General features: G+C 57.7%; 48 protein-coding genes (2 of these 48 cut by a window edge). 10 read left to right on the forward strand and 38 right to left on the reverse strand.

Going from position 1 to position 57,671, the window contains the following annotated elements:
- Positions 1-1,346: the 3' portion of a zinc-ribbon domain-containing protein gene (locus GOB93_RS12035; RefSeq protein ID WP_173583747.1), read on the forward strand. The gene continues 196 nt to the left of window position 1, outside the view; the window shows 1,346 of its 1,542 coding nt (coding positions 197-1,542); its start codon lies beyond the left edge, outside the window; its stop codon occupies positions 1,344-1,346.
- Positions 1,347-1,388: 42 nt separating this feature from the next.
- Here the strand turns inward: GOB93_RS12035 and GOB93_RS12040 are convergent, their stop codons facing one another.
- Together GOB93_RS12040 and GOB93_RS12045 are read right to left on the reverse strand one after the other, a co-directional pair.
- On the reverse strand, positions 1,389-1,799 hold the full coding sequence (locus GOB93_RS12040; protein WP_173583748.1) for a hypothetical protein: 411 nt from the start codon (positions 1,797-1,799) through the stop codon (positions 1,389-1,391).
- Between the two features lie 516 nt (positions 1,800-2,315).
- Entirely contained in the window at positions 2,316-3,512 is a 1,197-nt protein-coding gene (locus GOB93_RS12045; protein WP_173583749.1) for a BaiN/RdsA family NAD(P)/FAD-dependent oxidoreductase, read from the reverse strand.
- Between the two features lie 130 nt (positions 3,513-3,642).
- On the opposite strand from GOB93_RS12045, the gene GOB93_RS12050 reads away from it, so the two are divergent.
- Entirely contained in the window at positions 3,643-4,080 is a 438-nt protein-coding gene (locus tag GOB93_RS12050; protein ID WP_173583750.1) for a group III truncated hemoglobin, read from the forward strand.
- 10 nt (positions 4,081-4,090) lie between these two features.
- Here the strand turns inward: GOB93_RS12050 and GOB93_RS12055 are convergent, their stop codons facing one another.
- From GOB93_RS12055 to GOB93_RS12065, 3 genes are all read right to left on the reverse strand, one after another.
- Positions 4,091-5,038: a DMT family transporter gene (locus GOB93_RS12055; protein ID WP_173583751.1), complete on the reverse strand. Its 948-nt coding sequence runs from the start codon at positions 5,036-5,038 to the stop codon at positions 4,091-4,093.
- A gap of 143 nt (positions 5,039-5,181) precedes the next feature.
- Positions 5,182-5,703, reverse strand: coding sequence for a hypothetical protein (locus GOB93_RS12060; protein ID WP_173583752.1), 522 nt, complete (start codon positions 5,701-5,703; stop codon positions 5,182-5,184).
- Positions 5,704-5,707: 4 nt separating this feature from the next.
- The gene (locus tag GOB93_RS12065; RefSeq protein ID WP_173583753.1) at positions 5,708-6,427 is read right to left on the reverse strand and encodes a class I SAM-dependent methyltransferase; all 720 of its coding nucleotides are present in this window, start codon (positions 6,425-6,427) and stop codon (positions 5,708-5,710) included.
- A 65-nt stretch (positions 6,428-6,492) separates the two neighbouring features.
- Between GOB93_RS12065 and gloB the strand changes: the two genes are divergently transcribed.
- Positions 6,493-7,221: a hydroxyacylglutathione hydrolase gene (gloB, locus tag GOB93_RS12070; protein ID WP_173583754.1), complete on the forward strand. Its 729-nt coding sequence runs from the start codon at positions 6,493-6,495 to the stop codon at positions 7,219-7,221.
- Positions 7,222-7,240: 19 nt separating this feature from the next.
- On the opposite strand, the gene GOB93_RS12075 is transcribed toward gloB, so the two are convergent.
- A complete protein-coding gene (locus tag GOB93_RS12075) occupies positions 7,241-8,422 on the reverse strand; it encodes a hypothetical protein (protein ID WP_173583755.1) in 1,182 nt (393 codons plus the stop codon).
- Positions 8,423-8,777: 355 nt separating this feature from the next.
- Positions 8,778-9,488, reverse strand: coding sequence for a lysophospholipid acyltransferase family protein (locus tag GOB93_RS12080; protein WP_173583756.1), 711 nt, complete (start codon positions 9,486-9,488; stop codon positions 8,778-8,780).
- 139 nt (positions 9,489-9,627) lie between these two features.
- Here GOB93_RS12080 and GOB93_RS12085 point away from each other — a divergent pair, with 139 nt between their 5' ends.
- Together GOB93_RS12085 and GOB93_RS12090 are read left to right on the forward strand one after the other, a co-directional pair.
- The gene (locus GOB93_RS12085) at positions 9,628-10,350 is read left to right on the forward strand and encodes a phosphatidylserine decarboxylase (protein WP_277877260.1); all 723 of its coding nucleotides are present in this window, start codon (positions 9,628-9,630) and stop codon (positions 10,348-10,350) included.
- A gap of 98 nt (positions 10,351-10,448) precedes the next feature.
- Positions 10,449-11,306, forward strand: coding sequence for a CDP-alcohol phosphatidyltransferase family protein (locus GOB93_RS12090; RefSeq protein WP_173583758.1), 858 nt, complete (start codon positions 10,449-10,451; stop codon positions 11,304-11,306).
- A gap of 79 nt (positions 11,307-11,385) precedes the next feature.
- Here GOB93_RS12090 and GOB93_RS12095 read toward each other — a convergent pair whose 3' ends face one another.
- From GOB93_RS12095 to parC, 8 genes are all read right to left on the reverse strand, one after another.
- A complete protein-coding gene (locus GOB93_RS12095; RefSeq protein WP_338422365.1) occupies positions 11,386-11,895 on the reverse strand; it encodes an NADH-quinone oxidoreductase subunit B family protein in 510 nt (169 codons plus the stop codon).
- Between the two features lie 57 nt (positions 11,896-11,952).
- The gene (locus GOB93_RS12100) at positions 11,953-13,575 is read right to left on the reverse strand and encodes an NADH-quinone oxidoreductase subunit D-related protein (RefSeq protein ID WP_173583759.1); all 1,623 of its coding nucleotides are present in this window, start codon (positions 13,573-13,575) and stop codon (positions 11,953-11,955) included.
- Positions 13,572-14,807: a hypothetical protein gene (locus GOB93_RS12105; RefSeq protein ID WP_173583760.1), complete on the reverse strand. Its 1,236-nt coding sequence runs from the start codon at positions 14,805-14,807 to the stop codon at positions 13,572-13,574. The genes GOB93_RS12100 and GOB93_RS12105 overlap by 4 nt, the downstream gene beginning before the upstream one ends.
- Positions 14,807-15,388, reverse strand: coding sequence for a hypothetical protein (locus GOB93_RS12110; protein WP_173583761.1), 582 nt, complete (start codon positions 15,386-15,388; stop codon positions 14,807-14,809). Before GOB93_RS12110 ends, GOB93_RS12105 begins: the two co-directional genes overlap by 1 nt.
- Positions 15,385-16,293, reverse strand: coding sequence for a hypothetical protein (locus GOB93_RS12115; protein WP_173583762.1), 909 nt, complete (start codon positions 16,291-16,293; stop codon positions 15,385-15,387). Before GOB93_RS12115 ends, GOB93_RS12110 begins: the two co-directional genes overlap by 4 nt.
- Before the next feature lie 95 nt (positions 16,294-16,388).
- Positions 16,389-18,101, reverse strand: a complete 1,713-nt coding sequence (locus GOB93_RS12120; protein WP_173583763.1) for a hypothetical protein — start codon at positions 18,099-18,101, stop codon at positions 16,389-16,391.
- 172 nt (positions 18,102-18,273) lie between these two features.
- Positions 18,274-19,029, reverse strand: a complete 756-nt coding sequence (traT, locus tag GOB93_RS12125; protein WP_173583764.1) for a complement resistance protein TraT — start codon at positions 19,027-19,029, stop codon at positions 18,274-18,276.
- Between the two features lie 116 nt (positions 19,030-19,145).
- Positions 19,146-21,359 carry a DNA topoisomerase IV subunit A gene (gene parC, locus GOB93_RS12130; RefSeq protein WP_173583765.1) on the reverse strand — a complete coding sequence of 738 codons (2,214 nt, stop codon included), beginning with the start codon at positions 21,357-21,359 and terminating at the stop codon, positions 19,146-19,148.
- A 43-nt stretch (positions 21,360-21,402) separates the two neighbouring features.
- Between parC and GOB93_RS12135 the strand changes: the two genes are divergently transcribed.
- Positions 21,403-21,849 carry a hypothetical protein gene (locus GOB93_RS12135; protein ID WP_173583766.1) on the forward strand — a complete coding sequence of 149 codons (447 nt, stop codon included), beginning with the start codon at positions 21,403-21,405 and terminating at the stop codon, positions 21,847-21,849.
- Between the two features lie 109 nt (positions 21,850-21,958).
- Complete coding sequence (locus GOB93_RS12140; RefSeq protein WP_173583805.1) at positions 21,959-22,738, forward strand: 2-keto-4-pentenoate hydratase; 780 nt, start codon at positions 21,959-21,961, stop codon at positions 22,736-22,738.
- Here the strand turns inward: GOB93_RS12140 and recO are convergent.
- The 6 genes from recO to dnaE all read right to left on the reverse strand — a co-directional run bounded on the left by recO (position 22,709) and on the right by dnaE (position 30,695).
- Positions 22,709-23,506, reverse strand: a complete 798-nt coding sequence (recO, locus tag GOB93_RS12145) for a DNA repair protein RecO (protein WP_173583806.1) — start codon at positions 23,504-23,506, stop codon at positions 22,709-22,711. The genes GOB93_RS12140 and recO overlap by 30 nt on opposite strands.
- A 37-nt stretch (positions 23,507-23,543) precedes the next feature.
- Positions 23,544-24,449 (reverse strand): translation elongation factor Ts, encoded by a 906-nt coding sequence (tsf, locus tag GOB93_RS12150; protein WP_173583767.1) that lies wholly within the window; start codon positions 24,447-24,449, stop codon positions 23,544-23,546.
- A gap of 105 nt (positions 24,450-24,554) precedes the next feature.
- Positions 24,555-25,358: a 30S ribosomal protein S2 gene (gene rpsB / locus GOB93_RS12155; protein ID WP_173583768.1), complete on the reverse strand. Its 804-nt coding sequence runs from the start codon at positions 25,356-25,358 to the stop codon at positions 24,555-24,557.
- Positions 25,359-25,531: 173 nt separating this feature from the next.
- Positions 25,532-26,659, reverse strand: a complete 1,128-nt coding sequence (locus GOB93_RS12160) for an aromatic ring-hydroxylating oxygenase subunit alpha (protein WP_173583769.1) — start codon at positions 26,657-26,659, stop codon at positions 25,532-25,534.
- Between the two features lie 263 nt (positions 26,660-26,922).
- Complete coding sequence (locus GOB93_RS12165; RefSeq protein ID WP_242010740.1) at positions 26,923-27,195, reverse strand: hypothetical protein; 273 nt, start codon at positions 27,193-27,195, stop codon at positions 26,923-26,925.
- Between the two features lie 80 nt (positions 27,196-27,275).
- Positions 27,276-30,695, reverse strand: a complete 3,420-nt coding sequence (gene dnaE, locus GOB93_RS12170; RefSeq protein ID WP_173583771.1) for a DNA polymerase III subunit alpha — start codon at positions 30,693-30,695, stop codon at positions 27,276-27,278.
- Between the two features lie 164 nt (positions 30,696-30,859).
- On the opposite strand from dnaE, the gene GOB93_RS12175 reads away from it, so the two are divergent.
- On the forward strand, positions 30,860-32,083 hold the full coding sequence (locus GOB93_RS12175; protein WP_173583772.1) for a glycosyltransferase family 87 protein: 1,224 nt from the start codon (positions 30,860-30,862) through the stop codon (positions 32,081-32,083).
- A gap of 81 nt (positions 32,084-32,164) precedes the next feature.
- On the opposite strand, the gene glpK is transcribed toward GOB93_RS12175, so the two are convergent.
- From glpK to GOB93_RS12235, 12 genes are all read right to left on the reverse strand, one after another.
- Positions 32,165-33,655 (reverse strand): glycerol kinase GlpK, encoded by a 1,491-nt coding sequence (gene glpK / locus GOB93_RS12180; RefSeq protein WP_173583773.1) that lies wholly within the window; start codon positions 33,653-33,655, stop codon positions 32,165-32,167.
- A gap of 19 nt (positions 33,656-33,674) precedes the next feature.
- On the reverse strand, positions 33,675-34,505 hold the full coding sequence (locus GOB93_RS12185) for an MIP/aquaporin family protein (protein WP_173583774.1): 831 nt from the start codon (positions 34,503-34,505) through the stop codon (positions 33,675-33,677).
- A 55-nt stretch (positions 34,506-34,560) separates the two neighbouring features.
- A complete protein-coding gene (gene glpD / locus GOB93_RS12190; protein ID WP_173583775.1) occupies positions 34,561-36,081 on the reverse strand; it encodes a glycerol-3-phosphate dehydrogenase in 1,521 nt (506 codons plus the stop codon).
- Positions 36,082-36,205: 124 nt separating this feature from the next.
- Positions 36,206-36,988, reverse strand: a complete 783-nt coding sequence (locus tag GOB93_RS12195) for a DeoR/GlpR family DNA-binding transcription regulator (protein WP_408742396.1) — start codon at positions 36,986-36,988, stop codon at positions 36,206-36,208.
- Positions 36,989-37,002: 14 nt separating this feature from the next.
- On the reverse strand, positions 37,003-38,814 hold the full coding sequence (gene recQ / locus GOB93_RS12200) for a DNA helicase RecQ (protein WP_173583777.1): 1,812 nt from the start codon (positions 38,812-38,814) through the stop codon (positions 37,003-37,005).
- 94 nt (positions 38,815-38,908) lie between these two features.
- Positions 38,909-39,283 (reverse strand): OmpA family protein, encoded by a 375-nt coding sequence (locus GOB93_RS12205; RefSeq protein ID WP_173583778.1) that lies wholly within the window; start codon positions 39,281-39,283, stop codon positions 38,909-38,911.
- Between the two features lie 134 nt (positions 39,284-39,417).
- Positions 39,418-41,127: a thiol reductant ABC exporter subunit CydC gene (gene cydC / locus GOB93_RS12210; RefSeq protein WP_173583779.1), complete on the reverse strand. Its 1,710-nt coding sequence runs from the start codon at positions 41,125-41,127 to the stop codon at positions 39,418-39,420.
- Positions 41,128-41,157: 30 nt separating this feature from the next.
- Positions 41,158-42,885: a thiol reductant ABC exporter subunit CydD gene (gene cydD / locus GOB93_RS12215; protein WP_173583780.1), complete on the reverse strand. Its 1,728-nt coding sequence runs from the start codon at positions 42,883-42,885 to the stop codon at positions 41,158-41,160.
- Positions 42,886-42,981: 96 nt separating this feature from the next.
- Positions 42,982-44,688 carry a sensor histidine kinase gene (locus GOB93_RS12220; protein WP_173583781.1) on the reverse strand — a complete coding sequence of 569 codons (1,707 nt, stop codon included), beginning with the start codon at positions 44,686-44,688 and terminating at the stop codon, positions 42,982-42,984.
- 259 nt (positions 44,689-44,947) lie between these two features.
- Positions 44,948-45,118: a hypothetical protein gene (locus GOB93_RS12225; RefSeq protein WP_206752614.1), complete on the reverse strand. Its 171-nt coding sequence runs from the start codon at positions 45,116-45,118 to the stop codon at positions 44,948-44,950.
- Positions 45,119-45,223: 105 nt separating this feature from the next.
- Positions 45,224-45,808, reverse strand: coding sequence for a sigma-70 family RNA polymerase sigma factor (locus GOB93_RS12230; protein WP_173583782.1), 585 nt, complete (start codon positions 45,806-45,808; stop codon positions 45,224-45,226).
- Between the two features lie 166 nt (positions 45,809-45,974).
- Positions 45,975-46,421 (reverse strand): sigma-70 family RNA polymerase sigma factor, encoded by a 447-nt coding sequence (locus GOB93_RS12235; RefSeq protein WP_242010746.1) that lies wholly within the window; start codon positions 46,419-46,421, stop codon positions 45,975-45,977.
- Positions 46,422-46,622: 201 nt separating this feature from the next.
- On the opposite strand from GOB93_RS12235, the gene GOB93_RS12240 reads away from it, so the two are divergent.
- Positions 46,623-47,360, forward strand: a complete 738-nt coding sequence (locus tag GOB93_RS12240; protein WP_173583784.1) for a response regulator — start codon at positions 46,623-46,625, stop codon at positions 47,358-47,360.
- A gap of 95 nt (positions 47,361-47,455) precedes the next feature.
- Positions 47,456-49,285: an ABC-F family ATP-binding cassette domain-containing protein gene (locus tag GOB93_RS12245; protein ID WP_173583785.1), complete on the forward strand. Its 1,830-nt coding sequence runs from the start codon at positions 47,456-47,458 to the stop codon at positions 49,283-49,285.
- A 525-nt stretch (positions 49,286-49,810) separates the two neighbouring features.
- On the opposite strand, the gene htpG is transcribed toward GOB93_RS12245, so the two are convergent.
- The 5 genes from htpG to GOB93_RS12270 form a co-directional block, all read right to left on the reverse strand.
- Positions 49,811-51,727 carry a molecular chaperone HtpG gene (gene htpG / locus GOB93_RS12250; RefSeq protein WP_173583786.1) on the reverse strand — a complete coding sequence of 639 codons (1,917 nt, stop codon included), beginning with the start codon at positions 51,725-51,727 and terminating at the stop codon, positions 49,811-49,813.
- A 281-nt stretch (positions 51,728-52,008) separates the two neighbouring features.
- On the reverse strand, positions 52,009-54,336 hold the full coding sequence (locus GOB93_RS12255; RefSeq protein WP_173583787.1) for a xanthine dehydrogenase family protein molybdopterin-binding subunit: 2,328 nt from the start codon (positions 54,334-54,336) through the stop codon (positions 52,009-52,011).
- A complete protein-coding gene (locus tag GOB93_RS12260) occupies positions 54,329-54,814 on the reverse strand; it encodes a (2Fe-2S)-binding protein (protein ID WP_173583788.1) in 486 nt (161 codons plus the stop codon). The genes GOB93_RS12255 and GOB93_RS12260 overlap by 8 nt, the downstream gene beginning before the upstream one ends.
- A 34-nt stretch (positions 54,815-54,848) precedes the next feature.
- Positions 54,849-56,186 carry a c-type cytochrome gene (locus tag GOB93_RS12265; protein WP_173583789.1) on the reverse strand — a complete coding sequence of 446 codons (1,338 nt, stop codon included), beginning with the start codon at positions 56,184-56,186 and terminating at the stop codon, positions 54,849-54,851.
- A gap of 482 nt (positions 56,187-56,668) precedes the next feature.
- Positions 56,669-57,671, reverse strand: the 3' portion of a protein-coding gene (locus GOB93_RS12270; RefSeq protein WP_173583790.1) for a mannitol dehydrogenase family protein. 464 nt of this gene lie beyond the right edge of the window; only the last 1,003 of its 1,467 coding nucleotides appear in the window; its start codon lies off the right edge, out of view; it ends in the stop codon at positions 56,669-56,671.

Below are 57,671 nucleotides of genomic sequence, written 5' to 3' on the forward strand. Positions count from 1 at the left end.
AAGCCCCACCCGCTACGCCAGCCCTGGTATCTGACACGAAAACTACGGACGGACAGGAAGAACCGGCACATCATCCGGCGGAATCAGAGCCGGTCCCGGAGCCGCAGGACGTCCGGTCGGACATTCCGGAGGAAAGGGAACCGCCACCTTCTCTGCACACAAACGATCAGGCCTCGTCAGGTCATCTGTCTGAAGAGGTTCAGGAACCGGTAGTTTCGCCTCCGGAAACAACAGCAACCAGCGCATCTGCCATCGGACATGATGACGGGGGAGCTGAAGAGACAATACCGGAAGCAGACAAACAGCCGCCGTCAGAAAACCCGGTGGAAGCTTTCGTATCCCGACCTGAGACCGACGAAACGCCGGCACATCATGGAGAGGCGCCTCATACATCGCCGTTTTTCACGGTTCAGACTGAATCTGACGCGGAAGTGGAGACAGAAGAGCATACTCATTTCAGTTTTCTTGATGAGGCGCTCGCACGAAATGCCAGCGAGAACAGGACATCGCAGTCTCCGCAGATGTCAGTCTGGGACGAAGCTGAGCTCGAAGATCAGATTGCTCACTCGTCCTGGCAGCAACAGCACGCGGACGAGCAGGAGCGTCTCGCTGACGAGCCTGCAAATCTGGACAATATGGAGCCGGAAGACCTGCATGCTCTGATGCAGCGTAACCAGCGTCACACCGGACAGGAACCGCACGCTGACCACTCCGGCTTCCCTTCCTCAGCCGGAAATCGTGCCGGAACGGAGGGAGCCGGTTCATCTGACGAGCATCCGGCGCAGGATTCTCTTGATGATGTGGTGGCCCGCCTCAGGGCTGCCCGCATGGGAGAGGCCACCGGAGCTGAAGCCGGACCGAAAACTGCCTCGCCCCAGGCTGAAACGCCTGTCCGTGAAACGCAATCGGACGAACCCGCGGCCCCTTGGGTGCCAGCCTGGGAACGTGCTCAGCAAACGGCTCCGGTGAGCGCGCCGGAGCCGGAACAGGCCGATGAAGAGACAGAAGATCTGCCCGTCTGGGCGACTGTCGGCGGTACAGACGCGGCTGAAGCACACGGCGAGGCTCCGGTTCAGCATGAGCCAGCCCCGGCGGAAACGGCAGATGACGCTGAAATCCGTCATGTCGAATCGACGGTCGATATCGCTTCGCGATTGCGGAACGATGTTCTTCAGCGCGGCTCCATGGCTCCGCAGATTGTCAGACGACCTTCGTTGCTGGAGCAGCCGGCTTTCTGGAAGAAAGCGTGGATTGCAAGTGGCGTATGTGCGATCGCCGGAACAGCCGCCGTCTGGCACTGGTTCGGAGCGTTACGCCAGATCTGGCCGGCTCTTAATCTGCTGTGACTATATATGCGACGCCCGGCTGTCGGGGGTCGCGATACCTGATTACATAGAGCGGGCGGCGACCGCTGAAAGCGTTGCTCCGAGAGCGGCGACCGCCATCAGCATCACGCCGTCAAAAATCAGTCCTGACGGCGTAAGCAGATGCGATCCCACCAGGATCTGGTGGGGAACCGCGTCAGCGACATGCGACATAACATCACGCGCCTGCGCGTCCACACTACCTGCTCCGGATGATACGGCTCCCAGGACATGAGGCAGAGCTGCCCAGCCAATCCCGAGAATAAGCACGAGAGGCGCCAGCAGTTCCGCTATCTGCTGAGCGAGATAAAACAGGAAATACAGGACCGACCAGATTCCGAGCCGGATGATCGATGCCAGACGCGGTCTCGCGGAGCGCCCGTCGCTAAGTTCGGCTGAGTAATGTGACCGAAAGCTGTCGTCACTGGGGCTCATGCGGTGGCGTCTCTCTCTGCTGACCTTATAGCGTGGGCTGCATAACACGACACGACACGTCACGCTGCCCTGCCGCCAGTCGACGTAACCTTCGCGGCGTCGAAACGCAAATCGAACCGCACTTTACGTATCATAAAAGGGACGCGCTTATTGCTGATAGACCTTGCCGTAAGACGCCGCGCCAAGTCCCGGGCAGCTGCATGGTGCGCCGACAGGAGAAGCGAGCGGAAGCTGACACGTGTAAAAACCTGCCTTGCATGTTCCACCCAGAGGAGTGCCTGGCGGGTAAGATCCCGGGGGTACTGGCGTGCCGGCCTGGCCCGTACAGGCGGAAAGCATGACAGCGGTTACACCGGCCAGAATTTTCCGCGCATGCCGACGACAGAAAAAATACGACGTCATCACAAAGGCGACCTCTTATTTCATTAATGGCGGCGCGATCCGAAAGGCCGCGCCAGCCGCGACTGATCCGTTATTATAAAGGTTTAACGTGTTTAAGCCCACCGGGATGCACGTTCAGTTGGCAACAGCATCGCCAGCAGCACGTCCGCTTGCCCAGGCCCAGTGGAAATTATAGCCACCCAGCCAGCCGGTGACGTCGACAGCTTCTCCGATCGCATAAAGTCCGGGGACTGCGATTGCTTCCATCGATCGCGACGACAACGCACGGGTGTCTATTCCTCCAACGGTGACTTCCGCTTTTGCGTAGCCCTCGCTGGCCGACGGAATCATGGTCCAGCTTTTCAGTGCTGCAGCCGCTCCTCGCAGAAGCCTGTCCGACCATTCTCCCGCAGCCTTATCTCCCAGCAGACCCGGTCCCAGAATCTCGGCAAGGCGGCGCGGCATCCATTCGGAGAGAATGGCGGCACCATGTGCGCGGGAGCGCGCGCTTCGGGCCTGTCTGAGACATGCGAATGCGTCTCTGTCGGGCAGAAGATCCACAGAAAGGGTCTTCCCGCTGGTCCAGTAAGAGGAGATTTGCAGGATGGCCGGACCGGAGATTCCCCGATGAGTAAACAGCATGGCCTCTTCGAACGCGATCTTCCCGCAGCTTACACGCACCGGAAGAGACACTCCTGACAGACCGGTCACCCATTCGGGCATGTCATCGCCCGTTCTGAGCGGCACAAGGCCCGGCGCCGGAGAGACGACAGGCAGGCCGAACTGCCGGGCCAGCCGGTGCGCCAGACCGGTTGCGCCAAGTTTAGGGATCGAAAGTCCGCCGCATGCGAGAATCAGAGCCGGCGCTTCAGAGACGCCGTTACCCGTCGTGACGACGAAGCGTCCGTTGTGCTGCACATCCTGAATTGTCTCATTCAGGCGAAGCGCAACATCGCCTGCGGCGCATTCGTCCAGCAACATGGTCAGAATCGCACGCGCCGGGCCGTCGCAAAAAAGCTGTCCGAGCGTCTTCTCATGCCAGGCGATACGATGGCGCGCGATCAGCTCAAGGAAATCAGCCGGCGTGAAACGGGCCAGAGCGGACCGGGCGAAATGCGGATTTGAAGAGATAAATCGCCGTGCCTCGACATGAAGATTCGTAAAATTACATCTTCCGCCGCCTGAAATCAGAATTTTTCGGCCCGGCTCGTCATTATGTTCAAGAACGAGCACGCGTTTACCCCGCTGTCCTGCCGTCAGAGCCGCCATGAGGCCTGCGGCACCCGCGCCAAGGACGATTACGTCAAATGCTTCATTTCGCTTTCCAGTCATAATCGGTCCCTGTGCGGTCGGGTTGTGTCAGCCGGAGGCTTGTTTCACTCAAACAGGCTGATGGGAAGGTCCGCGGCGGCGTTCATGGAATCTGCTATCGTCATCGGAGATAAATTTCGGGAATGATGACGTGATGACCGGGCCGGACAGCGAAAAGACGAAGGATTACACGCGCAGGCTGAAGGCTGCTGTTTCCGCTTTTTATGGAGAAGTCCGCAAGGATGACATGCTGGGTCCGGTCTTCGCGGCCCGTGTCCATGACTGGGACAGCCACATCGAAAAAATTACGAACTTCTGGTTATGCGTTCTTCTTGCCTCAGGTGAGTACAAAGGCAGTCCTGTGGCGACGCACTACGCCTTCCGCGACCATCTCAGTCCTCAGATGTTCGGGCGCTGGGAAGCATTGTGGAAGGAAAGCCTGGTTCAGTTTTTCGACCCGGATGAGGCCCGTCATATTCTTTACAAGACGACCCGTATCTCAGGCAGTCTTCAGACAGTGCTTTTCGATGGCGTGCAACGTTTTCTGTCCGGCAACGGCCTGCTTCATTCCAGACGCGACGAAGTCTGACGGCCTTCATTCACGCGGCTGTCGGATCTTCCCGCCGCCAGAGTCGCCGCATAAGGCGCCCGTCAATCGCTGCCAGACCGAGACCGATCAGACAGGCTCCAGCGGCGGTGTTCCATGCAATCGTCTCTCCAAGAAAAACGGCTCCCATGATGAGTGCGCTTACGGGAACAAGAAACGTGACAAGAGCCGCCCGTGTCGCTCCGTGAACTGTAAGGATGCGAAAATAGATCAGATAGGCGAGCGCCGTACTGAGCAGGGCGATGCCGAAAAGAGCAGCCCATCCGGAGAGAGCAATTGGTGGAAGAGTCCAGAACCGGTCGATCACAATTGCGAACGGGGCGACGACGACGGCCGCGCCTGTCAGTTGTCCTGTCGCCAGGTGCAGCGGCGTAACCCCCGCGAGCTTTCTGGACAACGCATTTCCGATTGCATAGGACGTTGTCGCTCCGAGGCATGCGAGTTCACCCGGAAGTTCTGTCAGTGACAGACCAGATACCAGGTTATGCCCGACCAGCACAGCGACACCGGCGAACGCGCAGCCGATGCCGGTTACGACGGAGCGGGTGAGCCGTTCGTCCTTTGTCGTCAGATGCATGGCGACCGCGGTGAAAACCGGGGTTGTCGCATTGAGAGTCGCAGCGACGCCGCTCGGAACAAACCGTTCGCTCCACGCATACAGGCAGAACGGCAGGGCGCAGTTGAACGCCCCCAGAATCAGGAACCACCGCAACAGATAAGGCGTAAGCGAGAGGCGGCTTCCGTTCATGAATAGTACTGCGTGCAGAGCAAGCGCTGCGAGTCCCACCCGTCCCAGCACGAGAGTCGCCGGAGGCAACACGGGGGCCAGTACCTTATAAAAGAAGAACGAGCCGCCCCACAGCACGGAAAGAAATCCCAGCACGAGCCAGCTCTGCCCGGCCGGAACGGGCTGTTTCCGAATATCACCGTGAGTCGTCATACAGAGGCACACTCATTGTCAGGGGCGGCTTCCCGGCGACTGACCGCACGATATTCAGTCGTCATCCGGAGCACGGGATAATTTGGCAAATGAATCTTAATGAACGGCACAACCGGAGCAAGAGGCGGACCCGATAAGAACATTCAGTCAACGGATGGGATGAGCGCCGCAGTATAGATTTCGCGCACAACACTGACAGGTGTTCCGTCGCCACGACGGAGCACTGCAACGTGCTGCAAAATCCCGTCTGATGCCGCGCTGAATGACAATTTGCGGCTCTCCATCGTCTCACGGGAGATCAGAAGCGACGAGACGACCCTGCCAAATGGCTCAGTTGTGGTATTGAGGAGGCGATTCATGGCCGCTGTCAGCCGTGCCGGCACATACCAGTTCTCTGCCCGGGACAGAACGGGGCCGCCGGACGTGAGGTGAACGCGCCGGTAGCGTACTGTTTCCTCTGTCCCGACAGCCAGCAGTTCCCGGATATCGTCGGGCGCCGCAACCGTTTCATTGCGTTTGACTGTCGCCTCAATCCGTACCGGGGCCGGATACAGTTGCCGTGTTTCGCACCACAGTTCCAGCGCACGGGTCGCGCTGGCGGCGGCAAGAAGGGTCTCGTCAAGGTCTTGCAGTATTCGGAAATTGAGAAGGGGATTGTCCGTCAACGGCTCATCCGGTTTCAACGATACGCCGGCCGACCGGGAGGCGGGATCTGGTTGTAAGAACCGGGAGTCCACCCCAGATATTTTTTACGGCTTCGATGATCACGACGCCACCGAGTGCCGGCAGGACAGAGCGGCCTGCTTTTTCGATCATCTCACCTGTTCTGCGGCCGGAGGGCCGGCGGAAAGGCGGCAGATAAAGTCCGGTTTCGCTATTTTCGACATGAAACATCGCTTCCTCCAGCCGAAGACGAATCTGCCGCTGAGAAAACGGCGTTCCCTGCCCGAACGGCGTTGTATCGCTGAGAGACCACAGCCCCCGCCGGTTAGGCACGACAAGCAGAAGTCTGCCGTCATCGCGCAGCACCCGCCATACGGCCCGCAGCAATTCCTGACAGGCGTGACTGGTTTCCAGCGCATGAATCATCAGAACCCGGTCAAAAGACAGATCATCAAATGGAAACTGTCTGCCGCTGACCACACATTCCCGGCGATAATATTCCTGTCCCGCCTCAAAAGACGTACCCGTATCGAGGCGCGCGGCTATTGTGAGCGCCGCCTGTTCGTCCCAGAAAGAAAGATAAGGTGCGGCAAAGCCGAGGCCTAACAGGCGCTGCCCGCGCATATCCTGCCAGCGACGGATAAGATGATGGCCAAGCAGGCGAACCGTGCGTTCTCCCGCCGGGCTTGCGTAAAATGCCGCCGCCGTACGAACTTCATCCTGCATGATACGTACACTATCAGAAAGCGATACCAGGAAGCGACAGCAGCACAGGTGGAGAAATCAGTCCGATGCCAGTCACAGTTTTGCCCGTTCCGGTCCTGTCTGACAATTATGTCTGGCTGCTGACGGATGAAGACACCGGAACGGTGGGTGTTGTCGATCCCGGTGATGCTCCGCCTGTCCGCACGGCGATCGAGGCGCATGGTGGCCGACTTGATCTGATTCTGCTGACGCATCACCATTCAGATCATACCGGCGGCGCAGAGGCGCTGCGCGAACGTTACGGTGCCCGGATTGTCGGAGCGGCAGCGGATGCGACGCGGCTCCCGCGGCTGGATCAGGCCGTGCGCGCCGGCGACAGAGTCGCATTTGGGCAAAGTTCAGCCCTGGTCCTTGAGACGCCCGGGCACACCATTGGCCATATTGCCTATTATTTCGACGATCCGCCGCTGCTGTTTTGTGGCGACACCCTTTTCAGCCTTGGCTGCGGACGCCTGTTCGAGGGTACAGCTGCGGAAATGTTCGAAAGCTTCAGAAAATTCGGTGCCCTGCCGGACCAGACACGCGTCTGCTGCGGACATGAATATACGGAATCCAACGCCCGCTTCGCCCTGCGCGTCGATCCTGACAATGCCGCGCTCGAAAAACGGGCGGCAGAGGTGTTTGCGCTGCGTGCCAGAGGTCAGCCGACAGTCCCGTCAACGCTGGGCAGTGAACGGGCCTGCAACCCGTTTCTGCGGGCACCGGATGTCGAAACACTCGCCCGTCTCCGGCGCGAAAAGGATCACGCCCGGTAGGCGTGCCACAGCAGGGAACTCAGTGCAGGCTGGAAGAACTGCGGCCCGGAAACAGGGACTGCACAGCATTCAGAGGCAGACTTCCGAGCGTCCAGGAATCATCGCGAATACGAAGCGGGAGTGTCAGTGTGGTATCGCTGTCCGGAAGGGATTCATCGTCAGTTGTCTGACCGTCGTCAGGCGCGTGAACAGGTTTGCCCTGTGCTGCATGACTGGCCGCGCCCGTGAGAATATGAGTAATCTGCGCGATGGCGGGGGAAACGACACCGGACCGGGCGAAACGGGTGGCGGTTCGGTCCAGACCTCGCAAAGTGAGGTCAAAATCGCCGACGTTCTGTCCGCCGCTTCTCACAAGCCGGCCGGCCAGAGCGGCTGACAGCGGGCCGAAACGCCCTTCCCCCATATGAACGACGACTGTTGTTTCGCCGCTGACAATGCCATTACCGACCGGCTGGCCTGATCGCCGGTCACGTGGTTGCCTGCCATCTGATCGCTGGTCAGCTGACACTGCCAGCCTGATATCGCTCAGCTGCTGACCGAGGCCTGCGACAGAAAGCGGTAGAATCACTTCCTGGAGGACAGTATCAGACGATATCTGCGACAGACCTGAGCCGGCTGATCCCCACGTAATGACGGAGCGCAGACCGCGAAGCCGCACCGTAAACGGTGCTGCCAGAATGCCGGAACGGACAGGTGAGACGTCGATTTCCGCAGTTTCGTCTGGGAAAGTAAGATTGACCACAACCCCTGCTCTGCCAGTTCCGGCTGCCCTGACAGACAGGTTTTCTCCACGTCCGTTCAGGCGCATGGCGAACAGAACCGGGGCATCAGGCTCGTCCCCGTCGACGAGAGCAACAGCCTGCGATGTACCAGCTGTGAGTGTCAGCTGACCGATTCTGAACCGGTTCATTCTGATCGTTACATGGTTGCATCCATACAGCACATGGTAATGTCCGGCGGGGCCTGAAAGCCGGACATTTTCAAGCTCGATCCGGGTTGAAAAAAGGGCCGGACGCGATGTGGCTCCGGTCCAGCTCAGCATCCATCCGGAGCTGGCGAGATTATCGCGTTGAGAGAGAAGTGACCGCATCGCCATCCGATTCCCTGTGATGACGAATGCCACGACAGACAGGCCTGAGATGCAGAACAGCGCGAAGATGAGTTTCGGCTTTTTTCCTGCCCGTTTTTTGCCTTCGTACATCGCCTCATCTTTTGCCGCCAGATTGATGGACTTATTGGAGAATTCTGTCTCCGAACTGGGGCAGCCTCAAAACACTTATATGATTTTATCCACAACAGGTGACGATATTCATCCACGACAAAGGCTGAAGTTATCCCCTGCCCGTTGCTGCCCTTCCCGGCTCTGGGTTGTTCCGCATGTGACTCGCGGAAAACGACCGTTTTCCGCCACAAGAGAAATAAAACTGATCCTGTATCGGGAATTGATCTTGACTCGGAAAAATTGCCAGTTCTCTTCAGAAATTAAGGGGAACCGGCAAAGGGAAACTCATGAGGCCGTTTTGTCCCACAGAGTTATCCACAAGGAGAATGATTTACTATCCCTCAATCTTCAGAAGCGGTTCGGCCTTACGCCACGAGGTCTCAATTGCCTGCAGCATTGTGCTGCGGTTTCCGCCCGTGACAGGATCACAGACGACGATCGAGATCACACCGGGACGCTTGAGAAAGCCCTTATTAGGCCAGCACCATCCTGAATCAGTGATGACAGGGTAGACGGGCAGGCCCGTGTGACGTGCCATTGCGACGATCCCCGGTTTGAGCGGCGCAGTTTCACATGGCGCGAGGCGACTGCCCTCCGGAAAAATAATCATCTGCCGCCCTTCATCTGCTGCTCTGCCCGTTTCGCGCAGCAACGTCCGCATGGCTTTACTTCCGGCCGTTCGCTCGATCGCGATCATTCCGGTCAGCTTCAGCATCGGCCCCATGAATGGGACACGCAGAAGTTCATGCTTCATGACGTAGGCCGGTCGCGGGACGAGGGTCATCCAGACAAGGGTGTCAAAGGCTGACTGATGCTGCGATGCGATGATAAAGGGGCGATCCATCGGGAGTTTTTCAAGCCCGACGACCCTCGTTCTGATTCCACAGAGTCCGCGCATCCCGGTCAGAAGCACTGCGCTCCAGAAGCGCGCATATTGCAGCGCATATCCCCGGGCAAATGCCCGTAATGGCAGAGAGACCAGACCCAGAAGAATAGTCGCAACAACAAGATACGCTCTGAACAGGGCGGAGCGGAACACAATCATGAAACGGTTTCCGGAATGTGGTGGCTGAGACAGACTTCCTCTGTCCCGGCCCGATACCTGGAAGCGCCGGATGCAGACCAGAAAACCCGCTATGGCGCAACCCTGTGACCTGTCAGGCTATATATGACACTTGATTATCATGCGCCGACCAGCCAGGAACGGAACCATGTCGCTTCTCAGCTCTCTTAAACTCGTTCTTGCCCGTCCTCACCCCGAGGCCCGTCCGTTTCTGGGAGCGTCCGGCGCCGCGACTGTCGTCGCGCGCTGGCTGGGCTGGCGTCTCAACTGCCCTGTATTGCGGCGGATCGGAACGGCAAGCGGCCTGTTCTTTGGTTTTTGCCTGTATTTCTTCCGTGACCCGAACCGGGTGCCTCCGGCCCGGGAGGGACTGGTTCTTGCGCCGGCTGACGGTCGTGTCGTGTCGATCGAGAAGATTGCTCCTCCCGTCGAACTGGGGATGGGCGATACGCCTGTCTGGCGTGTGGCTACCTTTCTCTCCGTTCTGGATGTGCATGTGAACCGGCTTCCGGTCGCAGGCACGATTACCCGCGTGGCCTACCATCCCGGTAAATTTCTCAATGCGAGCCTCGATAAGGCCTCAACTGAGAATGAACGGAATGCTGTCAGCGTGACGTTGCCGGACGGGCGGATGGTTGCAGTCGTCCAGATTGCCGGCCTGATTGCCCGCCGGATTGTGTGCACAGTCAAACCAGGGGATCGGCTCGAAGCCGGAGAGCGGTTTGGCCTGATCCGCTTCGGATCCCGCACTGACGTTTATCTGCCGCCAGGCGTTTCGCCTCTGGTTGAAGTCGGCCAGACGATGATTGGTGGAGAAACCGTTGTGGCACAGCTTGAACCGTAATCCACGGCAATGGGTGACAGACGGGATTCGCTTTTTAGTGCCGATTTTATCTGGCTGCTCCGAAGACTGTCTTCACCGGCCGGTCCGACACCAGCAATATGTCTGAAATAACACCCCGGCTCCGCAGAAGACGGCGGTTGAAAGCCCGTCGCACTCCGCGTCCGCGCGTCCGTGGCCCGTCCTTTAACCGGCTAATTCCTAATCTGCTGACCATGCTCGGGCTGTGCAGTGGTCTGATGGGTATGCGGTTCTCGCTTGATGGACGGTTTCAGAGTGCTGCCATTGCCCTGCTTATCTCAGCCGTTATCGACGGGCTTGACGGGCGCATTGCACGCCTGCTGCGCGGCTCGACCCGCTTCGGCGCGGAATTCGACAGTCTCTCGGATTTCCTGTGTTTTGGAGTCGCTCCGTCTTTCGTGCTTTATCTCTGGGCCCTGAGAGATGCCGGGCGTTACGCTTTTCTTCCTTGCATTCTCTTCACTGTCTGCATGGCGCTCAGACTGGCCCGCTTTAACGCCAGTCTCGACGGAGAAGAGGAAAAACCGAAATACGCCAGTAATTTTTTCACAGGCGTTCCGGCGCCGGCCGGTGCCGGGCTGGCTTTATTTCCGCTTTTTCTGGGCCTGGAGGCGGAGAAACTTGGTTATCACGCTCTGTATGACGTGACGCGCCTTCCCTGGCTCCCCTGGCTCACGCTCACCAGCACAGCGTTCCTTCTGGTGTCGACGCTCCCGGTGTGGTCGTTCAAGAACTTTAAGGTACCGGCAAAATTCGTGCTTCCGGTCATGCTTGGCTCCGGTGCCTACGTCGTTGCGCTCGTTGCTGATCCATGGGGGGTTCTGGCTGGCATGGGCGTCATTTATGTCGCCCTTCTGCCGCTGAGCCGGATGAGTTTTCTGCGTCTCAGACGGGCTGCGGAGGCATTGCAGGAAGAAGAGGACACTACGGAGGCCTGATCGGACCACCGGCATGCCCTTGGGGAACGGTCATCCGGCCTTTACCGAAGGCTGGTCACATCAGTTTCAGATCAGGCTCTCAGCCTGTCTGAGATCCGGCTTCTGAATTGCCGGGCGACATTATTGTCGTTGAGATCAGGGCCACAATTCCGTCAAGGATATCGCGCGGCGATGGCGGACACCCCGGTATGGCGCAATCGACAGATGCCTGCCCGTCGAGTCCGCCAAGCATGGAATAATTTGCTGAAAATGGCCCGCCATCAATTGCGCACGCCCCTACCGCAAGGAGTCCTTTCGGGAGCGGCATAGTGTCCCATGCAGCCCTGACGACCGGCGCCATCATTCGTGAGCATGCTCCGGTTATGAGCAGCATGTCTGCTGTGCGCGGTGTGTTAACGAAGCCCAGACCTGCTTCCGCCAGACCGAACCCGCCGTTGATAAGCGCCTCGACCTCGAAGCCGCAGGCTTCGCACCCGCCGCTGTCGACATGAAACAGCATCAGTGGTGAGCGGGAAACGACAGGCGGCAAGGCCGGCCCGGAAGGAGCCAGCAGAGACGCGAAAAGTGCGCGCATCAGAACGGTCGACACGGTATCCGATCTCCCTCCGATGAGGGCACCCGGCCGGCACCCTGACATCTGTTCTTATTACAGGTCTGCCGCGGCAATCGAAACGCCGAAAGAGTACCGGACAGGATCAAAATTATCGGGAGACGTGCCAGGAAGAACGAGTTCGGTCGCCATCAGCAGCACTGGAGCCGGGTCAGAGATAAAGCAATGCTCTATCCGACCGTTTTCCAGCGTTACAAAATACCAGACAGGGCCGTGTGGTCCTTCGATGGCAGCATATCCGTCACAGCGTTCTGAGGGCATCGAAACGGACACACACAGGCTTTCCGCTTCGTCTTCCGGGTCAGATGAAATCCGGTCAGCCAGATTTTCCAGTATTCTGATGCTTTCCGTGATCTCTTCGAACAGGATCTCGCTGCGCGTCAGGATATCACCGCCGATGGAGACGGCGGGACGGAACGGGATTTCGCCGTACGCATTCAGATGCAGGCGCAGATCACCGCCATATCCACAGGCCCGGCCTGCGCTCCCCTGGAGACCAAGCATCTTCGACTGTTCTTCGGTGAGTCGTCCCACATTTTGCAGACGACGCTTCATTCCGGGCACGACCTGCCACAGGGCGCGCAATTCTGAGACAGCAAATCTGCATGCGGAAACTACGTCCACGCAGAGCCCGGAAAGTTCGGAGACTATTCCGGCAAGGGATAACATGTCCTGACGGCCCAGAGGAATCAGGCCGCCGGGACATATAAAATCCATGAGCAGTCGCCTGCCTGTTGCCTTGCCGCATAAACACAGGATCTGTTCCCGCAGGCGATAAAGTCCTGTTGCAACAGAAGCTGCTTCCACTGACCTGGCGGTGCGTGCAAGCGTCAGAAGATGGGTCGCGATGCGCTCAGTCTCGGTAAGAACAACCCGGGATCTGCTGGCGGCCGTGGTACATACAATGCCAGTTGCATTCTCGACTGCGGCGCTGAACGCCCACTGATGGGCCACAGCCGAACCGGCTCCGACACGTCCGGCCAGTTCCGTTACACGGGGAATTGTCGCTCCCCGCATACGGGCAATAATGCCGCGATGCGCATAACCCGCACGTGTCTCAACAGTGCGGATCAGGCCATTCGCGATGCCAAGCCGGAAGTGAACCGGCCCGTCAGCGCTTCCTGTCGCTGGTCCCCGCCCGAATATCATTCCATGCGCGGCAACCTGCGGGTCCGGTCGGGCAAACTCAGGCAGATCGGAACCGAAGGGTGCGGGGCCAGGTCTTTTCGCGAGCGGCGCAGTACAGCTCCAGGTTCCGTGATCGACGAGAGGACGCAGATCGGAGCCTTCCATTGCCTCCACTCCCCAGAGATCCCGTATCATCCGCTCAAAAGGAGCAGCTGCGATACGAACACGTGACAGACCGGGAAAACGGGGACCATCGAGACGATAAGAGACCATCAGTGGCCGGGGGCCGGTTTCGGCGATACTGCCGTCATTGACGGCAGCACAGATCTCATCGCCGTCACACCACAGGCCTATAAAAACAGCAGGGTCATTGCCGAGATGCCGGACAAACTCCTGCCATTTCAGTTCGTCAAGGCGGAAACGCCAGTGACATGCTGCCGGCTCACCGCTCCGGATAATCTCCCTGGCAGTTTTCTCCATGGTGTCAGGCAGAGCTGCCATATTACCGAATACAACCGGGAGGGAGTTCAACCCTGCGGCTCCTTAACTACCGGCGTCGAATCGCCACGTAATGCAGTCAGCCTCCTGAAGGCGGAAATCAGATCCTCTGGTGACGAGAGCAGATCTCGTCCGCCCCGGCGAACAGCCGGCAGCAGAATGGCCACAAGAACAAGAGTCAGAACCACTGAAAGAGTGGCTATATCGTGTAATACAAACAGAACGGTCATGAAGGACATCAGGCCCAGCGCCCAGCCGGCGCACCTCCCTGCCAGAACGGACATCCGCCCCGGTTCCGGGCGAATGAACCACGGCACCGTGAGCATCGGAGCGCTGAGCGCCAGACAGGTCACCGCAGGCTGCGCCCTTCCCGCTGCAATTGCTCCCAGAGCCAGACAAACCTGCGAAACATTAAGTCCCTGACGAAGACGAACCGCTGAGCCTGACAGGACAGACTGCATTCGCAGGGATGTAATGAAGAGCGTTACGAAACCGAAGCCAATGAGCGCCACGGAGAGTGTCGCGCCACTTCCGGCAGATGACGGAGCTGAATTCAGAACGCTGGCGAGAAGCAGCGCGCCCGCGGCGAGACGAAACGTTTCCCCTGCGTCGCGCATGTCTGGCAGATCGCTTTTGCCGACTGGGGGAGGAAAGGCTGTTGCGGGGAACAGCCCGGCCAGAACCGCATAACCTGTGCCCGCGAGCATCCCGCTGGCGGAAGTGCCGGGAGCCAGAAGTCCGGACAGAACGAGAAGCGCACCTGAGCCTTTCAGGCGCAGAACACTCCATCCACCTGCCGCCCTTCCCCTTACTGCGTCAACAAGCGCCGTACGCAGAACGGACGCCAGAAGAAGAACGGCAATTTTTGCGAGTGGGTCGGCCAGAAAAATTGCAACTGTGACAAGTCCGGTGGTCCAGAATGGTCTGGCACATTCCGCAGGAGAGAGCGGATCATTCTTGCTGTCTGTCAGCGCAATACATTCGGTCAGCAGGCCCGCATTAAGAATCACGCTTCCCGAAACCGCCAGCAATGTCTCATCCAGCCAGAGATGCACCGCGTCGGGGGCGGTCCCGGCCATACTGAGCACGACAAGAAGATCCAGAACACTGAGAAAAAGCCCGGTGATCGCAAAGGGTATTCGAAGAGTGCTGTGCTCATGCCTTTCATCAACCGGTCCACGAACACCGGTAAGCCTCAGAGCCGTGCCTGCCAGAAACGGCCAGGATAAGGCGAGAAAAAGCAGAATCTCAGCAAGAGACGTCATCAGAAATCACTGTCAGAACGCAGCAACGAGAGACGTTGTGCCAGCCATAAACAGGTAGTCACAAGCAGGAGAATACTGCCGCCCACGATCCACACAGCCCGTGTCTGCGGAGCATTGGCCGCTGCAAGGAGAATTCCGTTACAGGCGGTGAGAAGGCCGGCAAACTGATATTTAATTCCGGTGCGCAGAGCCAGTGCCGCCAGACCCGTAAAGGTGATCATAAGCGATGTTGTTATTGCTGACGGATTTACCGGCATAACAGAAGAGCTCCGCATGGCTTCCTCCGCAGGCAGGCTCGCACAGACCGTAAAACCGAGAAACAGAGCAAGGGACAGCGCCGCGAGTGTTCCGGGAGTCCTCGATTCCTCTGTATAATCATTGAGCTTCCAGGTTGGGATAACCGAAATTGCGAGTGCGACCGCCGCCACGAACAGCATTCGGGCTGCGTTTAAGTCCTGGTTCAGATGATGGAGTGTTACAACAGATACTGCGGTCAGCAGTCCCAGAATGGGAAGAACAGTCAGTCCGCCAGCCACGCTCAGAAGAGCGGCCAGAGGTGCGAGGGCGAGAGCGAGAGTCACGGAGCATCGCTCCCTGTATTGTAAGTCTGTTGCCTGCGTTCAGCCCATTCGGCAGTTGCGGAGAGATGTGAACTGAACAGGACCTGAATGGCAAAAAGCGACAGAAGCAGCGCCGCGACAGCCTTCAGACGGGTTCTGCCAGCAGGACCTGCCACGATCAGAGAACCGGATGCGAGAACGATGCAGAGAACAGTGCAACGGAGCATCCAGAAGAAAAAACCGGTGAAGATCGCACCCAGGTTTCTGGCTGCTGAAGCATGACCGGAAATCAGCGCGAGGGTATCCGGCCAGAGAAAATCCCCCGCCAGAGTCAGCCACACAAGAAAAATACAGTCACATGCCAGCATCAGCATCGCCCGGTCCGGGCCACAGACATCCGGAACAGGTTCGCTGGATTCCGGGGCAGCAGCGGCAAGCAGCGCGCCGGCGGCAAGAACGAATGGCGCATTACCTCCGAAATCGCTGCCATTTCTCATACCACTGAGAACGATATCCAGATTTGTCGTCGCGCTTACACAGAAAAACAGCGTCGCCATAAGAAACAGAGAAGGAATAATAACCGCTGCCGAGACTGATTGCTGAAAACCTCTGGTGGCTGTTTCAGCAAGGCTGTTGAGCGCCGGCAGACGAGAGGTGAACTGAGCGGCCAGCAGGAGAAGCGTAATAACGAAAAAGTCGGACCAGTGCGCCGTTATAAGGTCGGACCCGGCTGTCGGAACGAGCACTGAAGCAGTCAGGACGGTCGCGAGACTGGCCGGAGCGGCAATGCTGGCAATAACCCCGGCCCGACGGGTCAGCAGATCAGTATCAGACCGCGATGGCCATGCGGTCCTGCAGCAGATCACGATGAGATACCAGCGCCGGAGCAACGGTGGTGTGGCAACTCCCGTCAGACGCGCAGACATAAAAGTACGAAACCCCGATATCAGCGGGGCAACAAGCACTACTGCGCCAAACTGAACAACGGAAAGCGTGAGAGCGCAAAAAAAAGAAGAACTGCTCATGGGACGATTGTCACGATCCAGAGCCCAAACGCTGCAACCATCAGTATGGCCGCCAGACCATATGCCTCGACAATATGAAGGCCAGCTGCAGCCCGTTTTACTCTCCATAGTGTCAGAATCAGGATTTTAAAGAAACGACGACGCACATAGTCGCGGGTTGCAGGCGAAATGAATACTAACTGTCGCAGTATAGCGGCCGCCATGTCGTTTCCTGGCCAGAGCAGAGGCTCCCCGAACGGAAGCCATGAGGGCTGTATCTTCATGCCGTCTGCCCATAATGTTTCTTCCGTCGGCGCTATGTCCGGGAATATTGTGCGAGGGGCAAAACGGGAAACGGAGGCCGCCTTTCGGCGCAGAAAACTCAGGACTGCCATAATAACAGCAAACATTATGATCACGACGCCCGGAGTCCAGGATGACAGACCATCCGGACCCGTCAGTGTTATCACGGATGGAATTGCCCTTGTTTCCGCGCCTTCTCCTGAAAGTGCCCCTGAAAAACCGGGGGCGAAACGAGTAATCAGACCCGGGATACAGGACATTATGGCCGAAACGGCCAGACAGACGATAACCGGATATTGTGTCGGGAGTTCTATATCCACAGATCCGGCCATTCGGGGTGAGCGCGGCGCACCGCACATGACCAGCATCAGGAGCCGGAGGAGTGCAAGGCAAAACAGCGCAACAATTCCTCCGAGACCGAACAGCAGAAAAATGAATGGCAATGCGGAAGCATACCGGTCTGGCAGCAATCCAAGCGTGGTTTCAGCCAGCAGCCAGAGCATGCTGAATCCGGCTCCTGGAGGTAAAAGTGCGAACACGCACGCGCCAGCGGCGAACAGCCCGGCGAGCCAGGGCGCAAAAAGAATAAGCCCGCCAAGCCTGGCGATCCGGTCTGATCCACCGCCTGCGGCAATCAGGTCTCCGATGCGGAGAAACGCGGTCGCTGCAGGCCAGATACAGATGAGATCAAGCATCAGTGCACTCGCTGCCGCATGCGCGGACAGTGACGAGTCCTCAGCGCTGGCGAAAGCAAAAAGCCCGATGGCAACAACGGCCATTCCATATGGAACAGCAAAGATATTTATAAATGCTGCACTGATTCGACTTGTGGAAAGTGCGATGGCGCGTACGATACTGATCGTCACGCCGACAGTGATCAGTGTAAAAACCATTTGCGGCGTCAGAATACTGTCTGACTGAAAAACAGTTCGGACGAGGACAAGAAGATTGCAGCCCATCTCGATGGAAGGCGCGAGAGCCAGCGCACCTCGGCCCCGGTTGCCTGTGTAACCGGCAGCCAGAGCCGCGACACACGCTGTCCACCCGTCTCCCGGTGTACATGCCGCGACAAAAAGCAGTGTACGCAGGCAGCCGCCGGAAAGGCGCCGTCTCGAAGGAAAGAGAAGAATCTGTGAAACAGCCCCTGCTGCTGCCATCAACGACAGATTTGTGGACAGGGCAGCGATGCATGCTGCCGCGCACGAAAAAGACGCACGCCGGCTGGCGCGATCCCGGAGGTCGATCAGAAGACCGGTCATCGCGAATGGAAACAGAAAAAGGGAGCTGACGCTTTCCGTTCCGATCCCGGGAATAAGGTTGCGACCTGGCGCGGTCTTCCACGCCAGAGCAGTGAGCGCCGTCATTGCAATGAAAAGCCAGAATGTCCGGCTGGCGATATTGAGGGAACTGACAGGAATTTTCGGCAACAACGCAGGGGCAATCGATATCCCGCACACAGCAGCAACGGACAGCAGGATAATGATTGTCAGAATGGTCGGAGGTCCATTACGCAGGCAGCGGAAAAATCAGTGTTACTACTTCTAAAGCGTCGCCTCTGAAACCGGCAACAGCCAGACGCGGTGCAATCAGGCCTGTGCTCTATTCGAACAGACCGGCCAGAGAAGACGCCAGATGAACGGTCAGAACAGGGATGGCCTGATCGGCCGTCAGACCGGTCCGATCCGCATAAGCTACCTCCCGGAGATTATATTTTTTAAATGCTGAGGGTTCCTCAATCTCCTGATAGCGTAAGTTCGTACTCATTCCATCGCCCGCGTTGCGGGCGGGACTTTCCTGACTTATCCGTGTGACCTGCCGGACAGCGAGACCATTTGCAGGCCGCTCGGCCAGACGAATATCGGTTGTCACCGCATATGTAACATCACCTGCAATCTGGCTCAGCAGACCAGGTGTGCCGCTGGTTCCCAGATCCGGAACAAGGCCAGACGGGATATTTCCTGCGTAGACAGACGTCATACCTCCCGGTGCGGATCCCCTCAGAAGAGGCTGATTCCAGCCGGGCACCAGCAAAGACGCGGTCTGGCTTTGGCCGACGCGGCCTGCATGGAGGACGTTGATCTGCAGTTCAAACCGGGCGATGTCCGGATCATCGACAAGTGTGTAGCCACGTGCCCTGAGGGCCTGCGTCAGCGGCGTCCGGACATCAATAGATGGAAAATCCGATGTGTTACGCACCCCGACATAAATCGTACGCTGGTCGGGTGCCACCGGGTCGAGAAAGACTGTTTCCGACATTTTTGTGTGCACCGTCAGGTGACTATGTGCGGTAACCACTTCGATATCCGCACAGGCGGAGAGAGTCAGGGCCACCAGAAGTATTCCGAGCCCCGTCATCAGGTTCTCTGGCGTGCGCCTGATTCCGGCCAGTCTGTTTCGAAGAACTTTCATGCCGGATAAACTGGCAGGATCTACTTAATATTATACTTCCAGCAGTGCACTGGTCTCGTCTGTTAAGCTTTGCGCAGGGCCCATGGAGGCGCAGCTTTTCCGGCAGCTCCCCGCCTGCCGAGCCAGGGCTTCAGGTCATCAAAGGCCCGGAGCCGAACAGCGCCGGGCCAGAGCAGCCCTTCTGCCGCACTGAAAACAACAGCCTGCTTAAGGCCGTGCCGTGCATCCGGATATTTCTGCAACGCCACACCGAGCCCTCGCGACATAGTCGGCATCTGGTCTGCCGGAAAAACAAGCAGGCGTTTATCGCCACCCAGCACAGCGATATGATCGCCTTTTGCCGGAACGCAGAGACGTGCGCTTTCATCGCCTTTCAGGTTAAGAATCTGGCGGCCGCTACGCTTCTCGGCGGAGAAATCGGCGTCCGCGACAAACATGCCCCGTCCGGCGCTGGAGGCGACAAGCCACTTTTTCTCTGCGCCCAGCACGAAGACCGCAAGAATGTCCTCATCGTTCGAGAGATCCATGAGCAGGCGAAGCGGCTGTCCATCGCCACGCCCGCGAGGCAGATCGGCGACGCTGACCGTGAAAGCACGCCCGTCGGTCGCAAAAAAGCCAAGCCTGTCCGTACTCTGACATGGAAGGGTCAGCCGCAGTTCATCGCCTTCCTTGAATTTCTGCGCAGATGCGTCAATTCCGTGCCCACGTACGGCACGGACCCAGCCCTTCTGGGAAAGAATCATTGTCAGCGGTTCGCGCTCCACAAGCGTCGCTACCGAAATATCGATTTTCGGTGGAGGCGTTCCCAGAGTGCTGCGACGATGCCCCAAGGGACCGGAACCGAAGGTCCTGCCGATGGCTTTTACCTCGCCTGCTATTCGCGACCAGCGCAGCTTCTCGTCGCTCAGGAGCGTACGAAGATCATCCCGCTCCGTGCTCAGGGCGCCGTGTTCCTTGCGAATCTCGACCTCTTCAAGTTTCCGCAGACTACGCAGACGCATGTTCAGCACAGCTTCCGCCTGCACGTCGGTCAGGCGGAATGTCGTCATCAGACTGGCTTTGGCGTCATCCTCCTCCCGGATAATGCGAATGACCTCATCAAGGTTGAGGTAAACCGCGAGAAAACCTTCCAGAATCTCCAGACGGCGTTCGACGGCCGCCAGCCTGTGCGCGCTGCGCCGTTCCAGCACTTCGTGACGGTGATCAAGCCAGGCCTGAAGCACCTGTCTGAGATTGAGCACGCCCGGCGCACGATCAGCGCCAATGACGTTCATATTGAGCGAAAAACGGCTCTCAAGCTGTGTCGCGCGAAACAGTGTCTCCATGAGCACTTCCGGTTCCACACCACGTGACTTCGGCTCCAGCACAAGACGAATATCGGTCGTGCTTTCGTCCCGTATATCCGCCAGGAGAGGAAGCTTCTTCTGCATCAGCAGATCAGCGACCTGTTCTATCAGCCGTGACTTCTGAACCTGATAGGGAATTTCGGTAACAACAACATTCCAGGTACCGAAGCGTCCCTGCTCGACTTCCCAGCGCGCGCGGATGCGAAAACCCCCGCGACCGGTTTCGTAGGCTTTCAGAATGGCGTCCGGCTCTTCGACAATGATCCCTCCGGTGGGGAAATCCGGTCCGGGCATATGCTCCAGAAGTTCGCCAATAGTCGCATCGGGTTTGCGGATCAGCAGACCGGCGGCCGCGCAGATCTCACCGGCATTATGCGGCGGAATGCTCGTCGCCATACCAACGGCGATTCCGGCGGCACCGTTGGCCAGCAGGTTCGGAAAGGCCGCCGGCAGAACAACCGGCTCAGAATCCTCGCCGTCATATGTCGCGCGGAAGTCGACAGCATCATCGGAAATCCCTTCGAGCAGGGCCTGCGCGACACGGGTCAGGCGGGCTTCAGTATACCGCATGGCCGCCGCATTATCGCCGTCGACGGAACCGAAATTTCCCTGCCCTTCGACGAGCGGGAAGCGAACGGCGAAGTCCTGCGCGAGTCTGACCAGCGCTTCATAGACCGAAGCATCGCCGTGCGGATGGTACTTACCGATTACGTCGCCGACGACACGTGCACACTTTTTAAACCCTGACGTGGGATCAAGACGCAGCTGGTGCATCGCATAGACAAGACGCCTGTGCACCGGCTTCAGCCCGTCCCGCACGTCCGGCAGCGAGCGGGACATGATTGTGGACAGTGCATAAGCCAGATACCGCTCGCTCAGTGCGTCAGCGAGCCGTGTATCCTCGATATGGCCTTCGAACGTGTCACTCATGTCCTGTCCTCCGTGTCGCGCACACTTAACGGAGAGACACGCTTTGGCCAATGTCCTGCCCGGCTTTTCGCACCTCAGACCGGAACGTATCGCGCTGTATGTTTCCGCCGTCGCCATTCTCGCGGCGTGCTCTCCCGCAGCCCCGTACCTTCGTGCCGGTGACGAACTCGCTCATAGCGGCTTCACCGCCCATCCGGCTGACACGACGGCACGCTACGAGATGCTTAATATTCTTCCCGCCGGAATGCTGACCTATCGCCCGACAACAACCGGACCCGTTTATCTTTACGCCGATCGAATCGGCTGCGGCTGTGTCTATATGGGCAGCATGTCGGCATTTAATGACTATGCCCGCACCCACCCTGTCCCGCCGCATGGCGACATGACCGCCGAGATCAACGAACATCCCGGGTGGGACTGGAGTGTCTGGTCAGAAAGCGCCGATCCGGGCCCTAACCAGCCGAAACACGTTATCGGCGCGGAATGGTGACGGCGGCGCAGAGAAATGGGCGTGTAAATCCGGGCCTGTTATTCTATGACGGCCTGACAGGGTGCATGATACTGACTCCCCTTCCCTCTTCGGACGTCCGTTTTTGACTATGACGACAGATATCGACACGAGTGTTTCGGCCACCCACGCCCTCGCTGACCACCTGATGGATGTCCGGGAACGTCGTGCAGAACCTGTGGCCTCTCTTGTGCCGATGTTAATCCCTTCCGATGAACAGAAGGCGTATGCTGTTCAGGACGAAATCGTCCGGAGGCTCGGGCCTGTCGTCGGATGGAAAGTCGGTGCGCGCAGTCCGGACGCAGAGCCTTCTGCTGCTCCGCTGCACAGGGAGACAGTTTTCCGGAATGGAGCCATTATTCCGGCCGGATTATGTCGCCATCGCGGTGTTGAAGCTGAAATAGCCTGGTGTTTTGCCCGGACGCCTGAACTGAAACCGGAAAATCTCATGCGGGAGTCCGTGCTGGATGCAATCGGGAGCGTCCATCCCGTCATAGAACTTGTTGACACGCGATTTCGGGAAACAGGCTCTCAGCACCCGCTTGCGCATCTGGCCGACCAGCAGAATCATGGCGCACTGATCATCGGGCCGGCACTGAAAGACTGGCGGAATTATGATCCGGTTTCGGAAACCATTACAGTTCGTATCGATCACCGGAAATCTGTGACACGTCCTGGCATCAACGCGGCAGGCGACCCGTTACGTCTTCTCGTATGGCTGGCGTATCATGCAGCGCAGCGCGGACTTCCACTGGAGGCCGGAACGATCGTCACGACCGGATCCCTGACCGGAACGCTTTTCGTCCCGCATCGCACTCATGTCAGCGCTGAATTCAGCATGTCAGGCCGGGTGTCCGCTTTCCTCACCTGACAGATCCGGTTTCTGCCTGTGGGGAGACAGGAGGGACTGCACTATGTCTGCGAGTCTTATGCGGGCTGCAGGCAGCGGTCGATGCAAGGGACCAAAAACGTCTCGTGTCAGGAAATGTCCTGTCAGTCGTAATCCCGCGCTCCAGTCGGCAGGGATACCAGTGTCTTCGGGATTCAGGAAAAGACCAGGAAGCGGCAGAAGCCTGGAGGCCCAGATCCCGGCACCCTGCCGTGATACGGCGCGGCCGGTACGGGGCGACAAATAGACAAGATCGGCGCGTTCCCCTGTGACCGCACATTCAGTCAGATTGAGTGCAAAACCCAGATCCTGAAGCAAAATTCTCTCCCAGCGCAGAAGAGTGGCCATTTCAAATGCGGTGGCCTGTTCACCACTCTCAGCGCCGAATAACGACGCAACCCGCCCGGTGTCATCAAACAAGCCTGAATACCGCTCACCTTCGGGCAGTGCGCTGTCTGTTACAGCACAGATAGATGACAGGCAGGCCAGGCTGAGCCGCGATCCGAGGCAACGGGCCGCATTAGCCTGAATGATTTCACCCGATACCGAACCGAGCTGTTCTGGGAGTCGTGCGCGCCATCGGGCCTGGACCAGATTTCCAGGCTGCCATGTGGCTGCATTCCGGCGTCCCATTCCTCCCCTTACCAGACCATGAACAACGCCATGATCGGAAGTAAACAGGTGAACGAGAGCATTTGCCTCGCCGAACAGCGAGGCTGATAAAACAAGGGCGGGTGCTTCCCAGTTCAGGGATGCCCCGCCCGCTGTCATTTCGTTACAGATCCGCTCAGCCGCCGGCGGCTTTCGCGACCTCTGCAGCGAAATCGTTCTCTTCTTTCTCAATGCCTTCGCCGAGCTGGAAACGGTCAAAACCGACCAGTTTCACACCGGCCTTATCAAGCACGGCTTTCACGCGGCTCTCGCCGTCATGCACCCAGACCTGCTCAAGCAGAACCACTTCCTCATAGAACTTGCGGATGCGGCCTTCGATCATCTTTTCGATGATGGCATCAGGCTTTCCTGATGCGCGCGCCTGCTCTTTCAGCACTTCGCGCTCGCGCTCAACGGCGGCCGGATCGATGCTGCTGACATCGAGAGCTGCCGGACGTGTTGCCGCGATATGCATGCCGACCTGACGTCCGAGAGCGTTGATGGCGTCACTCTCCGATGGCGCCTCGATTGCTGCCAGAACGCCGATCTTACCGAGACCAGGCTTCAGCGCGCCATGAATATAGGTCGCGACCACGCCGGACGGCACTTCAAGAACGCGTACGCGACGGATCGACATATTCTCGCCAATGGTCGCGATAAGATGCGTCAGTTCGTCAGCAATCGTACGACCGCTCGCAAGAACGGCGGCTTTCAGCTTTTCAAGATCGTCACCAGCCTTGAGGGCAGCTTTGGCGACCTCCTCAACGAAGCCCTGAAAGGCTTCGTTACGGGCAACGAAATCGGTTTCGGCATTGACTTCGACCATGGCGGCGCGAAGTCCTTCGGACACCACGCCGACAAGACCTTCAGCCGTCACACGACCGGACTTTTTCGCTGCGGCAGCGAGCCCTTTTGTGCGCAGCCAGTCAACAGCCGCCTCAATATCACCGGACGCCTCGTTCAGCGCCTTTTTGCAGTCCATCATGCCTGCGCCGGTCTTCTCGCGAAGCTCCTTGACGAGGGCTGCGGTAATTTCCGCCATATTTCTATCTCCAGAATAGCAGCAAGCACGTCACCGCACGGGGACGTGCCTGCATTCATGTCCGAAAGCCTTACAAACCCGCCCTGTTATGGCAGGGTTCGCTTGTCAGCCTGCAGCAACCGGCGCCGGAGCAGCTTCAGCGGCTGCAACTTCACCCGTTTCGAGAGCCGGATCGACCGGCAGTTCCTCGGACGCACCGAAATCCTGCCCGGAAGCACCCAGTTCAGCCGAGATTCCGTCCAGAACCGCGCCGGAAACGAGGTTGCAATACAGCTCGATAGCCCTGATTGCATCGTCGTTTCCGGGGATCGGGTAGGTCACGCCCTCAGGGTTCGAGTTGCTGTCGAGAATTGCCACGACAGGAATACCAAGCTTGTTGGCTTCCTCAACCGCGAGCTTTTCCTTCGTTGTATCGATGACGAACAGGATGTCCGGCAGACCACCCATCTCCTTGATACCACCGAGGGAGCGCTCAAGCTTCTCCTTATCACGGGTAATATCGAGGATTTCTTTCTTTGTGAGACCATGCGTATCGCCGGCCAGCATGTCTTCGATCTGACGCAGACGCTTGATGGAACCCGTAATGGTTTTCCAATTGGTCAGCATTCCGCCCAGCCAGCGGTGGTTGACGTAATACTGACCGCAACGCTGCGCAGCTTCAGCCACCATATCGGACGCCGCACGCTTCGTTCCGACGAACAGAACACGACCGCCACCTGCGACAGTGTCACGGATCACTTTCAGGGCGCGATCCAGCAGAACGACCGTCTGCTGCAGATCGATGATATGAACCTGATTGCGCACGCCGAACAGATACGGCGCCATGCGCGGGTTCCAGCGGCGGGTGTGATGGCCAAAATGGACGCCAGCTTCGAGCAGCTGACGCAGAGTGAAATCAGGCATCGCCATGATGCAGAATCCTTGCGTTCCGGTTGTCCCTCCGCAACGCACAAAGCCCGGTCAGACCGGACACCAGGACGCGCGCTGCGTGTGAAGTCCCATGTCACATGACATGAGCGGTGCGCCATATGGCGGTTTTCCGCCCGAAATGCAAGTCCGCTCTGCCTTTGAGGGACACGCGCTTACCTGGCAGCGGGAATGCCGGAACGAATGAGCAGATCGCGCAGATTACGTACGACAGGGAACACTTCGACATTGTGGTCGCCGCCCAGATCCCTCCAGGCTGCCTGCTCAAGCTCCACAATCTCCTTATCCTCAAGGAAAATACGGTTGGTGAAGATTCCGAGCACCGGCCAGGCCAGATCGAGAAGGAACTTCCATTTCGGGCGCTTCACTGAAAGCAGCCCGAAGGTCTGAGTCTCGTCCTCGTCTTTCCCCTGCGGCACGTAAGCGGCCCACAGATCCATAATCAGATCACCGTCCTTATCGTGAATCTGGAGCGTCTGATACGGATAGGTTGTGCGGACCGTCACGATCTCATCGACCGGCTGATCCTTCACATCGATTTTGTCGTTGTGCTTTCCGAAAAGCAGTCGTTCTGCCAAGGGCTGTTCACCACCCTTCCGGGCAAAGCTGTAACGGGCCTCGACAAAATTCTCACCTTTGTCCTGTCCCATAAAACGGGACGTAATCTGGCCCATCTGTTTGCGATGGAGAAACTGATGATTCATATCCATCAGGTTCTCATGCATGAACGAATAATGACAGTTCACCCGCGGATCGAAGCGGCGTGTTTTGAATTCGGGGTTGTTCACCTGAGACGGCAACGGCACCGGAATATGGTCCGCAAGCGCCGGATTGCCCGGGAATATGAACACCAGACCACCGCTCTCCCGACAGGGATAGGTTTTTACTCCGCGTCCGACACCGGGCTTATTGAGATATGGAACGGTGACGCAGTCACCTTTCCGGTCGAAGGCCCAGCCATGGTAGCAGCAGCGCACCACCTCTCCGTCGACATGCCCTTTGCTCAGCGGCACCTGGCGATGCGCGCAACGATCCTCAAGAGCATAAACCGCGCTGCCGTCCTCAGGTCTGATGATGACGACAGGATCGCCGGCGTAACGGGTTCCGAAAGCCTTTCCCGGCTTTATCTTATGGGACCAGGCGATGGGGTGCCAGAAATCCGGGTTCAGGTTGATACGACGAAGATCAGGGCCTTTTCGCTCGTACAGATCGCTTGTCACAGTGGAGTGTTCGCCGGAATTCCGCGTTTTCTCCGGCGATTCATCTTCGCGGTTTTTCTGCATCAACATCTCTCGGCCTCCACATCACGCGATCGCCGCGGGGCCATACCACTACGACGATTTCCGGTTTCCGCACAGGCACGATGCGTTATCCCTCGCTTCAGCGAGGAAACTCAATGCGCCAGCAGCACAGACACTCAGCGAAGTGTCTTGTTACACGCAGGATCAGGTGTCTGCTGGTATGATGCAAGCCCGGCCTGCGCATAGCTGAATGACAGAGCCCGGGTTTCGCGTCCGATGAAACGTCAGAAACGAAAATTATGCTTTTATGTATCGGACCCGGAGCTGAATCCGAACAGTGAATACTGCTGCAGCATATGGGCTGTGGGATACTGATCGGCGACAGCTCCGTCGGAACCATATTTCTCAACCACGACAATACCGAGCGCGGGATCGATATGAGAAGCCGGATTAACCACAGGAATGAAGGAAGATGCCTTAACCACACCAAGGGTCAATGACGTTTTCTGACTACTGCCGGCGTCACTGTCAGCAACGACTGACAACGAGGCTGATGTCTGCTCCACGGTATTCGCCATGATCTGCATCTGACACCTCGGGGGTTAATATGACGATATCTTATGAAGCCTATTACCACAAAATGCAACTAAAAGTTGCATCACACAGTGTCTATACGCGTTACGCCTGTGACCGTTTTGAGTGACTGCCCGACCACTGGACTGATCCGATACCCACCCCGGAGACGCACCTCAACCTCCTGTGTCTCCGCAACGCTCGGGAGCAGCACGATTCTGCCGCGCCCGCCGTGATGTTGCGACAGAATCGCCTGAATACCGTTCACGGCATCAATGCTGTCGAGCCATATCCTCATTTCTCCTCCCGTCTGAGCGGCAACATCCTCCAGTTGTTCGACATCCGTCGCTGTTATCCGCAACGCCTCGCCTTCCAGCCTGAGATCAGCGGTCGCCAGAACGGCCCGGCCTGCCACGAGAAGCTCGCGGACACGGCTGAGAACCTCCGAAAACAAGGTAATTTCACAGCTGCCAGTGGCGTCGGAGAGCCTCACCCACGCCATTTTGCTGCCGCTTCGCGTCGGGCGCTCCTTCCTGTCCACCACGCAGCCAGCGATCTTTACCCGTGTAATGCCGCCTTCGGCTGAAGTCAGAAGGCGTGACATCGGAACGACACCAAGACGTCTGAGCACTGTGCTGTAAGAATCCAGCGGGTGAGCCGTCATATGAAAGCCGATTGCATCAGCCTCATAAGAAAGCTTTTCGAACTCGGGCCAGTCAGAGTCCTGTGAGAGGCGCAGGGGCTCCGGTTCGGACGCATCTCCGAACAGACCGGCCTGCCCGCTTGCCGCTTCCTGGGCACGCGTCTGCGCACTGCGCAGGATTGTTTCAACTGAGCCGAACACACGCGCCCGATTGGGTTCAAGCGAGTCGAAGGCGCCTGCTCTGGCCAGATTTTCCAGCTGCATTTTGTTGAGCTGCTTTGGCTCAACCCGCGCCGCGAAATCGGCAAGATTACGAAACGGGACAGTGCCCCGCGCATCCTCCAGGCTTTGCATCGCGGCGAAACCAACTTTTTTTACCGCGGCAAGTGCATAGCGAATTCCGAGAGTGCCATCGTCCTGTTTTTCAACCCGGAAATCGGCTCCGGACCGGTTGATATCAGGCGGCATTACGGAAATTCCAAGACGCTCCGCTTCCTGACGCAATGCTGCGAGTTTTTCGGTCCGTTCACGCGCAAGCGACATGCAGCCGGCAAGAAATGCGACAGGGTAGTTCGCCTTCATCCAGGCGGTCTGATAGGACACCAGAGCGTAGGCGGCTGCATGTGATTTATTGAAGCCGTAATCAGCGAACCTCGCCATGAGGTCGAACACCTCGACAGCTTTGTCCTTCGGAATACCCCGTTTTGTCGCACCTTCAGTGAAAATTTCCCGCTGCTTGTCCATCTCAGCGCGGATTTTCTTACCCATCGCACGACGCAGCAGATCAGCAGCACCGAGGCTGTAACCGGCCATTTTCTGCGCGATCTGCATCACCTGTTCCTGGTAGACCATGATTCCATAGGTCTCTTCCAGAATATCGCGAATTTCCTCGTGGGGCGGCGCCCATACCTCGCCGTGTTTCCTGCGGCAATAATCGGGGATATTGGCCATCGGACCGGGGCGATAGAGCGCGACGGCAGCGATCAGGTCCTCGAGCCGGGTCGGGCGCATCTGCCTGAGCACGTCACGCATGCCCGCTCCTTCGAACTGGAATACGCCGGCTGTGTCGCCCCGGGCGAGCATTTCATAAGTTGTCGGATCGTTGAGCGGAATTCTGGCAAGATCGACCTCGACACCGAGACCTTCCAGAAAGCGTACTCCACGCTGCAGGATCGTCAGCGTGGTCAGGCCAAGAAAATCGAATTTAACAAGCCCGGCCTGCTCGACGTATTTCATATTGAACTGGGTGACGAGCATGTCGCTCTTCGGATCACGGTAGAGCGGCACCAGATCGACGAGCTGGCGGTCACCGATCACCACGCCGGCGGCATGAGTGGAGGCGTGGCGGTAAAGTCCTTCAAGCTGCTGGCCAATTTCCATGAGGCGGCGCAACGCTTCGTCGCTGTCCCGCATTTCCTGGAGCTTCGGTTCGCTTTCAATCGCCTGCCTGAGCGTGACCGGCTTTGCCGGATTGTTCGGAATCAGTTCGGCGACACGGTTAACCATACCGTAGGGCAGCCCCAGCACCCGGCCGACATCGCGCACGGCGGCGCGGGCCTGAAGCTTTCCGAAAGTGATGATCTGCGCGACCCGGTCGGCACCGTATTCACGACGGACGTAAGAGATGACTTCATCCCGGCGATCCTGGCAGAAATCAATATCGAAATCCGGCATCGAGACGCGTTCCGGATTCAGGAATCGTTCGAACAGCAGATTGAATGGAATCGGATCAATGTCAGTGATGGTCAGGGCGTAGGCGGCCAGCGATCCGGCGCCCGAACCACGTCCGGGACCGACCGGGATATCGTGCGCTTTAGCCCACTGGATAAAATCGGCGACGATCAGGAAGTAACCGGGAAACCCCATCCCTGAAATGATATCGAGCTCGAATTCGAGCCGTTCCGAGTATATCTGGCGGGTATTCTCGTCTGCATTCATGGCCTGGAGCCGCTGCTCCAGTCCTTCCCGGGCCATGGCGCGAACGGTCTCATCCTCGTTCGAGCCTTCGCGGACTTTCGGGCAGACAGGAAGCAGGGGTTTGCGGGTTTCCACCTTCACCGCGCAGCTTCTGGCGATTGCGAGCGTGTTATCACAGGCGTCCGGCAGATCGGCAAACAGCTCCCGCATTATCGCAGGGGGCTTGAACCAGCATTCAGGCGATACTTTCCAGCGATCCTTCTCCGCCATCGTACGCCCCTGAGCGATACAGATCAGGGCATCGTGCGCCTCGTGCATTTCGGGTCGCGGAAAGAAGCACTCATTCGTCGCAACGAGAGGCAGACGCAGCCGGTCCGCAAGAGCGATAACTCCGGGTTCAACCGCTTCTTCGATCGGCAGTCCAAGGCGATTGAGTTCCACGACAAGGGAATCTCCAAACGCTTCCTTCAGACGGGCAAGCCATTTTTCCGCCTCGGCTTCGAGACCTTCGGCCAGCAGATTATAGAGCGGACCGCGGGTTCCACCTGTCAGGCAGAAAAGTCCTTCCGTGCGTTCGCAGAGCAGATCAAGACTGACGGATGGATCTGTCGTATCTCCCTCCAGAAAGCCCGCAGAAGACAGAAACTGGAGATTGGCAAGACCCGCCTGATTGCGCGCCAGCAGCACGATCGGCTCGGACAGGCTGCCGGGATGATCGTCACGTGGCGGGAGACCGATCTGAGATCCGATGATGGGCTGGACACCCTTGCCGGTACAGTATTGCGAGAATTCCAGGCCGCCAAAAAGATTTCCCGTATCCGTTATGGCGACCGCCGGCATATCCATGCCTTTCGCGAGAGCAACCAGTTCCGGGACGCGAATTGCACCCTGACTGAGGGAATAGGCCGAATGAACCCTGAGGTGGACGAAATCAGCGTGCGACATGCCCATGCAGTTAGCATGACAGGATGCGAAGTGGGACAGAGGCTGCTGAGTCGAATGGCAGAAAAAGCAATTTTCTCACTATTGCTGCCGGGAGACGCTTCATGGCGCGCAGGCTTCAACCGCCGGTAAGATTCTGTTTTATTTTCAGTTTTAATATTCCCTGCATGGCTTCACTCATTTCCGATCTGCTCACACCACCGGCAACGACTACCCGGAAACCTGCTCTGCTGAAATTCGCAGCGTATGTCTGGCTGGCACTATGGCCCACCGTGTGTCTTATCATGTTATCAATGGAGCTTCGCTTCGGATGGACAGACGGCATCGGACATCCGTTCGGTGAGGATTTTATCAATTTCTGGTCTGCGGCATACCTCGCCCTGCACGGTCATATTCTGACGACCTACGATTTTGCAGCATTCCATCATTTTCATACCCGTCTGGTCGGCTATGAAATGAACCTTTACCATTACAGTTACCCGCCGGTCATGGCTCTGGTCACACTGCCATTCGGCCTGCTGCCTTATCTGGCGGCGTGGCTTGTCTGGCAGGTTGGCGGATGGCTGGCTTTCGCACTCTGTCTGCGGAAAGTAACGCCGGGAAACTGGCTGCTTCTGAGTCTTGCGTGGCCGGCGCTCTACGTAAACACAATATCTGGCCAGAATGGTTGCTGGATCGCGGCCATTACCGGCTGGGGACTGCTTCTGCTTCAAAGCCACCGCTGCTTCGCCGCAGGCCTTGTTTTCTCGCTGCTGATGATCAAACCCCAGCTTGCATGGCTTTTCCCGATTGCGCTTCTGAGCGGGCGGGAATGGAAAGCATTAATCGGCATGATCGTCGGTGCCGTATGTCTGTTTCTGGCCACACTCGCGGCTTACGGCCCGACAGCGTGGTACGCCTGGCATGAAAGAGTTGGAATCCTGCGCCGCATCATTCTTGAGAATGGCGGCGGCGTCATGCATCGTATGATGTCTGTTTTCGTCTTTGTGCGTCACGCCGGAGGCAGCCTGACACTTGCCTACGCGGCGCAGGCAATAGCCAGCCTGATTGCCGCTTCACTTGTTGTGCTGATCTGGCGAAAAACAGCAACAACGCACTACGCATTCCGGTGGCGTGCGGCGACGCTGATCTTTGCGATGCTTGCAGGATCACTCTACGTGACCGACTATGACTGCATCATTCTCGCCATGGCCTGTGCGCTGATATGGCCCGTCGCCGATCTGGAAGGGCGTGAGGCGCTGGCCTGCGCAGCCATAGCACCCATTCTCACCTCAGCCATCGCCAAGGGTACGCCCGTCGCGCTTGGTTCCTTTATGCTCTGGCCGGCCCTGTTCTGGATTGCGCGTCAATGTTTCATGGACAGAAAGCATGGCCTGACTTCAGTCGTTTAGACGGAATCTGGCACGGTGGCACGGATGCTGTCAGGCGCTTCGTAATATGCGCGCCCGAAGCATCCTCACCTGCCAGAGCCGTTATTTTTGTGTAAGCGCGCGACGTACGGCCATGTGCCAGCCATCAATCATCGTCTTTCGCTGAGTTCCGTCCATCTTCGGCTCAAAGAGAGCTCCCCGCTCCCACTCAGAGGCCACTTCATCAAGTCCGTTCCACATGCCGACACCGAGACCGGCAAGATAGGCCGCACCGAGCGCTGTCGTTTCAATCTGCTTCGGACGCTCAACCCTTGCCTGGAGCATGTCCGCAAGAAACTGGCAGAACCAGTCATTGGCGGACATACCGCCGTCAACCCTGAGCGTACTCGCCGTTCCGCCACCGTCCTGCGTCATCGCCGCCACCAGATCCAGGGTCTGATACGCAACGGACTCAAGCGCGGCACGGGCAATATGGGCTTCGGTTGCATCCAGCGTCAGCCCGCAAATGAGCCCGCGGGCGTCCGGGTCCCAGTGTGGCGCCCCAAGGCCCACAAAGCCAGGCACCATATAGACGCCATGACTGTGCGGCACGCGGGTGGCCATGTCATCAGTCTGCGAGGCATGTGTAATCAGATGAAGGCCATCCCGCAGCCATTTGATCGCCGCACCTGCTACGAAAATAGATCCCTCAAGGGCGTAGGCTGTTTTACCGTTCAGACGATAGGCGATTGTCGTCAGCATCCGGTTACGTGACACGATCGGGGACTCGCCGGTGTTCAGGAGAACGAAGCATCCTGTGCCATAGGTCGCTTTTGCGGTGCCAGGCTGGAAGCAGGCCTGACCCACTACGGCAGACTGCTGATCGCCGGCCATTCCTGCGACAGGCACAGCACGGCCAAACAGATCAGGTGTCGTCTCACCGAAAATCGCGCTGTTGTCCTTCACCTCAGGAAGCAGCGCTTCAGGAATACGGAACAGCTTCAGCAGATCCGGGTCCCACTGCTGACGGTGAATATCAAACAGCAGGGTGCGACAGGCATTGGTGATATCGGTGGCATGCGACTTTCCACCTGTCAGGCGCCATAGCAGAAAACAGTCGATCGTACCGAAAGCAAGCTCGCCCTTTTCAGCACGGCCACGCGCTCCATCGACGTTATCTAGTATCCATGCCAGTTTGGTGGCACTAAAATATGGATCAAGCAGCAGTCCGGTCCGCTCTGTGACGAGTTTTTCAACGCCGTCCTTCTTCAGTTCGCTGCAAAGTCGGGTCGTCCGGCGGTCCTGCCAGACAATAGCGTTATGGACCGGCTTCCCGGTGGCGCGATCCCATACGACGATCGTCTCACGCTGGTTGGTAATCCCTATTGCCGCAATGCGGTCAATGCCTCCCGACCGTTCAACAGCTTCCTGAGCTGTCGTCTTCGCGTCACGCCAGATATCTTCAGGATCGTGTTCGACCCAGCCCTGATTTGGGTAATACTGCGGAAACTCCTGACGTGCGAGAGAGATTTCCTGGCCAGTAGCGTCAAATACGATGCTTCGGGTGGACGTGGTTCCCTGGTCGATGGCCAGGATACGATCCTGTTTGATCATGACGTCAGCTCCTTACCTGTCACACAGACCGGTCGATGGAAGAAACCGGCGCAACGGCAATGTTGCGCGGCGGCATGAATGGACGGATCAGCGCCTGGTAAATACCAGCACCCGCGACACCGCCAACAAGCGGGCCCGCGATCGGAACCCACCAGTAATTACCTGGAGATGGCAGGGCGGATCCTCCCCACCCTGCGAAGTAACAGAACAGACGCGGACCAAAATCTCGCGCGGGATTGATGGCCCAGCCATCAAGGAAACCCGCCGAAGCGCCGATACCCGCCACGAGGAGGCCAATCATCAGAGCACTGGAATTGGCCTGCGGCGCCATCGTATTATATTCGCAGGTTATTGCGAAAATACCCAGCAGCAGCAGGCCGGTCAGAATTATCTGCACGACGAAGGAATGCATCGGGGTCACGAAGTCGCCGGGATGCGTGAAGAAAACACCCGCTGCCGCACCATCATGCAGACGATCCATATGATGAACGGCCGCAAAGTGATCGATCACCGGCGCGAACAGCGCGTAAACTCCGGCAGCGCCGATCACCCCGCCCGCAATCTGCGCGACCATATAAAGAGGCACCTTACGCCACGAAAAACCTCTGAAAATCGCCAGAGAAAGTGTAACCGCCGGGTTAGCGTGCGTGCCGGACACCGCGCCTGTCACATAGATCGCAGTGGTTACGGAAAGGCCCCAGACGATACACAGCCCCCAGTAGGCAGTCTTATAGGGGCTCGGATCGTAGAGAAAAAACATTGCGGCGGATGAGTCACCCATAAGCACGATGATGATGACCGCTATGCATTCGGAGATGAGTTCTCCGAGAAATTTTTTCCGTTCTGTCATGTCGTCCCGCTCTTGTTTTTGTTTTTACAGGAACCGCACGTATTGAAGCCGGATGTCAGCCCAGCTTCTGACGCATATAATCAGCTACCTTCTGACGTTCTTCCTCCGTCATATGAAGGCCGATCTTGCTTCGGCGCCAGAGGACATCCTCCGGCGCTTTTGCCCATTCATTGTCGATTAGATAATCCACCTCACGCGTTGTCATACTCTGGCCGAGATCGTCGCCGAGATCCCGGAGTTCCTTTGCATTGCCGACGATGTCATAGGCACGCATGCCATAGGACCGCATCAGGCGCCATGCCAGTTGTAATGGCAGAAACGGCGCTGCATCCCGGAAGCGTTGCAGAGCGGGTTCAAATCCGCCTGTCCCGAGATCACCGCCTGGCAGAGCCGCATCGGCCGTCCAGGAGTGCCCTGCGACAGCCGGAAGCACCGGCGCCAGCTTTTCCAGCGCATGCTCCGCCAGTTTTCGGAATGTCGTGATTTTCCCGCCAAAAATGGACAGGAGCGGTGCGCCACCCGTTGTATCCAGATCCAGGACGTAATCCCGTGTTACGGCTGATGCATTGGCTGCCGCATCATCATAGAGGGGTCGCAGGCCGGCGTAACTCCAGACGGCATCGGATGGCCTGATCGATTTATTGAAATACCGGTTCACACTCTCACAGAGATAGCTGACTTCCTGCGGTGAGATCTCAACCAGACCCGGCTCTTCCTCCCAGGCCACATCCGTCGTGCCGATCAGTGTGAAGCGCTGTTCATACGGAATCGCAAAGACGATACGCTTGTCGGGATTCTGGAAAATATAACATTGTGGGCCATCAAAAATCTGCGGCACCACGATATGACTGCCTTTTACCAGACGCACCGATTTTGAGTTCGGCACGGCAAGCTGATCAGCCAGAAGCCGCGCAACCCAGGGACCGGCCGCGTTGACGAGAGCTTTTGCCCGCACCGTTGTCGTCCCGGTGCGATGCATATCCTCGATTTCCGCTTCCCAGATGCCGTCAACGCGACGGGCGCCGACAAGGCGCTGGCGCGTGCGGATATCGGCACCTCGTGCTGCGGCATCCATGGCGTTGAGCACGACAAGCCGGCTGTCCTGAACCCAGCCATCGGAATAGACGAACCCCTTTTTGTACCGGTCCTGGAGCGGTCTGCCGGACGAATGCGTGGTCAGATCCAGAGCCCGCGATTTCGGCAGTTTCATGTTCGGTGCGAGATGGTCGTAAAGAAAAAGACCCAGTTTCAGCATCCAGACTGGCCGCATTCCTTCCGAATGAGGCAGCACGAAGCGAAGTGGCCACATAATATGGGGTGCGATTGCGAGCAGACGATCGCGCTCGATCAGGGCTTCCCGGACGAGGCGGAATTCATAATATTCCAGATAACGCAGTCCGCCATGGATGAGTTTGGTGCTGGCTGACGACGTGTAGCTTGCCAGATCATCCTGTTCGACAAGCACGACGGACGCTCCACGCCCGGCGGCGTCACGCGCAATGCCTGTACCGTTTACACCACCGCCTACGATCAGCAGATCAAATATTTTAGAAGACTCAGAGGAAGCTGCCGTCATCGTATGATCCGTTTCAAGTTCGCGAATGGCGTTCAGGAAATTCGTATCCGAACATCGACTCTTTTGACAATGGCTATAATTCAGCCGGAGGCTGAGAGATCCGTCATTTCTGCATTAAAATCCGTTATGTTCGTTTCCGAACATCAGGTGCTGCAACGTGAAGTGCCACGCCGGCAGCCGACAATCTGTCGCAAATGGTGTCTGACGGGCGCCGGTCAGTGAAAAAAGCACTGACGTCAGCAATATTCCCTGCCCTGACCAGGGGTCGCCGGCCAAATTTCGTGTGGTCCGCCAGAAGAAAGACCTGACGGGAATTGTTCCGTATCAGTTCGGATGCCCTTACTTCATCAGAATCGAAATCGAGAAGTGTACCATCCTCGTCGATGCCGCTGATTCCAATAACACCATAATCAGCGCGATACTGACTAAGCATGGCGAGCGAATCCGGCCCCAGTATGCCACCATCCCGCATCCGCACGGTTCCGCCCGTTACCACAACGCGACACTCCTCCCCGCCTGCAAGGAGGGACGCCACATGCAGATTGTTCGTGATCACCTGAAGACCACGATGACCGGAAAGAGACCGGGCGAACGCTTCGGTGGTGGTACCGATATTGACGAACAGGGACGCACCGTCAGGTATGGCCTCAGCGGCGCATCGCCCGATGGCGTCCTTATCCCGACGATTCAGAATCTGTCTCTGCGCGTAAGCGATATTCTCGACAGATGAAGGAGCACTGGCACCGCCATGGTGACGGATGACCTCACCTGCCGCATCAAGAACCCGGATATCACGCCGGATGGTCTGCACGGCGACGTCAAACATGCGGGCCAGATCGTCATTCGCAATGTAACCATGCTTGCGAACCGCCACTGCGATCGCTCGCTGCCGGGGCAGCCCCGTAATCGCGCCCGGGCTGTTCATGCCGCGGAATGAAGACCGTCGAGAGTCTTTAAGACCGGCGTGCCGTACCGCTCCAGCTTTGAGCCGCCGACACCTTTTATACGCCCCAGTTCGGCCAACGTGCCGGGACATTCAAGAGCAATATCCCGCAAGGTGGCGTCGTGGAAAATAACATAGGGGGGGATTTCCTGTTCCCGTGCCTCATCGCGACGCCATTGCCTGAGAGCATCAAAACGGGCGCGTGCATCCTGAGAAAGATCTTCCGCAACGGAACCTCCCTGCGCTCCCCGCGCGTTGCCAGTCTGCGCCTGGACGGCATCTTCCCGAAGGCGTACCTCCTCTTCGCCACGGAGAATAGGACGCGCGACCTGCTCATTGAGCATCAACCCTCCGTGTTCGTTTCCCATCAGCAACGCTCCCCGGGCGATAAGCTGCCGAAGAACTCCGCGCCAGAAATTTTCGCTCTGGTCTTTTCCAATTCCCCAGACTGACAGCCGGTCATGACCGTTTCTGGTTGCGGCATCGGATATTTTACCGCGCAGAATACCGATGACGTACAACGCTCCGAAACGCTGTCCGGTCCGGTAAATCGCGGAAAGCAGCATACGGGCCGCTCTGGTGCCGTCGAATGTCGGCACCGGACTGCGGCAATTATCGCAATGACCACACGGTTCATGCAGCGTCTCACCGAAACAGGCCAGGAGAGCCCGCGTTCGGCACGACGTCGTCTCGGTCAGCGCGATCATTGCTTCAAGCCGTGATCGCATGACCCTTTTCTCGCTGTCAGGGGCGCCCGACTGATCTAGCCAATAACGGGCACGGGTCATGTCTTCGCCTCCGTAGAGAAGCAGGACATCCGATGGCAGACCGTCCCTGCCGGCACGGCCGATCTGCTGATAATATGCTTCCGGCGATGACGGCATGTCGACATGAATCACTGCCCGCACATCCGGACGATCGATTCCCATACCGAAAGCGATAGTCGCCACCATGACAATCGGCTCGCCAGACCGGAAACGTAGCAGTGCAGCCCGTTTTTCAATTGGCGATAACCCAGCGTGGAAGGCACAGGCAGGCCAGCCCCGTTCACGCAGGGACGCGGCAAGCCGTTCAGTGCGAATCCGCGAACCGCAATAGACGATGCAGGCTTCGTCTTTATGACGGCTGAGAGCATCTGCGACCTGTTTTGTCTCTCCGCCTTTTGGCCGGGCTGAAATAATCAGGTTGGGCCGGTGAAAGCTGGCCGAGAGCACGGCGGCATGACGCATTGCCAGCGCCGTAAGTATGTCGTCCCGCGTCCGCGGATCCGCCGTTGCCGTCAGAGCAATGCGCGGAACATCTGGAAAATGCTGCGAAAGGCTTTCAAGCGCCCGATATTCCGGTCGGAATTCATGGCCCCAGGCAGAAATGCAATGCGCTTCATCAATCGCGATAACGGAGATCGCCAGACGCGACAGACGATCGAGAGTGCCAGGGGACAGCAGTCTTTCCGGGGACACATAGAGAATGTCGATCTGACCCGCGCCGAGCTCCGCCCTTATCCGGGACGCCTCGTCGACATCGAGTTCAGAATGCAGGGCCGCAGCGTTAACCCCGAGTTGCCTCAGCGCTGCGACCTGATCGTCCATCAAAGCGATAAGTGGTGAAACAACCAGCCCCATGCCCGGCCTGCACAGGGCGGGAATCTGGTAACAGACACTTTTTCCGCCACCGGTTGGCATCAGAACCAGTGTATCTTCGCCTGCCATTACCCGGTCGACGGCCTGCTCCTGTAAGCCGCGAAATGCCGGAAAGCCGAAAACACGACCGAGAACCTCGAGCGGTGTCATTCCGACGAACCGGTCCCGGCCACGGGCCGGCCGTGTTTCAGCTGTCCCGGTGACAGCCGGTTCTGCGGAAAATTCTACATTTGGCACGAAAACGTCAGGGCGAGACAAGTTCTATTTCGACCCGGCGGGAGCCAACCACGCCGTCGGCATTTGAGGGCGGCCGCGGCTTCTGCACGATCCGGTTAGCCGGAACACCGTCAGCGATCAGTTCCTGAGCCACAACTTTGGCACGATCGATGGCCAGCAGTTCATCAGCTGACAAATCTTTTCCGCTTCGGGCATAACCTTCGACCTCGACGGTCATGCCTGGTCTCTTCGCAGACCACGATGCGGCTTCGGAGACGACATTTCTGGCTGAATCGTCGAGTGCGGTCGAACCTGACCCGAAAAATACGACATATTGTCTGCCTGGACCCGTCGCACAGCCGGCGAGGAAGCAAAGGCCAACGGCAGGAAGCAGGCGGCGCATAGGAAACTCCGGAAAATGAAATTCTTGTCTTTGCCCGCTCACATCACAGGCAGAGATTCATGGATATTTTGGTGCCTGCACAAGCGCGCCACGTCAACAAAACACTCAGCACCGAAAACGCTCGATCCAGTACTTTATGCGGTCGCCGCAGTGGCTCTGCCGCCTGCGATCCGCCAGATCCGGTCCAGCTTTTCTACGCCCGTCAGACGATGAGCGATCAGCAGGACAGTGCGATGGCTTGCGACTGCATTCAGTGTTCTGAAAAACTCCTGTTCTGTCTGTGCATCAAGCCCCGTCGCAGGCTCATCAAGAACGAGAATGGGCGCATCCGAAAGAAGCGTACGCGCAAGGGCGATACGCCTCCCCTGCCCGCCTGAGACTTTGACGCCTCCTTCTCCGAGCCATGTATCAAGTTGTTCCGGCAGGCTTTTGACAAAATCACCGACAGCGGCTTCATCAAGCGCACGCCAGAGGGCATCTTCCGACGCCTGCGGAGCCCCAAGAAGCAGGTTGTTCCGAATTGTGTCGTCAAACAGATGCGTCGCCTGCGACAGCCATGCGATTTTTCTGCGCAACCATGTGTCCGGGAGTGCCGCAATGTCGACACCGCCCAGAGTAATACGGCCATTCTGAGGGAACGTAGCTTTCAGGAGCAAAGCGGCGACCGTGGATTTTCCGGCACCGGATGAACCGAGAAGCGCAATTCTTGTACCAGCCAGGATATCGAGAGAAAAATTCTGAAGCACGAATGGCCGGTCCGGTTGCCAGCGAAAATCGACATTTTCGAAACGGATATCGAAATCAGCCGGCATCGTGGTGGCCTGAGTTACAGGCTTCGTTGCGATCGTTCGCTTTTCTGCAATACCCACAACACGACGTGCCGCAGCGCCCATATTACCGGCCAGCATTCCGGCGCGCGTAAGCCCTGATACGCTCTCAAAAGCAGCCAGTGTGAGAAACAGCGCCCCTATACCCTGAACCACCGGAATGCGGGCAAAACCCACACCGGCTATTGCGGCAAGCACGAGAAAAATCGCGGCTTGCGTAAAAAACTGCGACATGGCGCCGACATAAGCCAGGAAGGAGGAAAGCTGGGCCTGCCGTCTGAGCAAAGCATCATTGTCCTGGGCGATCCGGTCCAGCATGCGTCTGCTGGCCCCGAAGGCCCTGATTTCACGCATGCCAGTGACCAGATCGAGAACGCCCACACGCAGCCTTGCCTGAGCCCTGTTCAGAGCGCCGCCCTCTTTCCGGCTCAGGCGCGCCGCCGCGAGAGGAGCAACAAAAGCTGAGGCAGCAAACAGCACACCGACAAGCACTGCGAGCAAAGGGTTTACGGTCGATAAAACAACCAGAAGAACGGGGAACGTTATGCAGGCGCCGGCAAGCGGCAGAAGGATCCGGAGGTAAAGCCCGTCGAGCACCTCCACATCAGACACAAGGCGGGAAAGCAGATCACCGGCCTTACGAAATCCCAGACCGGCGGCTGCCCCTTCGGCAAGGGACCGGAAAAACCAGACACGAAGTGTAGCAAGAGCCCGGAACATCGCATCGTGGGCGAAAAGTCGCTCTCCGTATCGCAGACCGACCCGACTGACACCGAGAATGCGCAGAGAGGCCGTCGTGACCACCACGACGCCGAGTGCCGCCCCGGCAAACCGCAGCCCGGCGCTGCTCATCAGGGCCAGCCCGGCAAGAACGGCGAGCAGGGAGAGACCCAGACCGACGGCGAGGCGTGCGGCATGAGGACGCCAGACTTCAATAATACGCAGAAGCGCAGCCCGGTCGGCGTTTTCATTTTTGCGGCGGCGATCTTCCGGAGAGCCGGCCCCTGACTCACTCACAGGCTGAAATCCTCTGCTGACCACATTCGTTCACGCTGCTCCCTGCCGGGCTGCCACGCGACCATGCACCAGATCGACGCGACGTCCGTTGAACATATGAACAGCGGTCGAGTGACTTGCGAGGATGACCGTGCGTTTCAGGGCCAGCCGTTTCAGACTTTCGAAAACATCCGCCTCCGTGACCGGGTCGAGATAAGCCGTGGGTTCGTCAAGCAGCAGGATCGGAGCGTTCTTGAGATAAGCGCGGGCAATCGCGATACGCTGTGCCTGACCGCCGGAGAGGCCAAATCCTCCTTCGCCGATGACGGTTTCCAGCCCATCCGGCAGATCCGCCAGAAAGCGATCGACCGAGGAAGAACGCAGAGCTGAGGACACTTCCTCTTCCGTCGCATCCGGTCTGGCAAACATGATATTCTCTCTCAGTGTGCCTGCGAACAGAACCGGACGCTGACCGATCCATGACGTCATTCTGGCGAGAGCGTCTGGCACGATCGCCTGCATATCCGCACCGTTGAATGTGATGCGTCCGCTGTCAGGCCGGATAAAGCCCAGCAACAGTTCCATAATGGTTGATTTGCCCGCGCCTGATGGACCGGCCAGTACTGTGGTCTCGCCGGCCGGGGCGACAAAAGATACGTGATCCAGCGCGGCGCCCCGTGATGCATCCCAGGTGAAACACACATCTTCGAATGCGATCGTTACACCGTGAGCTTCAACAGTGCGAACGGGGTGGCTCTCTGCTTCAGGCTGTGGTTCAGGAAGAGCCAGAATCTCCGTGGCGGCTCCCTGAGCCAGCGCCCGATCCTGATAGGCAAGAGCCAGTCCCCGGAAAGGAGCAAAAAATTCCGGAACGACAAGCAGTGCGAAAAGGCTGTCTGTTACGACCTTCAACAGATACTGGCGATCTGGATCACTCGCTGCCGCGAGCGCATGTTTTCCGTCAGACAGCGCGATTGCGATCAGCGCGATGATCATGGCGCAATCAATGGACGCTGATGAGAGAAACGCCACCCGCAGAATTTTCATTGTCCGGACCCGGAGGTCATCAGCCGCGGTCGCGAGACGTGAGGCTTCTTCATCCGCGCGTCCTGAAAGAACAATCGTCGCGATACCGCGAATGCGGTCCAGAAAACGGGCCTGAAGACGGGTCATTGCAAGAAACTGGTTACGGGACGCGACAGCAGCGCCGATACCAAACACAGCCTGGGCTACCGGAACGGCGGCACCACAAAGTCCCAGGATCAGAGCTGCTCGCGGCTGCACCCAGAGAACTGACAGGAAAAGGCAGGCAGGCGCTCCAACCCACAGGACAGAAGCGGGCGCCCATCGCGAAAAATATCCGTCCAGTGCTTCAATGCGGTCAACGGCCAGAGCAGCCAGAGCGCCACTATGTGTTTGCTGAAGAACAGCCGGACCGGCACCAATAATCGAGGACAGCACTTCACCGCGCAGCCTGCGACGTGCAGCACGTCCGGCCGTGGCCGCTGAAATTTCACTGGCCGCGTTGACCGCCAGCCGGATCATCGAGAAGCCGGCGAAACCGGCAAATGGCCATATGGGCTCATTGCCCGACGCTACGCCCGACACAGGGAGCAGCGTTGTCAGGGCCGGTCCAAGAATATTGGCGATACACCAGATCTGCGCGACAGCAAGCAGACTCGATATCACACCCAGGATGATCGACGGCCGGGCCATGCGCAGGCCAAGGCGCGCCTGCGCACGGGTCCATGCCCGGATCGCCGCCTTGCTCTCGTTCATGTGTCCTTTATATCGGAGACAGGTCTGCCGAAACAGAGCTTATTAAGTGATGCTGCATCCATCGGAGGTCACCCGATGCAGAACAGCCATCCTGTTTTATCGTGGCTGCGTATGACCGGCCCGTTGAGGCATGGACCCCTGGGACACCTGCGCAGGCCATTCAACGACGAAACGCGTTCCGTTTCTTTCCTCGACATGCAACCGGGCTGATATCTGTCGCGCGAGCCCCCGGATAAGCTGCAGACCTATGCCCTCGCGGTCCTCCTTATCAGAGGATGCTGACAGGCCGATTCCGTCGTCTGATATGACCAGAATGACAGAATCTTTTTCCCGTGCCATCGAAATAGAAATTGTTCCGTGACGGTCACCCGGGAACGCAAATTTAAGTGCGTTCGAAACTACTTCAGATACAATCAGAGCTATTGGTGTGGCCTGATCCGGCGCCATCATCACGTCACCTGCATCCACATGCATTGTAACCCGTGACTGCACGTCATGCCCGGCTGCGGTCAGCAACTGCACACTGAGTTCGTCTAGAAAGCTGTTCATATTGAGGCTTTCGAGTTCGCCTTCGACATAAAGATGGCGATGCAGCGTTTCCAGTGTTCTGACTCTGTCCCGGGCCAGCATGAACTCCACGCGAACGTCATCGTCCCCGATACGGTTGCCTTGCAGGCTGAGCAGTGATGCGACGATCTGAAGATTGTTTTTTACGCGGTGATGAATTTCTCCCAGAAGAGTTTTCTGATGTTCCAGCGCTTTGCGGAGCTCCTGTTCCCGTCTTACAAGACGGCGCGTCGCGGTTCCGAAAGCCCAGGCGAGCCTGCGATACTCCTGCGGCGCGGCAAGGCTGACGGATGCGTCAAACACACCCGAACGCTCCCATTCCTGAACGGCCTCCGTGAGGCGCCTCAGTGGAAAAATGACGAGCCGATGGCCTGCGATCATCACTCCGGCCAGACCGGCAAGCAGGAGCGCGAGGACCATGCCGATCCAGACGCCCAGCGCCCACATTGTCCGCGTTTCCTGCGGCAGACGGGTTGCCTCGACAATAACGCTGACCATGCCGCCGGCCGGTCCATATGCGAAAAATAGCCCCGACACCTGAAGTGTGGCTCTGCCAAGCATATCCTCAGCGCCCCGCTGGGTCAGTCTGCGAACGATCGTGGCATCGGGCGGCGTCCATCCGCAATCCGGACACAGAGAAACGAGTTTTCCGCCGGGAAAAAGAAACCAGGCTTTTGCATTACTTGTGAGACGTGGTGCTGTCCCATCGCCTGGAGGCGGAAAACCTTCGGCTTCAACGGCAGTCTGATCCAGCGGCTCGATTGCGATAAGAAAATTCTGCCTGCTCTCTTTATCCGAAGACACAACAGGGAGCGGAACCCTCACAGTCAGATAAGGGCGTCCCTTATCAACCCAGACAGAGGCCGCCTTCCCGCCGGGAGTAAATGAACGGGCTCCTTCCTCACAGGCCTCGAATGAGCCGGAGGTCGTCGTCAGCTGGTGCGCGATCGTTCCGCGATCATCAATAACCGCCAGAAGACAGTAACGCATGCCGCTCGCCGACTGCGCAAGCTGCAATAGCCGTCTGGCGGATTCGTCATCCACCATCGACTCGCTGAGCGTATTCAGCATTGCCGTCGTACGCTCTGCATCGTGTCTGAGATGCCGGTCTATTTCCCCCACAGCAATTTCACTGCGTCGCTCACTGCTGCGGGAGAGATTTCCGTAATCTTGCCAGATCAGAACTGTTCCGAGCACGGCCACCGGCAACACGGACCCGATTATAATGGTTGCCATCCGGGCTCGGACCGAGTCGAACAGCCGGGCAAAACGAAAAACGAGACGCAGCCTGAGACTCCGACGTCGCTGCGCGGTTTGTTCGCCCGAAACCACTTTCATGACACACAAACCACCTCTGGTGCCGGGAACTCTTTTCGAATTCATAACGGTCCGGGAAAACGGAGCGCCAGCACACCGAATAAGCTTTTCATCGAAACAGAAGACACCGCCGATACGAGTTATCCGGAAAAGTCCGGAATTCGCACGGCAACAGACATCACGCGTCTTTGTCTTCTTCGATAATTTTCAGCAGTTCCTCAGGAATAGGTTCTTTTGTTACATCATCGAAAAGCTGGTGCAACCCGCGCCGAAGCCATATCTCGAAGGCATCGTCCCCTTTTTTCCTGCTTTTCCTGGCAGTTACGGACTTTTCGTCCCTGGCCGACATCGACAACCATCCCGGCAAATGTTCTAAGGACTCCGGGCGCGATGCCAGGAAAGAATGGACTACCATACCATACCCCGGCTTAAAATTTTATCCTCTGGACCCTACTCAGCCATGCAGTCCGTCAGCCCGCACTGCACCACTCAGCATCTGGCGACGACTGACTTCATCACGAAGAGCGGAAGCACGTTGCCGCAGGCCATCATTTTCAGGAAGATCGCCTGTCATCCATGCTTCAAGCTGACGACGCGCCCGGAATACGCGGCTTTTAGCAGTCCCGACGGCGCAACCCGTTGCTTCTGCCAGATCCTGGTAGCTCATCCCCTGCAGTACAACAAGAACAAGCGCTTCCCGCTGATCGTCCGGAAGCCGTGCCAGAGCATAGCCGAGATCTTTAACTGCCAGCCGGTCCTCATGATCTGCCTTACTGGACAGAAGTTCACCCGGCACATCATCAATATCGACCGTCGCACGCTGTTTACGGAGATCGGAGATAAACCGGTTCCGGAGAATACGGTGCATCCAGGCAGCAAAATTCGTTCCGGGGATAAAGCTGTCACGCGCATTCAGAGCGTTGCAGACCGCATCTTGGACCAGATCCTCAGCCTGTGCACGATTACGGGTCAGCGCGAGCGCCTGGACACGAAGCTTCGGCAGAATGGAAACGATCTGGGTGTGAAATGTGTCAGCCATTATTTTTCCCCTTCTTCTGACTGATCAATGAACGGGGGACGGTTTTGGTTGCATCGGTGCTGAAGAAAGATATCACGAAAAAGAGAGGTTTGCTGTAGTGTCAGAAGCGGATCGCGTCTCTTCGGGGAGACTTATCTGTCATGCAGTCTGACTTCGTTTTAAGTGTTTAGTCCCGGCCTCTGCTATCGCGGAGCGCGATAAGCGCGGAACGGGCCCTGGATACTCTAGCCTTCATTGTCCCAATCGCAATGCCACAGATTGACGCCGCTTCATCGTAGGACATTCCCTGGGCACCGACGAGCATCAGAGCTTCACGCAAAAGCGGGGGCAATTGCCATAACATACGGTCCAGATCTGATAGCTGATAAGAATCGGCCCCTGAAGGAGAGCCGGTCGCCGCATCCGCGCCGTATTCATCCAGAACGGCCTGTTCCCGCCTGCGCCTGCGCATCTGCTCGTAGAACAGATTACGCAGAATGGTAAAAACCCAGGCCTTCAGATTTGTTTCCGGATCGAACTGTGCCCGCGCGGCGAGGGCACGCACAACGGCTTCCTGAACGAGATCATCGGCCCGCGTCCGGTCGTGGCTGAGAAAGCGGGCAAAAGCGCGCAGTTCCGGCAACAGTTCGACAATTTTTTCGCGGAAAGGAAATGGTGCGTGGACCTTTCCTGTGTCCTGGTTATTACACGAGGCCCCCCTGCAACCGGCGTTCGTCGGAGCATTCAGAGGACCGGACCTTTTCTGATCATGCTCTGCCATGCAAGTTTAGTATCGCCTGTCATTTCGATTTCCGCCGCGTAAGGAAGATTTACAATGCCCGATTCGCAACGAAGCGAACTGATCCGCGCCCTCCCATACGCGCGACGTTATGCACGGGCCCTTACCGGAAGCCAGCCGCATGGAGATCTCCTGGTTGCTGAAAGCCTTCGTGATCTTGCTGCGCGTCCGGCAGATACTCTTCCGGCCCGGCTCAGCCTGTATCGCGTGATTTCGCAAAAAGCAGCAAGTCTGAGCGACACGGGCCAGACGCGCGCGCTTACTCTGACTCAACGGGAACTTCTTCTTCTTACCACACTTGAAGGCGTCTCTCCGTCACAGGCAGCCCGAATCCTTGAACTGACTCCCGAAGAGGCCGAGGCTCAGATTTCTGCAGCCCATAAGACAATCCGCGCCGTCTCCCAGACATCGATTCTGATTATTGAAGACGAGCCGATCATCGCGATGGATATTGAAGATCTCGTCCTTCGGTGCGGTCACACGGTGGCGGGCGTCGCACATACGCAGGCTGAAGCCGTCGAACTCGCAAAACAGACGCATCCGGGCCTTATTCTCGCGGACATCAATCTGGGCGAAGGCGGCAATGGAATGGATGCCGTTACCGAGATCATGCAGTCCATGACTGTCCCGGTCATCTTCGTCACAGCCTATCCGGAATGTCTTCTGACCGGGAACACGGTCGAGCCTTCATTCGTGATCACGAAGCCTTTTGAACCAATGACACTCGCAACAGCGACTTATCAGGCCATAACAGGCGGAGTGCCTGTTCCATGACGCCGGGCAGAAATCCGGAGAACCGGCCGCAGAATTCAGGCAAAAACTCTTTGCCGTGCCTTGCATGAAGCGGCAGTTACCCGCACTTTCCCGTCATGGCCGCACCTCCTCTTCTCCTGCTTCAGGATATCACTCTCACTCTCGGCGGTAAGCCGCTTCTGGATTCTACCGGTTTTTCCGTAGCCGCGGGCGAGCGGGTGTGCCTTGTCGGGCGCAATGGATCGGGGAAATCGACGCTTCTTCGCATTGCAGCCGGAGAAATCCTGCCTGATTCGGGAACCAGATTCCTGCAGCCTGGAGCGACTCTGCGCTACCTTCCGCAGGAGCCGGATCTTTCGGGCCATGAGTCTGCCCTCGATTATGTTATCGCCGGCCTCACCGATCCGTCGGCTGAGTGGCGAGCCAGCGCGATGCTTGATGCTCTCGGAATGAATCCCGATGACAATCCGGCTACCCTGTCAGGGGGAGAGGCGCGCCGGTGCGCACTGGCCCGTGTCCTTGCAGCTGAACCTGATATTCTTTTACTGGACGAACCCACCAATCACCTCGACATGCCGACCATCGAATGGCTGGAACGTGAACTTCTGTCTCTGCGGACAGCGATGGTGATTATCAGTCATGACAGACGATTGCTGGAGACATTGTCGCGCGGCGTCGTCTGGCTCGATCGTGGCACGACAAGACGTCTTGATCAGGGTTTTGACCGGTTTGAAACATGGCGGGAAGAGATTCTCGAACAGGAGGAGCGCGACGCTCACAAACTCGACCGGCAGATTGCCCGGGAAGAAGACTGGATGCGCTACGGGGTTACCGGACGCCGCAAACGCAACGTCCGGCGCGTAGCTGAACTGAGCGCCCTCCGGGCGGCTCGAAGGGAAGCCGTGCATCCGCAGGGCACCGTGTCCCTGACAGCCCAGACAACAGGAATATCCGGAAAGCTGGTTTCAGTGGCCGCTCAGCTCTCTAAATCCTGGGGCGACAGGCCGATCGTGAAAGATCTGGATCTTCGCATACTGCGTGGAGACCGGATGGGTGTTGTCGGCGCCAATGGCGCAGGAAAAACCACCCTCCTGCGGCTGCTGACCGGAATCGATACGCCCGACAGTGGCACGGTTACGCTCGGGCCATCCGTTGCCATGGTCACGCTCGATCAGCAACGCCGCAGTCTCGATCCGGAAAAGACGCTCGCTGATACACTGACGGGTGGCGGTGGCGACATGGTGCAGGTCGGGGATGAGAAGCGCCATGTCATTGGCTACATGAAGGACTTCCTTTTTCGTCCTGAGCAGGCCCGCACCCCGGTCGGGCGACTTTCGGGCGGAGAGCGGGGGCGGCTCATGCTGGCCTGTGCGCTTGCGCGACCGTCTAATCTGCTCGTTCTTGACGAACCGACTAACGACCTTGATCTTGAAACGCTTGATCTGCTGCAGGAAATGCTGGCGTCTTACGACGGCACAGTTCTGATCGTCAGTCACGACCGTGACTTTCTTGACCGTGTCGCGACTTCCGTCCTCGCGGCGACCGGCGGCGGCATCTGGACAGAATATGCCGGGGGTTACAGCGATATGCTTGCCCAGCGCGGCGGTGCAGCGCTGGATGAACGACGCGGCTCGGAAAAGTCGACATCCCTGCCGGAAGAGACAGTTCCTGCAACGACCGTTGCCGTACCAAAGACTTCCGGAGCACGCAAATTATCGTACAAGGACCAGCATGCTCTCGATAAACTACCAGGCCGGATCGCCGGTCTGGAGTCAGAAATTGTTACGCTGCGAAAAAAAATAACCGACCCTGACCTTTATACGCGCGATCCGAAAGCCTTCGCCCGTTACACGGAAGCACTTGACGTGGCTGAACGCGCTCTGACGGCCGCTGAAGAGCAGTGGCTGGAACTTGAGGTTAGACGCGAGACGCTTGGAGCCGGGTAAAATCAGCTATCCGGCTGATTGCCTGTTTCAGATATCCCATATCGTGGGGCAAGGTATTATATCGAGCGCAATACCGCCATTTTATCGGATATGCTCGTATATACAGGGACCCGGCACACCTCCGCCGACAAGGAATGCCGCCCTCCTTGAAGGGTAGCCAGATGTCATCTGAGAGGGCGATGGTATCTATGCTCGTCAGTATATGGTCTTGACGATCTCAATGACCTCTGTGGGACACAGACAGATATTGACGATTCTGTTCCGGCTCCTGCTACCGATATCGTCCGTTCTCTCGCTCAGACTCCACTCCGCACTTCGGTAACTGGGGTAACAGAATAACAACGCCAGCAGGCATCTTCACTGCCAAACTGAGCATCAACCCCGGAAACAATAACGGGCGGCTACCGGTAAAGCATTTTACCGGTAGCCGCCCGTGAATATTGCAGGAAATACCGATCAGCTCGCAACGAAACCTGGTTGTGCAGGTCTGACTAAACGAGCTGATAATGGTGGATGAAAGACCTTTTATTCAGTTTTTGCAGCGTCAGCGAGCAATCCTGTCAGACGCCGCGCGAACAGTGCGGGATCTTTCGGCGTTTCCCCGTCCTGAATACGGGCGACGTCAAGCAGAACACTTGCCAGATCGGCAAGAGCCGGGCTTTTCTCCGCAGCTTTTCGCGCCAGTTCCCGCACGAGAGCGTTGCGGGGATTCAGTTCCAGTATCGGTGCTGTTTCCGGCACTTTCTGGCCACTGCGGCGCATCAGTTTCACCATCTGGAGATCCATTCCGTGTTCCGGGGCAGCCAGAACAACGGCGCTGGAGACAAGCCGGTCGGTTCCGCGAATGTCCGAAACTTCATTTCCCAGCGCGTCCTTCAATGCGGGGATCAGAATCTCCAGATCAGCCGCATCGCCTTCTGATGCTTCTCCCTCGACCGGGAATTTTTCCAGATCTGCGTGACCCTGTGTCACGCTCTTCAGCGTCTTGCCCTCGAAGCTGGTCAGACGATCCGGCCAGAACGAGTCAACAGGCTCGGAAAGAAGCAGGACCTCAATTCCGCGCGCACGGAATCCTTCCAGTTGCGGAGAGTTGGCCAGTGCCTCTTCATTATCACCTGTCAGGTAATAGATCGCTTCCTGCTCTGGTTTCGCCCGGGCAATGTAATCAGCCAGCGTAGTCCAGGACGCCACCGTATTCTCCGACGCATCGGCGGCAGGCGCGGCACTCGAACGAAAACGGGCGAGCCCGGCCAGTTCGGTACGATGCTCCGCGTCCTCCCAGATTCCCTCCTTGATAATCGAACCAAAATTCTCCCAGAATTTCAGGAACGATTCAGAATCAGCCGAACGTGTCTTTAACTCGTTCAGCACCCTGCCTGTCACAGCCTTTCGGATACGGGCCAGAACCGGCGTAGACTGCAGCATCTCGCGCGAGACGTTCAGCGGCAGATCTTCCGTGTCCACCACGCCCTGCACGAAACGCAGCCAGGCCGGAAGCAACATGGCGTCGTCCGTAATAAACATACGCCGGACGTGAAGCCGGATTTTGCTTTCCCGGGACTGCTCACCAAATTCGAACGGACGAGATCCGGGGATGAAAAGCAATGCGCTGAATTCGATCGTACCTTCGGCGTGCCAGTGAAGAGTCGCCCATGGCGTGTCGAAATTATGCGTAATATGCCGATAAAAATCGTTGATCTGTTCGTCAGTGACTTCGCTCTTTGGCTTCCGCCACAGAGCTGTGCCTTCATTGGCCGGACTCTCACCATCCTCTTTCAGGATAGTGACCGGCCATGAGATATGATCCGCCCACTTACGGATAATTTCCTGCAACCGCCATGGTTCAAGGAACTCATCCGAGTCTTCTTTGATATGCAGAGTGATATCCGTACCAGCTTTATCCCGTGTGGCAGGCTCAATCGTGTAGGCACCCTTGCCATCAGACGTCCAGCGCCAGGCTTCGTCCGATCCGGCGCGGCGAGACACAACTTCCACCCGGTCAGCGACCATGAACGCGGCATAAAAACCGACACCGAACTGACCGATCAGATTTGGTTTATCTTCCGGTCTGGCCGCTTCCAGCTCCTTGCCGAAAGCGCGGGTTCCGGACCGGGCGATTGTGCCCAGATTGCTGACCAGTTCTTCCCGACTCATACCGGACCCGTCGTCGGAAATTGTCAGCAACCGGGCGTCCTTATCGGGATTGATCCGGATTTTCGCATCATCGGGTAGTGCGCGGGCTCCATCAGTCAGCGCTTCAAACCGACGCTTATCCGTTGCATCCGCCGCATTCGCGACCAGTTCACGAAGAAAAATCTCGCGTTCTGAATAAAGTGAGTGAACGACAAGATCGAGAAGGCGCCCGACTTCAGCGCTGAATTCATGCTGCTCGGCGCCAGCCTGCGCGGTGGACGATGGGTTCCCGGTCTCCTGCCCAGTCATTTAAATAATATCCTTCTGTTTCAACTTTTGAATATCCTGAGCCGCCCCGACAGGGCAGCAATTACGTGGCATTATGTGTGGTGGATAAGCTCTCTTTTCAACCACATACGCGCATTCTCCCCCGCGCGGCCACACATTCAGAGCACCGGGCAGACTGAAAAGCGATTTAATTGTATTGGATAAGGCGACCGCGTAAGCCGGACGCACGATTCTGCGGCGCTGATCACCTGCAGATATTTTGGTGCGGACAGGTCTTTATCCCCTCCGCACCAACTTTGTCCTCAGACGGAGCTTTTTTCTTTCAGTGCAGCAAGCACGTCTTCCGGCCGGACCGGCTGATGCCGCATGCGGACTCCCACCGCATTGAAGATCGCATTTCCAATCGCCGCACCGATGGTCGTTACCCCCGGTTCGCCAAGCCCCATTGGCTTTTCCGTACTTTCGACGAACTCAATATCCATCTCAGGCACGTCCGCAATCCTGAGAGGCGTGTAAGTATCAAGGTTACGATCCTTACAAACCCCGTCAACGATCTCACTGCCCTCGCACAGCGCCATGCTGAGCCCCCAGAGTGCACCGCCTTCCGTCTGCGCCATGGCACCATCGGGGTCAACAACCGTTCCCGCGTCAAGTACGAGCCAGATTTTCTCGCACGTGACCACGCCGGTTGCACGATCCACCCGCACACGGACGGCGCCGGCCGTCCATGTTGGCATGCCCCGTTCCTGACCGAAGGTTGTGGCAATGCCGAGGCCGGTATCCTTCGGCAGAGCTTTCCCCCACTCTGCCTTCTCAGACAGACGCTTCAGCACGGCGGCCTGCCGCAAAGCGCCACCGGTCGAATCCGGGGCCTCTCCCTTATTCCGACCGTCCTGACCATTCCCATTCAGCATGGAGAGACGGAGTTCGACCGGGTCTTTGCCCAGTTCATGCGCCACCTCATCCCAGAACTGCTCGGCGGCCCAGGGCGTCCAGCCTGAACTGACCGAGCGAAGCCAGCCTGGCCGGAACGTCGCATTGGCCAGATCATTACTCAGCGCCCGCACCCGGACAGGACCGCAATCATACCAGTGATCAGCTCCGGCGATCGCGAACTGGTCGTAAGGTTTTCCGTCAACGCCCTTCTGCATGAAGGCCGCCGCCATAACCTCCGTCGGCCAGCCGGCCGCAGCATGATGCTGCATTCCTGTGAGAGTGTTCTTCTCGTCTAGAGCGAGCCGGACCGTCTGCACGGAAGGCGAGCGGATTGAGTCGAACATCATATCGTCTGAACGGGTCAGGATGAGTTTAACCGGTTTGCCGCCGATTGCCTTGGATGTCAGCGCCGCCGGAACGACATAGTCACCATTCAGGCGCCGTCCGAAACCGCCCCCCAGAAGATAGCTCATCATCTTCACTCTGGCTTCCGGCACGGCGAGGGCTTTCGCAATCACAGGCAGGAACAGACTTTGCCACTGATTGCCGCAATGCATCTCCCAGATGCCATCTTTCAGCATGGCGATCGCGTTGGTCGGCTCAAGCTGGTAATGCATGACAGAGGCACATGTGTATTCGCGCTCAATGACGCGATGGGCCTTCCTGAACGCGTCATCAACGCCGCGATCATCAAACACCATTGTGCCGCCCTCGCGGCTGGCAATCTGCTGGCGTCCGTGGTCGAGAATGTCCTTTTCCGTGACATGCGCCGTCTTACCCGGCGTCCATTCGACTTTCAGCAGATCGGTGGCGCGGATCGCAGCCGGATAAGACGATGCAAGAACAACGACCCAGCCTGGCACCGTGCCGGAAGGATCGTCGAGCACGACATATCGCAGATAGCCGCGGACTTTTTTCGCCGCGCTGTCATCGACTGAAATGACTTTCGAGCCGTAACGGGTCGGTGGCATTTTCGGCCGGCCGTAAACCATACCCTCTATTTTCGCATCGATCCCGTAAATCGCGGTCCCGTTCGTCTTCGACGGAATATCGAGAGCTTTGACTTCCTTCCCCACAAGACGCCGCTCAGAAGCCGGCTTGAGCGGCAGCGCCTTCATCTGTTCCGGGGTGAAGTTGCGGGTGGGTTTTGCCTTCGCCACGATGTCGCCAAACGAAACCGAGTGTGTTCCGTCCGACACGTTTCCGTTTCGCGCCGTACATTTCTCGGCACTCGTACCCAGCAGCCTCGCGCCTTCCTCGACGAGGACCGTCCGCGCGGCGGCACCTGCCTGCCGGAAGACGTCCCACGTCATCCATACGGACCAGGAACCACCCGTGACCATCAGACCCCATTTCGGGTCCGTGTCGACATAGGTGATCTTCACCTTGTCCCAGTCCGCTTCCATTTCATCGGCAATAATCCGTGCCAGTGCGGTGCCAATATGCTGACCCATTTCCGCGCGGATAATATTAACGTTCACCACGCCATCAGGCGCTACTGAGCACCAGATTGTCGGCTCGAACTCTTCAGGAGGAAGCGGCGCTCCCATGGGATAGAGCTGCGATGCCCTTGTCTCGCGCGCGAAACCAAACAGCAAAGCGCTGCCGGCTGCGGCGGAGAGAAAGCCCCTGCGGGACAGACCACGCCCGGCGGCACGATCCTGCTCGGCGGCAATGCGTTCGAGCCTACCCATTGGACGTCTCCCCGGAATTCTTCGACTGCATCACGGCTGCAGCCTGTTTGATGGCTTTACGAATACGGATGTAAGTCATGCAGCGACACAGACTGCCGCCCATGACACCGTCGATCTCCTCATCGGTCGGAGACGGATAGTCCGTCAGCAGGCTTGCTGCCTGCATGATCTGACCAGACTGGCAGTAGCCACATTGCGGGACCTGAATATCGCGCCAGGCTTCCTGCACCGGATGGCTCCCGGCAGGGTCCAGACCTTCGATCGTGGTCACTTCCGCTCCCTCGATCGCCGAAACCGGCGTAATACAGGATCGGGTCGCTCGTCCCCCGACATGCACCGTGCACGCGCCGCACTGTCCGACACCGCAGCCAAACTTAGTGCCGGTCAGCCCCAGATCGTCACGCAGAGCCCAGAGAAGCGGTGTATCTTCCGGCACGTCGAGCGATACGTCACGGCCATTGAGTTTGAATTTGATCATAATACGGCTCCGTGATCCCAACTCATGGCGAGACTCAGTGCGAGGAATTGACTGGCGGTTCTTCCACCAGCTTGCGGGCTTCTGCCGCTTTCTTATCGAGGTCCGTCCAGGGCGGAAGCGTGGTCCGGGTGCGGCGCAGATAAGCGGCGATGCGCGCCATGTCATGATCGCTCAGCGCGTTATAGAAGCTCGGCATCGCGACACCGCTCTGCCCTTCCTCCGCTGTCAGACCACGAAGCATGACCAGATAGAGGTTGGTCGGCTCGTCCAGCCAGAGCGCATTGTTGAGCGCCAGTTCCGGCCGACCGAGAACTGGCATCGGCGCAGCGTTATAATGACATGCGGAGCAGGCGCCCTGATACAGTCGCGCATCCGGATCGGTGAGCAGATTGCCACCCGTCAGATCACGCTTTGACTGTTCCCTAGCCCGCTGAAGCGCGGCTTTGTCGCCGCTGACGCGCTGGGATGCCCGGTCAATATCCGCGAAATAGTGAGCGATTGCATGAACGTCCGCTTCCGGGACGGTGGCGAGGAAATCATGTGCCACAGGCGACATGGGACCGCCCGCCGGACCGTGCAGAGGAGCAACGCCGTTACGGAGGTAATCGTACAGTTCGTCTTCGGTCCATACGACCGGCGTCGGATTTTTATCGTTCAGAGGCGGAGCGATCCAGCCATCGACAGTGCCGCCGTCATAGGCCTGACCGGGTACTTTTTCAGCCCCGAGAAGACCGCGTGGCGTATGACACGCACCGCAATGAGCCGCGCCTTCCGCAAGATAGGCGCCACGGTTCCACATCGCGTCATGCTTAGGATCAGGCTGATAGACGCCAGGACGGAAATATAGAAGTTTCCAGCCTGCCAGACCGATCCTCGGCGCGACAGACAGCGGAAAGTCATTCTGCCGGTGCGTCATATGCACCGCCGGCTGCGTCATAATCCAGGCATAAAGATCTGAAATATCCGCATCAGTCATTTTCGTGAAATGATCGTACACAAAGGCCGGAAGCAGATGCGATCCGTCACGGGAAACGCCATAATGAAGGGCGCGACGCAGGGCCTCTTCCGACCAGTTGCCGATCCCGGTTTCCGGATCCGGTGTAATATTGGACGAGTAAATCGCACCGAACGGCGATACCATTTTATAATCACCCGCCAGCTTCGGACCACCGCCGAGATCCTGACGCGTGTGACATTCGACGCAGTAACTTTCTGCCGCGACTATGCGTCCACGCTCAATCTGGGCCGCGCTGAACTGGCCAGGGCTGGGCGGAGCGACCTTAGGCAGAGCCGGGTACCATGCGTACCAAAGAAAACCTCCGCCGCCGACGATGGCCACGCCAGCTATGACCGCAAGTATGCGTTTGATCACTGTTACCCTCACACTACCGGAAAACCGGCCTGCCCCGTTGCACCGCCTGTTGCCTTACAGCGCTTCCACAAATGAAGTGTGATCTGCCGCTCACATGCAGAATCGGGCGCCGCTGCTCTTTCCCTGCAATAAATGCATGACTTGCTCAAAAGAACTGCAAAACAAGCATATGATTTATGTCATGGAGGAATTTTTACCACCGATGCGACTATTTTTCTATACATGCTCTGACAATGGTCAGTTCTGACTGTATTCTTCTGAATACAGTTATTCATATTTACTTCAATAACAGGACTTCATCCAGGCTGATCGGGCGATGCCGCTATATGCAGTGCGATACCGTTCCATGCCTGGGCAGGCAGAAGCAGCCTTACCTAACTAACCGGACCTGTTTCCGATCCGAGGTAAACAGGCTGATATTTCAACAGGGCAGGCCTCCCCGTCAGCCGGGTAATGGCTGGCAGGGATATACAGACCAGCGATTACAGTGTTGCGATAACTTCAGCTGGTCCCTTTGTCCGGAGGTCTGAGCGATAGCGTTCAAACGCGTCGCGAAACCCCTTATTCGTCTCAATGCCCCAGCCACTGAATATTGGCAGATCGAGGACCGCCAGGAGATTACTGTCATGAAAAACCGAGCGCTCTTTATCCGTCGCTGCCGGCTCGCTGAGCTTAATTACGGCACCCTTTCCGTCCTTACCGGCCTCGCATTCGGCCCAGCAGGCAAGAGCAAAGGCAACACGATGAATATCACGTCCGGTTTTCAGCAGTTCCGTCACGGTCTCGCTGAGAAACACCGGCAGCTTTGAGAAACTGTCAGACGCAATGCGCTCAAGCTGATCACCGACCGCGTGATTACGGAAACGATGAAGCACCTGCGCTGCATAAGACGACAGATTCACGTCCTCAGGCGGAGAGAGTAACGGCGCAACGTCTTCATTAAGGAAATTTTCGAGGAGACTGACGATGCCATTGTCGCTCATAGCCTCGTCAACCTTACGATACCCCATCATCAGACCGCTGAATGCCAGAATAGAATGACCCGCGTTCAGCATCCGGAGCTTGACCTGCTCGTAAGGCTCGACATTTCCGGTCAGCTGGACGCCCGCTGTTTCAAACTCAGGACGGCCGGCGCAGAATTTATCCTCCACGACCCACTGGATAAAATCTTCCGAATAGACGGGCATCAGATCATCGATTCCGCTGGCCTTATTAAGACGCCGGATATCGTCGTCGCTGACAGAAGGTACTATTCTGTCAACCATGCATGACGGGAACGAGACGTTCCCGCGAATCCAGGCTGCGAGAGAGGCATCCCGGGCTTCTGCAAAGCCACAAAATGCAGTCTCCGCCACGCGACCGTTATGCTGGAGATTGTCGCAGGACAGGACCGTGAATGGTCCGGCGCCAGCCTCTCTTCTGCGGCGCAGTGCTTCCGTCACAAGTCCAAATGCGCTCTGTGGAATATCACGCTTCAGGTCTTCC

This window comes from Acetobacter musti, assembly GCF_011516835.1.
GTDB classification, from domain to species: Bacteria; Pseudomonadota; Alphaproteobacteria; order Acetobacterales; family Acetobacteraceae; genus Acetobacter; species Acetobacter musti.

Excerpts from the sequence above, each read along its gene's own strand:
- htpG (WP_173583786.1), bottom strand. The coding sequence starts at position 51,727 with ATGACTGGGCAGGAGACCGGGAACCCATCGTCCACCGCGCAGGCTGGC.
- parC (WP_173583765.1), bottom strand. The coding sequence starts at position 21,359 with ATGAGTGACACGTTCGAAGGCCATATCGAGGATACACGGCTCGCTGAC.
- recQ (WP_173583777.1), bottom strand. The coding sequence starts at position 38,814 with ATGACACCGCTCGAGGTTCTCGGTCGTGTTTTCGGCTTTCCGGCATTT.
- dnaE (WP_173583771.1), bottom strand. The coding sequence starts at position 30,695 with ATGTCGCACGCTGATTTCGTCCACCTCAGGGTTCATTCGGCCTATTCC.
- GOB93_RS12080 (WP_173583756.1), bottom strand. The coding sequence starts at position 9,488 with ATGATTGTGTTCCGCTCCGCCCTGTTCAGAGCGTATCTTGTTGTTGCG.
- GOB93_RS12090 (WP_173583758.1), top strand. The coding sequence starts at position 10,449 with ATGTCTGAAATAACACCCCGGCTCCGCAGAAGACGGCGGTTGAAAGCC.
- GOB93_RS12245 (WP_173583785.1), top strand. The coding sequence starts at position 47,456 with ATGGCCGCACCTCCTCTTCTCCTGCTTCAGGATATCACTCTCACTCTC.
- GOB93_RS12085 (WP_277877260.1), top strand. The coding sequence starts at position 9,628 with ATGCGCCGACCAGCCAGGAACGGAACCATGTCGCTTCTCAGCTCTCTT.
- GOB93_RS12140 (WP_173583805.1), top strand. The coding sequence starts at position 21,959 with ATGACGACAGATATCGACACGAGTGTTTCGGCCACCCACGCCCTCGCT.
- GOB93_RS12105 (WP_173583760.1), bottom strand. The coding sequence starts at position 14,807 with ATGACGTCTCTTGCTGAGATTCTGCTTTTTCTCGCCTTATCCTGGCCG.
- GOB93_RS12230 (WP_173583782.1), bottom strand. The coding sequence starts at position 45,808 with ATGGCTGACACATTTCACACCCAGATCGTTTCCATTCTGCCGAAGCTT.
- GOB93_RS12040 (WP_173583748.1), bottom strand. The coding sequence starts at position 1,799 with ATGAGCCCCAGTGACGACAGCTTTCGGTCACATTACTCAGCCGAACTT.
- GOB93_RS12115 (WP_173583762.1), bottom strand. The coding sequence starts at position 16,293 with ATGTCTGCGCGTCTGACGGGAGTTGCCACACCACCGTTGCTCCGGCGC.
- gloB (WP_173583754.1), top strand. The coding sequence starts at position 6,493 with ATGCCAGTCACAGTTTTGCCCGTTCCGGTCCTGTCTGACAATTATGTC.
- GOB93_RS12185 (WP_173583774.1), bottom strand. The coding sequence starts at position 34,505 with ATGACAGAACGGAAAAAATTTCTCGGAGAACTCATCTCCGAATGCATA.
- GOB93_RS12160 (WP_173583769.1), bottom strand. The coding sequence starts at position 26,659 with ATGCAGAAAAACCGCGAAGATGAATCGCCGGAGAAAACGCGGAATTCC.
- cydD (WP_173583780.1), bottom strand. The coding sequence starts at position 42,885 with ATGAACGAGAGCAAGGCGGCGATCCGGGCATGGACCCGTGCGCAGGCG.
- GOB93_RS12045 (WP_173583749.1), bottom strand. The coding sequence starts at position 3,512 with ATGACTGGAAAGCGAAATGAAGCATTTGACGTAATCGTCCTTGGCGCG.
- glpD (WP_173583775.1), bottom strand. The coding sequence starts at position 36,081 with ATGACGGCAGCTTCCTCTGAGTCTTCTAAAATATTTGATCTGCTGATC.
- GOB93_RS12220 (WP_173583781.1), bottom strand. The coding sequence starts at position 44,688 with ATGGCAACCATTATAATCGGGTCCGTGTTGCCGGTGGCCGTGCTCGGA.
- GOB93_RS12225 (WP_206752614.1), bottom strand. The coding sequence starts at position 45,118 with ATGTCGGCCAGGGACGAAAAGTCCGTAACTGCCAGGAAAAGCAGGAAA.
- GOB93_RS12260 (WP_173583788.1), bottom strand. The coding sequence starts at position 54,814 with ATGATCAAATTCAAACTCAATGGCCGTGACGTATCGCTCGACGTGCCG.
- GOB93_RS12075 (WP_173583755.1), bottom strand. The coding sequence starts at position 8,422 with ATGTACGAAGGCAAAAAACGGGCAGGAAAAAAGCCGAAACTCATCTTC.
- rpsB (WP_173583768.1), bottom strand. The coding sequence starts at position 25,358 with ATGGCGATGCCTGATTTCACTCTGCGTCAGCTGCTCGAAGCTGGCGTC.
- GOB93_RS12055 (WP_173583751.1), bottom strand. The coding sequence starts at position 5,038 with ATGACGACTCACGGTGATATTCGGAAACAGCCCGTTCCGGCCGGGCAG.
- GOB93_RS12065 (WP_173583753.1), bottom strand. The coding sequence starts at position 6,427 with ATGCAGGATGAAGTTCGTACGGCGGCGGCATTTTACGCAAGCCCGGCG.
- GOB93_RS12165 (WP_242010740.1), bottom strand. The coding sequence starts at position 27,195 with ATGGCGAATACCGTGGAGCAGACATCAGCCTCGTTGTCAGTCGTTGCT.
- GOB93_RS12175 (WP_173583772.1), top strand. The coding sequence starts at position 30,860 with ATGGCTTCACTCATTTCCGATCTGCTCACACCACCGGCAACGACTACC.
- GOB93_RS12255 (WP_173583787.1), bottom strand. The coding sequence starts at position 54,336 with ATGGGTAGGCTCGAACGCATTGCCGCCGAGCAGGATCGTGCCGCCGGG.
- tsf (WP_173583767.1), bottom strand. The coding sequence starts at position 24,449 with ATGGCGGAAATTACCGCAGCCCTCGTCAAGGAGCTTCGCGAGAAGACC.
- glpK (WP_173583773.1), bottom strand. The coding sequence starts at position 33,655 with ATGATCAAACAGGATCGTATCCTGGCCATCGACCAGGGAACCACGTCC.
- GOB93_RS12240 (WP_173583784.1), top strand. The coding sequence starts at position 46,623 with ATGCCCGATTCGCAACGAAGCGAACTGATCCGCGCCCTCCCATACGCG.
- traT (WP_173583764.1), bottom strand. The coding sequence starts at position 19,029 with ATGACGGGGCTCGGAATACTTCTGGTGGCCCTGACTCTCTCCGCCTGT.
- GOB93_RS12205 (WP_173583778.1), bottom strand. The coding sequence starts at position 39,283 with ATGCGCCGCCTGCTTCCTGCCGTTGGCCTTTGCTTCCTCGCCGGCTGT.